This is a genomic window from Actinoallomurus sp. NPDC052308 (assembly GCF_040679195.1).
GTDB lineage: Bacteria > Actinomycetota > Actinomycetes > Streptosporangiales > Streptosporangiaceae > Actinoallomurus > Actinoallomurus liliacearum.
Genome location: NZ_JBFAUM010000031.1, coordinates 1 through 55,993, shown reverse-complemented (window position 1 = coordinate 55,993; position 55,993 = coordinate 1). Strand labels below are relative to the sequence as shown.

Genomic DNA, 55,993 nt, shown 5'->3' with positions numbered 1-55,993 from the left:
GTACGTCCCATGCAGTTGGGACGCGGCCGATGTGCTCATCGACTCCGTGGTGGACTCGGACGCGGGTCCGGCACCGGACGCCGGGGAGCTGCTGTCGCTGGCGCAGTATCTGCGGTTCAAGGCGCGCGGCGTTCCGCGCCGCCTGCTGCAGGAGCTGAACGGGTTCGTCGTGTGGGAGGACGACGTACCTCATCTGCGGGTGGGCGACACCGAGATGGAACGCGTGGAGTTCTACGCCCGGCTCGAGGACGTGCTGCGCGAGTACATCCAAGGCGGTGGGCGAGACCGGCTCTTCCCCGTCGCCATCGACGAGGATCGCTGGCGACTGGGCGGCTACTACGTACTGGACTGGGTGTTGCGGAGCGAGGGCGAGCCGTTCAGCGCCACAGATCTTCTCCGGGAAGGCGATGAGGCGGAGTTCGATCCACTGCTGCGGCTGTCACGGCGCAACGTCGACCGGTTGCTGGATCATCTGGCGCAGAGCGGCGTCCTGGATGTCGTCCGAGAGATCAATGCCTCCGCGACGATGATCGGAGACGTGGCCGAGTCCGGAATGAAGGTGTTCCGGTTGGCCGAGGACGTCCAGCGGTCGCTGCAGGGGTTCGCGGCGCAGTACGAGTCGGAGCGGCCCGCGGACGGAGCCTTGCCCGCGCCCCCGCCACCGACCTCCTGGCGGGACGAGACGCAACCGCCGTCCGGTCGGCCGGCCAGAGCGCTCGGCCGCCGCTACGAGCTGCTGGACATGCTCGGCCAGGGCGGCATGGGTACCGTCTATCGCGGCCGGGACCTGATGCTGGGCCGACCGGTGGCGGTCAAGATGCTGCGCGGCTCGATGAAGGACGACCCGATCGCGGTGGCCCGGCTCGAACGCGAGGCCAGGATCACCAGGCGGCTACAGCACGCGCAGATCGTCCAGGTGCACGACGTCGTTCACGACCGGGAGATGGGCCCGGCCATCGTCATGGAACTACTGGAGGGCCCCACGCTCGACGAACAGGTCATCAACTCCGGTCCGCTGTCCCCTTCGCAGGCGGCCCGCGTAGGGCATGGCCTGGCGGGCGCGCTCGACTACCTCGCGCGGGAGCGCATCGTCCGTCTGGACCTCAAACCCAACAACGTGATCATGTCCGCGGAACGCGGTCCGGTCATCATCGACCTCGGCGTCGCCCGGACCGAAGGCAGCGAAGGGGCGACGGTGACCCAGACCAAACAGGTCATCGGAACCCCCGGTTTCCTGGCTCCTGAAGTGATCAAAGGCATGGACCCCGACTCCCGGTCCGATCAGTACGCCCTCGGGCTGGTCCTCTACTTCGCCCTGGTCGGCCGCCGCCCCTTCGACCAGCCGACAATCGAGCAGATGTTCTACGCAATCATCACCACCGGAGTCGACCTTTCCGACGTTCCGGTCTCCGGGGAGTTCCGCCAGGTGCTGGCCCGTGCCCTCGAGCAGGAGCCGGAAAGCCGCTTCCCCGCCTCCGGCGATTTCCAGCGGGCGATCGAATCGGTGCCGGAGTGGAGGGGGCATGACCTCGGCGCCACCACGACGCGGATCGGGCCGGCAACATCGTCGGCGAATCCCCGGCCCGCCCCGACGGACGACCCAGGTCGGCAGCGGCCCGCCACGGACCTCACCACGTGACCGGCCCCACGAGTGGTCGTACGCGGTTCGTGCGGTATTCCGGATGCTCGTTCTGGGCTCGGTTACGGAGCCGGTCGATGAGGCTGGAGGCCGCCTGCCCGATCCGGCCGGAAACGGCACGGACCGGGGCGGCCTCGAAGCTCGCCTCCTCCAGGACGTCCTTGACCATCTGCAGGGCGATCCGGTTGCGGGTCGGGGCCACCCCGACCCTGCCGCCCTGGCACAGCTGACTTCTACCCCGACTGGGGAGAATCCGCGCACACCACCGTGGCCCTGCTACGCACCGAAGCCGGCCGGGACCCGTACGACCGCGCCCTCACCGACCTCATCGGCGAACTCGCCACCCGCAGCGAGGAATTCCGCACACTCTGGGCCGCCCACGACGTGCGTCTGCACCACACCGGCGTCAAGAACTTCCACCACCCCGTCGTCGGGGACCTCACCCTCCCCTTCGAGGCCATGCCCCTGCCCGCCGACCCCGGCCTGACCCTCACCGCCTTCAGCGCCGATCCGGAAACCCCCGCCCACGACGCGTTCAGCCTCCTCGCCAGTTGGGCCGCCACCTCCGGCCGGACCGAGCCGGCCGACCACCAGGACCACGCCCCGACCTCGGACGGCCGACCTCAGAACGGGTAGTGCGCGTGCTGGGTGGCAAGGGTGACCCAGCGGGTGTTGGAGAAGGCCTCGAGGCCCCAGCGGCCACCGAAGCGACCGTAGCCGGAGGCCTTGAAACCGCCGAACGGCGCCTGCGGTTCGTCGGCGACGGACTGGTCGTTGACGTGGACGATGCCGGTCTTGACGCGGCGGGCCACGCGCAACCCGTGGCTGCCGTTCTCGGTGATGATCCCGGCGGACAGGCCGTTGTCGGTGTCGTTGGCCAGCGTGACGGCCTCGTCATCGGTCGAGAATCGTCGCAGGACGCAGACCGGCCCGAACGCCTCGGTGTAGTGGAGATCGGCGTTCTCGGGGACATCGGTCAGCACCGTCGCCGGATGGACGGCGCCGTCCGGCTCACCGCCTCCGGCCAGCACGGTGGCGCCCTTGTCCACCGCGTCCCGGACCAGCGCGGCGACGCGCTGCGCGGCCTCCGGACCGATCAGCGGGCCGATCACCGTGGCCGGCTCCATCGGGCTGCCGGACGGCAACGCGGTGACCTTGGCGACGAACTTTCGCGTGAACTCCTCGGCCAGCGACTCATGCACCAGCACCCGGTCACCGGACATGCAGATCTGTCCGGCGTTCATGAAGACGGCGAAGACGGCGGCGTCGACCGCGTAGTCCACGTCGGCGTCGTCCAGGACGATGACGGCGTTCTTGCCGCCGAGCTCGAGCACCGCCGGCTTCAGATGCCGCGCGGCATGGGTGCCGATGATCCGGCCGACACCGGTGGAGCCGGTGAAGTTCACCGCGCGGACGCGCGGGTCGGCGATCAGCGCCTCGGCGATGCCGGCCCCGTCGGCGGGGTCGTTGGTGATCACGTTGATGACGCCGTCGGGCAGCCCGGCGTCACGCAGCACGTCCGCGATGAACAGACCGCAGGCCAGCGGGGCGTTCTCGCTGGGCTTCAACACCACGGTGTTACCGGCGGCGAGCGCGGCGGCGACCGCGCGGGCGCCGAGGATCAGGGGGGCGTTCCAGGGCGAGAACGCGGCGACCACGCCGACCGGCTCACGGACCGCGAGTCCGAGGGCGCCGTCCTCCTGGGCCGAGAGCACCTCGCCGCGCGGCGCCGTGATCGAGGCGGCGGCCTCGCGCAGCATGTCGGCGGCGAGTGCCACATTGAAGTACGCCCATGGCCGGGTGCCGCCGACCTCGCCGGCCATCAGCTCGGCGGCCTGTTCGCCGCGCTCTTCGAGCAGGTCGGCGGCCTTGAGGAAGATCGCCCGCCGGGCGAACGGACGCACGGCGGCCCAGTCCTCGAACGCGGAGTCGGCCGCGTCCACGGCCAGGGTGACATCCTCGACCCCCGCCGCGGCCACGGTGGCGTACACCTCGCCGGTATAGGGGGCGACGTCCCGGGTGGTGCGGCCGGACCGGGCGGGCACGTCCTTACCGCCGATGAACAGATCACGCGCGATGGTCATGGGATTCCTTGTCGAGGGGCGGGGGCCCAGAGGATACGCAAGAGTATTCCGGTGTTCCAGGCGTTCGCCCGCTCGGCAGCGGCGATCTGGCGGGAAGGGCCTCTCAGTGGTCAGGGACGACCCGTGGGAAACGAAACACCCAGCGGCGTTGCCAGGGGGTTTCCACGGCTTTGGGGTGGTGGTGTTCGCGGGTCCAGGCGATCGCGTCGGTGGGGGCCACTCCGGACAGGATGGCCAGGCAGGCGATGACCGTTCCGGTACGGCCGACGCCGCCGCCGCACGCGACCTCGGCCGGCGCGCCGGCCTTTGCCCGTTCGTGCAGGTGGTGGATCTGCCGGATGGCCTCGTGGGGGTCGCGGGGCAGGAGGAAGTCGGGCCAGTCGATCCAGGTGTGGGGCCAGGGCAACGCGGCCTGGTGGCGGCGGCGAAGCCGACCGGACCCGAGGTAGAGGCCGAGGTCGGGCGTGGGGCCTTCGGGCGGTGGATGGCGCAGGCCACGGCCGCGGATGTAGGTGCCGTCGGGCAGGCGGACGCTACCGGGCAGCGGCGATGTGTTCATCGGATCGGGCTCCATTCGCGTTGGCGTGCGCGGTGGTTGGCGACGTTGACGCGGTTGCCGCACAGGCCGGGCGTGCAGTAGCGGCGGCGTCCGGCCCGGCTGATGTCGGCGAAGACCCCTCGGCAGCCGGGGGCCGCGCAGGGACGAAAACGTTCGTGCCCCAGCGTTCGCACGACTCCCAGAACGCCGACGGCGACGAGCACCGCCAGTTCGTCCGCGAGGCAGGCTCCCGGCGCGGTGGGGACCCGCCACTCCCACCGCCCCTCGTCCGCCCGTTCCAGGGTCGGGGACAGTCCGGCGCGCCGGATCAGCACGGTCGCGCCGGCGACGGCCTGTTCACCGGTCTCGGTCTCGATGATCCCCCGCACCTCGCGCCGCAGGAGATGCACCTGCCGGACGTCCTCGTCGGTGGGCGGGTCGTCTCTCCGCAGTCGGTGTTCGGCGAGGAAGTCCGCCAACGCGATCGGGTCGGGCAGCGCGTCACCGCCGGCCCGCACGGTGGGGGAGGTGGCGACCAGGTCGTTCGCGACCGCCACGCCCCACGCGTAGTCGTCGACGGGGATCTGCACCGGTACCTCCTCGTAATAGGTATAGCAACGCTATAACCCTTACGCCCGGTTGGCGGCACGACCACCGCCCGTTTCCGGAGACGGTCGCGACGCCGTCCCGGAACCGCGCTGCGCAGCCGTCAGCCGGATCCGCTGCCGGCGGGAGGATGGGTGCATCGGCGCGTGCCGATGGAGAGCTGGACGCAGGCGACGCCGGTACTCGGGCCGGATACGGCCACGACAGGGGTGACGGCGCCGGTGCCGACGCGGACCTTCGCCTTGACCGTGCGCGTGTGGGGCCCGCCGGTGAACTCCAGGCGGTCGTAGCGGTGGCTGCCGGTCAGCTGCGCCCAGGCCGCCTTACACGCCGCGCTGTAGCGGATCTCAAGATCGGCGTGGCCGATCGGGAGGGCCGCGGTCGTCACCGCGTCCCGGTCACAGCCCAGTACGGCGGCGGTGCAGTCGTGGCGGTGGCAGCGGGAGGTCGCAGCGGGCGTCGGAGGTCCAGGCGAGGCGATGCGTCCGGCGCGCGGTGAGGTCGACGAGGTGAGTGCTAACGCCGTGGTCAGCCCGCCGACCGCGAGCACGGCCGCGCCCGTGGCCACGGCGAGGGCTCGCTTGCCCGAGCGCGGCCGCTCGGGCCCGCTCGGCGACGGCCCCGCCAAGGCGGGTCGGTCGTCCGGGTCCGCTTCGGCCAGGGCGCGGCGGTCGTCCGGGTCCGCCTCGGCCAGGGCGGAGCGGTCATCCGGGTCAGGCCCGGTCCGCTGCCCCTCGCGGGTCGGGACGGCCGGCGGCGTGGTGCCGTCACGGCGGCTGCGGGCGGCCTCGGCCAGTTCCCAGAGCGCCATCAACGGTGCCTCGTCGGCCCCGGCGAGTGCGCCGAGCGCGGCGACGACGTCCCTGGGCGGCAGGACCTGGCCGCCCAGGTAACGGCTCCACGCGGACTTGCTGCAGGAGGTCTTGCGCGCCAAGGCGGCCAGGCTCAGCCCGGTCCTGTCCTTCAGAGCACGCAGCCGCACCGTCAGGTGCCGTACCTGAGGTTCGAGGGTGTCCGGCAGTGGTGACCACGCCCCCATGAGGGTCCCTTCGTCCCGCCCCGGCCCGCCCCGGCCCGCCGGGGAAGCCTCACCCTTGCCGGTCAGTACCTGAGACGTTCCGCGGCCCGGCCCGGTTCACCGTCCTGTCGGGACGCATGTCCGGCACCCGGCTCTCACCTCGGCAGGCCGTCGGGCCGGGCATCGGCCTCACCAGGGGCGTCGGTCCCGGTAACCCTGCCCGAAGGCCCCTGGGCACCGGCGGTTCAGTCGTCTGGACTCGATACGAAGCGGTGGCGTGGGGCACCCCGATGGGCTGCCTCGCCGGTGCGTAAGGAGGCGGTGATGGCGGAGATCGTGGTGGGTTTCGACGGATCGGCCGGTGCGCGGGTGGCGCTGGAGTGGGCCGTCGCGGAGGCCGAGCGGTGGAAGGCTCCGGTGACGGCCGTGACCGTGGTCCCACGCATGGTGACCGTCGGTGCGGGCGCTCCCATGCTGGGGCCGGTCGACCGGGAGGCGCTTCAGGCCATGGGCGACGTCACGCGCGCGGCGGCGGACAAGGCCGCGGCGGGGCATGAGGTGTCGATCAAGGTACGGGCGATCACCGGCGTTCCCGCCGAGGAGCTCCTGAACGCCTCCGCTGGCGCCGACCTGTTGGTCGTCGGATCGCGGGGGCACGGTGGGTTCGCTCGGCTGCTCCTCGGCTCGGTGAGCAGCCAATGCGCTCACCACGCCGACTGCCCGGTCGTCGTCGTCCCGTCACGCCCCCGAGGCTGACGAGGCTCCGGCACGGGCCGAAGCTCCTACGCCTCGGTGACCTCGGCCCGCTGACGGGACGGTTCGGCCGGTCGAGGCTTGGAACATGGCCGAACGAGTGCGGGCAGGCGCGGTGGGCGGTGGCTCCGCGCGCGGAGAGGCGGCCGTGCCGGAGCGCGCGTCGACGGAGCCGACGTTCGCGTTGCTCACCGACGGCACGGCGATCCAAGTCCGCGAGATCCGCCCGGATGACCTCGACGCCGTCCGCGACCTGCACCATGGCATGTCGCCGGACAATCTCTATCTCCGCTTCTTCGGTCTCGGCCCGCGGCTCACCGAAGAGATGTCCGTACGGCTGTGCCGGATACCCGGACCGGCCCATGCCGTTCTGGGCGCCTGGCTCGGCGCCGAACTCGTCGGCGTCGCGAACTACGAGCCGACGGATGAGCCCGGCGTCGCGGAGATCGCGATGGCCGTGGCGGACAGGATGCACCGCCGCGGGGTCGGCACCCTGCTGCTGGAGCACATGGTCTCGCTGGCCCGCTCCCGGGGGATCCGTGAGTTCCGGGCCGACACCCTGGCGCAGAACGTCGAGATGCTGCGCGTGTTCGCCACCGCGGGACTGGCCGTACGGCACGATCTCGCCGGTGGCGTGGTCGACGTGCGGATGCCGTTGGCGGCGGACGCGCGGTATCTCGCCGCCGTCGCCGAGCGTGAGCGTCAAGCGGACGTCGCCAGCCTCGGTCACCTGCTGTGCCCGGCGACCGTGGCGGTGGTCGGCGCCGGCCGCCGTCCCGGATCGGTCGGCGCGGCGATCCTGCGCAATCTGGTCGCCGGTGGTTTCCCCGGAACGGTCTACGCGGTCAATCCCCGGGCAGGGGAGCGGCTGGCGGACGTGCCGTGCGCGCCCTCGGTGGCCGCGTTGCCGGAAGCGCCGGAACTCGCCGTGCTCGCGGTGCCCCCGGAGGCCGTGGTCCAGGTCGCCGAGGAGTGCGGCCTGCGAGGAGTCCGGGCCCTCGTGGTGATCACGTCGGGCGGTGACGGTCCCGCCCTGCTCGCGACCTGCCGGCGGTACGGCATGCGGCTGGTGGGGCCCAACTGTCTGGGCGTCTCCAACAGCGCGGTACGGCTCGACGCGACGTTCGCCGCGCTGCCGGTACGGCCCGGCGCGGCCGGGGTCGTCGTACAGTCCGGCGGGGTGGGCATCGCGCTCCGGGACCATCTGTCCCGGCTGGACGTCGGCGTGTCGTCCTTCGCCTCCGCCGGGGACAAGTACGACGTCAGCAGCAACGATCTTCTGCTGTGGTGGGAGGCGGACCCGGCGACCCGCCTGGGCGTCCTGCACGTCGAGTCGTACGGTAACCCCCGCAAGTTCGCGCGGACCGCCCGGCGCGTCGGGCGCCGCGTGCCGCTGCTCACCGTCGTGGCGGGGCGGTCGACGGCCGGGCGGCGGGCGGCGGTCTCGCACACGGCCGCGGCGGCGACCCCGACGGTGACGCAGGAGGCGCTGTTCCGGCAGGCCGGGATCATCGCGGCGCACGGCCTCGGCGAACTCCTCGACACCGCCGCGTTGCTCGCCCACCAGCCGATACCGGCCGGGGACCGCGTCGCCATCGTCTCGAACGCCGGCGGAGCGGGCGTGCTGGCCGCGGACGCCTGCGCGGACACCGGCCTGACCGCCGCGGCACTGGGCGAGGAGACCGTCCGGGAGTTGACGCGGCTGCTGCCGGGCGGGGCCGCCTGCGCCGGCCCGGTCGACACCACCGCGGCGATCGACTCCGAACGGTTCACCGGCTGCCTGGACCTGGTCGCCGCCGACGACGGCGTGGACGCCGTCCTCGCCCTGGTCGCCCCGACGGCCGTCTCCGACCTGGCCTCCGCCGTGGTGGCCGGGGGAGCCGCCAAGCCGCTCGCGGCGATCGTCCTCGGCCAGCCCGAATCCGTGCGCGTCCGGTACGGGCTCGATGGACGCCGTGTCCCCTCCTACGCCTTCCCCGAGGACGCGGCCCGCGCCCTCGCCCGCGCCCGCTCCCACGGCCGATGGCTCGAACGTCCGGCCGGGACCGAACCGCGCCTCCCCGATGTACGCGAGAACACGGTCACCCGGATCACCCGTCGCCTCCTCGAGGAGGTTCCCGAGGGCGGCTGGCTCCCGCTCGCCGACACGATGGAGCTCCTGGAGGCCTACGGGCTGCCCCTGGCGGAATGGCGGCCGGCGACCTGCGCCGACGACGCCGTACGCGCCGCGGCCGAACTCGGCGATCACGTCGCGCTGAAGGCCGACGTACCGGGGATCGTCCACAAGAGCGACGCCGGCGCCGTCCGGCTGGACCTGCGAGGCGCGGCCGACGTCCGGCGTGCCTACGAGGACCTGGCCGCCCGGTTCGGCGATCGGCTCAGGGCGGTGCTGGTGCAGCGAATGGCACCCGGCGGGGTCGAGACTCTCTGCGGGATCATGCAGGAGCCGGTCTTCGGGCCGTTGGTCGTCTTCGGCCTGGGCGGAGTGGCCACGGAGGTGCTGGGCGACCGCTCCGCCCGGCTCACCCCGCTCACCGACGTGGACGCCGCCGAGCTGGTCCGCTCGGTGCGCGGCGCGCCCTTGCTGTTCGGCCACCGTGGGGCGCCGGCGGTGGACGCCCCGGCGCTGGAGGACGTCCTGCTGCGCCTCGCCCGGCTCGCCGACGATCATCCGGACGTCGCCTCGTGGCCGTCGACGCGCGGGTCCGCGTCGTGCCGTGCCGGCGGTGGGACCCCTACCTTCGACGGCTGCGCTGAGCCTGAGCCCAGGCTGCCCGCCCGGAACCGGCGGCGGATCATACGCACCGCCGGACCCGCCGCCCCCGGCCAGACCGAGGGACGCGGGAGGACCGAGTGACCCCGGGGAGAGGGGACTTTGGGCCCTCCCCGCCGGAGGACGACGTGGCGAGGCTGAAGAGAGGGGAGCGTCCGGCGAGGAGGCGTGTCCATGGCGTGGATCCTCGATGGCGTGGCGGGACTGCACGCCGCGCTGGTCGAGTCGGGTTACACGGTGATCGGTCCGACGGTCCGCGACCGGGCGATCGTCCTGGCCGAGCTGGCCTCGGCCGACGATCCCCCCTACGGCTGGGGGGTCACGCTGGAACCGGGCGGTTACCGGATCCGGCGCCGGGCGGACTCGGCCGCGTTCGCACACTCGGCGGGGCCGCAGTCGTGGAAGCCGTTCCTGCACCCGCCGCGGCGCAAGCTGTGGGAGGGGCGGCGTACCGACGACGGCTTCGAGATCGGCGAGGCCCGGGAGGAGCCGCCGCGCTATGCGTTCCTGGGGGTGCGGCCCTGCGATCTGCGGGCCATCGGGATCCTCGACCGGGTCCTCGCAGGCGGCCGGCACACCGACGACGCCTACGCGGCGCGCCGGGACGGGGTGTTCATCATCGTCGTCAACTGCACCGAGCCGGGGGAGACGTGCTTCTGCGTCTCGATGGGCACCGGGCCGGGCGCCGACTCCGGTTACGACCTGGCGTTGACCGAGTTCGCGGATGAGGGGCGGTTCCTCGTCGACGTCGGCACCGACGCGGGGGCCGACCTGCTGGCGCGGATCGAGCACCGTACGGCGGACGTCGTGACCGAGACACGGGCGCGGGTGGAGGTGGACGCGGCGGCCGGCCGGATGGGCCGGGAGATGCCCGCCGAGGGCCTGCGGGACCTGAGGGCCGGCACTCTGGACGCCGCCCGCTGGGACGACGTCGCCTCCCGCTGCCTGACCTGCGGCAACTGCACCATGGTCTGTCCGACGTGTTTCTGCACGACCGTCGAGGACGTCACCGACCTGACCGGGGACCACGTCGAGCGGTGGCAGCGGTGGGACTCCTGCTTCGACCTCGACTTCTCCCACCTGCAGGGCGGCAGCGTGCGTACCTCGACCAAGAGCCGCTACCGGCAGTGGCTCACCCACAAGCTCGGCACCTGGCACGACCAGTTCGGCTCTTCGGGATGCGTCGGCTGCGGACGTTGCATCGTCTGGTGCCCGGTCGGCATCGACCTGACCGAAGAGGTGGCCGCACTCCGGGAGGAGAACCATGGGTGAACGGACGGCCGCACTGCCGAGCTCGGCGCTGACCGGCCACTCCTTCATCCGGGGAATGCCGGAACGCCAGATCGACAGGCTGGCGGCGGTGGCGCGGTACGTGGAGGTCCCCGCCGGACACCGCCTGTTCGAGGAAGGACAGCGCGCGGACCGGTTCTGGCTGATCCAGGCCGGCCGGGTCTCCCTCGACCTGCACATCCCGGGCCGCGGCACCGTGATCGTCGAGACGCTCGGGCGGGGCACCGTGCTCGGCTGGTCATGGCTCTTCCCGCCGTACGCCTGGCGGTTCGGAGCGCTCGCCGCCGAGCCGGTCCGGGCGATCGCCCTGGACGCCCGGGCCGTACGCACGATGTGCGCCGAGGATCCGGCACTGGGATACGAGCTGACCCGCCGGTTCGCCGCCGTCATGCTCGACCGGCTGCAGAACACCCGCATGCGGCTGCTCGACCTGTACGGCGCGCCGTGGGGACGGCACGAATGACGGCCATGACCCCGGTCCGGTACCGGGTGACGGAACGCCGGGAGGAGACCTACGACACGGCGACGCTCGTCCTGCGGCCGTGCGGCAAGCCGATCCCGCCCGTGCGGCCCGGCCTGCGGGCGGTGGCCACCCCCGGGCACACCCCGCACCACACCTCCTACGTCCTGGAGGACGGCGGGACACCGGTGGCCGCGTTCACCGGCGGGTCGCTGCTGATCGGCGCCGTCGGCCGTCCCGACCTGGTCGATCCTCGGCTGACCGAACAGCTCGCCCGCGCCCAGCATGCCTCCGCGCACCGTCTGGCCCGGCTTCCGGACCAGGTGCGGGTGCTGCCCACGCACGGGTTCGGCAGCTTCTGCTCCTCCGCCCAGACGCAGGGGGAGTCCACCACGATCGGGGCCGAGAAAGCGCGGAACACGGCGCTGACCAAGGACGTCGACGCGTTCGTCGCCGAACTGCTGGGCGACCTCGACGACGTCCCCGCCTACTACACCCACATGAGCCCGGCCAACGCCGCAGGCCCGGCCCCGGTCGACCTGACCGAGCCGCAGCGCGCGGACGCCGCGCAGATCGCCGAGCGGCTGGCCGCCGGCGAGTGGGTGGTCGACCTGCGCAATCGCATCGCCTTCGCCGACGGCCACGTCGCCGGCGCGCTCAACTTCGAGCTCGACGGCAAGCTCGCCACCTACCTGGCCTGGCTCATCCCCTGGGGCAGGCCGGTCACCCTGCTCGCCGAGAGTCCCGAGCAGATCGCCGTCGCCCAGCGGGAGCTGGTGCGCGTGGGCGTCGACCGCCCCGCCGCGGCCGCCACCGGCGCCCCCGAGGAGTGGGCGACCGACCCGGCGGCGCTGCGCTCCTACCCCCGCGCCGCCTTCGCCGAGCTGGCCGAGGCCCGCGCCCGGGGCGAGAACCTGGTCGTGCTGGACGTGCGGCGCGCCTCCGATCGGGCCACGGGACACATCGAGGGGTCGGTGCACATCCCGCTACACCAATTGCAGCAGCGCCTGCACGAGGTCCCGGACGTGAAGGTGTGGGTGCACTGCGGCAGCGGCCTGCGCGCCGCGATCGCCGCCTCCCTGCTGGACGCCGCCGGCCGTCAGGTCGTAGCCGTCGACGACGACTTCCCCGCGGCTTACGACGCCGGCATGGTCGTCCGGGAGGGGCAGGGGCAGGCCGTGTGATCGCGCTCATCCTGGCCCTCGCCGCGGGGGGCGTGGTTGGCCTGGCACTGGGCGGGCTGGGCGGCGGAGGCAGCATGCTCGCCGTTCCCGCCCTGATCTACCTGCTGGGGTTCGACCCGGCACGGGCCACCACGGCAGGCCTGCTGATCGTCGCGGTGACGTCCCTGACCGGGCTGGTCACCCACGCCAGAGCCGGCCGGGTCCGCTGGCGCACCGGCACCCTGTTCGCCGCGGCGGGTCTGCCGGCGGCGGCCGCCGCTGGGGCGCTGTCGGCCCGGGTCCCCGGCGCGCTGCTCACCGTGACGTTCGCCCTGCTGGCGGCCGTGGCCGCCTGGCGCATGCTCGCCTCAGCAGCCGGCACAGCCTCGCGCACCGGCACCGTTCAACGAGCCGGCGTCGACCCGCAAGCCGGCGCGGCGCGGCCGGACAAGGCCGCCGCCGCGGGCGCCGGCCTCGGCGCGGTCACCGGCCTCCTCGGAGTCGGCGGCGGGTTCCTGGCCGTGCCCGCACTGGTGTCCGTCCTCGCCTTCCCCATGGCCGAGGCGGTCGGGACCAGCCTGCTGGTGATCAGCGCCAACTCCCTGGCGGCCCTCATACCCCGGCTGAGCGGCACCGGTGCCATCACCTGGGCGGTCGTCGGACCCTTCACCGGCGCGGCCGTCCTCGCCGCCTGGCAGGGCGAACGCTGGGCGAAGAGGCTCTCCGCCCGCACCGTCCAGAAGATCTTCGCGATCGCCCTCCTGGCCGTCGCCGCGCTCATGCTCGTCGACGCCCTGCGCTGAGCCACGACCACCGCACCCGGTGCTCACCTGCCACGTCCCGCACGGCCGGGTCACCACCCGGCCGTTCCCGCCCTGATGGATCCAAAGGACCCCCGATGAACTCGACCATGACCCCGCAGCAGTTGCACTCCCGCCTCGGCGACCTCACGGTCATCGATGTGCGCTCCCCAGGGGAGTACGCCGGCGGCCACATAGCAGGAGCCCACAACATTCCCCTCGACCAGCTCCAACCAGCACTGTCCGTGCTGCGTGCCGCCGCTGAACGCGGCGGGCTGGCCCTCGTGTGCGCCTCCGGCGCCCGATCGCAGACCGCCTGCGACCGGTTGGCGGCGGCGGGCATCCCCGCCGTCACCCTGGTGGGTGGTACCAGTGCCTGGGCACAGGACGGACGCCCCCTCGACCGGCAGCCGGACGGTAGGACGGTCTGGGCGATGGACCGCCAGGTCCGGCTCGCCGCCGGCTCGCTGGTCGTCCTCGGTCTGATCGTCGACCTGTTCGTGCCCGGCGCCCGCTGGATCTCGGCAGCCGTCGGCGCCGGGCTGGTGTTCTCCGCCTTGACCAACACCTGCGGCATGGCGGCGCTGCTCGCCAGGCTCCCGCACAACCGGCGCGCCAACGCCGCGTTCGACCTGCAGGCCACACTGAACGCTCTGCGGGGCTGACGCCGCGACCGCCGCCGGCCGCCCCCGGCGGCGGGGACCTCCCGCACCGACACCACCCGCTGTTCACGCTGGCGAGCGACGGTCGGCGCTTCGTCATGACGCGGCAACCGGCCACCGAAGACGAACTCTTGCAGGCGCAGCTTGCCGCCGAGGGGTGCCACCTCCCGGTCCATCGGTACCGAATCCGGCATGAGGTGGAGGCGGCATCACCCCCCGAGATCACCCCCGACATCTGGCGAACCGGATCGAACTCGCCCAGGGCCGCAGGCGGCCAACGCCTTCGTCGTGCAGGGCGCCGCCGGGAACGTGCTCAGACGATCAGCCCGGTGCTCGAACCGGGCGGCATGCGTCAGCGGCTGCGGGCGCTGGTCGCCCGCCTGCGCCGTGACCTGTCAGGCACATAGCCCCGGCGCCCCTCCCCGCTCGACGAGAAACCGCCGGCACGACCCCCGTAGCCGGTGGCCGACCAGGTCGACCCCGGTCGTTCCACCGCGCCATCATGCGGATGAGGAGTGGGGCGAGCAGCACCATGGCGAACAGGCGCAGGCTCTGCACGCTGGAGATCAAAGAGATGTCGGCGTGGGAGGTCGCGGCGGTGGCCAGGACGGCGTTGATGCCGCCGGGTGTGGTGGCCAGATAGGCGTCCAGCAGCGGGATGTGTGCCAGCTTGGACAGCAGCCAGGCCACGGCGGCACAGGCGACGCTCACGGCAACGGTGCAGGCCAGTGCCAGCGGCAGGACCCGTCGCATCCGGGTGATGGCCGATCGGGTGAACCGCAGGCCGACATCGAGGCCGATGATGGTGAACAGCGCGCTCCGCAAGGCCCCGGAGGGAGCGAACCCGGCGGTGGCCCCGGTGGCGGTGAGTGCCGCCGCGAGCAGCATCGGCCCCAGCAGCCCGGCGCTGGGCAGACGGAGTCGGCGGCCGACCTCCACGCCGGCGAAGGCGACGACCGCCACCAGAGCCAGTCCGGCGCCTTGATGCGGACCGGATATGGGATACCAGGTGTGCGGAGCGGCGTGACCGGCATCGGCGGGTTGACCGGGTGAGGTCAGCAGCCAGCCAGCGAGTACCGGAGCGGTGGCGGCGATCAAGCCAACGCGCAGGTATTGCATGATGGCGACCATCCGCGCGTCGGCCTCCAGGTCTTCGGCACAGGAGACCACGGCGGCGGATCCTCCCGCGACCATGCTCAGGAACGCCGTGGCACGGTCGATCCGGCCGGCCAGGTGCAGCACCACCGCGGCGGCGAGGCTGAACAGCACGGTCATCACCGTGACAGCGACGAGCGGGACGATCGCTCCGGCTGACTGGTGCAGTGCCACCGGGTTCAGGGAGGCACCGATCATCACCCCGAGGACGGCGTGGGAGACGCGATTGACCCGCGGTGGGACCTGGCCGGCGACGAGTCCGCTGATCGCTGCCGCGAATCCGACGAGCAGGGGGATCAGCAGATGCGAGGCGGGCACGACCGACTCGGCGGCCTCTCCTGCCACGCAAGCCAGAAGGATGACGGCCAGCCGCACCCAACGCCGGTGGAACGAAGATCGATACGATGCCGGGAAAGGGACGTTGACCACTACCTGATTTCTCCGTGAGGGGGATTGCACTTCGGTCGGCGCGGAAGATCATCAACGCGCGTGACCGGCAGCCGATCTGTGCCGCCGGCAGACGGACGCCAGTGGGAACGTTCGCTGGCGGGCGTCCCATTCCCTCAAGGTCTCGACCCGCCGGTCAGTGCGTGCGGCCGCGTTCGAGGAGCAGAGCCAGGGTGGGACAGTCCGCCACCGCGCGGCGCGCCAGCGGCAGCAGCCGGTCGGGCAAGGTTCCGACGATCGGGTATCCCCACTCGTCCAGGTCGATCGTCTCCGGAAGGAGCTCGGCACACAGGCCGTGCCCTGTGCAGGCGATCGGGTCGACCTTGAGCCGCCATGGCATGATCACCACCCCTCGGGGATCGGCAGGATCGACGGCCACTGGGCGAACAGACAGCCCTTCGCACGCGCGTGGGCCCGCAGATGCCGTCCGAAGACGCGCAGGGCGCTGGCCGCGAACCGTACGGCACCGTCCGGGTGGCGGCAGGCACCGCGACCCGGGACGACCGACAGCCGCCGGTCGAGTCGGCGGTACAGCTCCGTGCCGGCCCGGCAGGCCGCGATCTCGGCGAAGTCCGCGGCGATCGCCGGCAAGCCGTGGACGCAGGGCCCGCACTGCCCGGCCGTCTCGGCGGCGAGCCATGCCAGGACCCGTGCCGACTCCGCCACGCCGCACGCCCGCTCGGGCAGCGCGACCAGGATGCCCGGTCCCAGCGCGAGGCAGGCGGCCTTGAACGCCGACGGCGTCGTCGGGATGTCCAGCAGTTCCGGAGCCAGCCAGGTACCGCCGTACCCGCCGGCCAGCACGGCCTGCAACGGCTCGGACGGGCCGCCGGCCAGGCGCAGGACCTCACCGACCGGCGTGCCGAGCGGTGCCTCGACCACACCGGGGCGAGTGACCGCGCCCGAGACCGTGAACAGGGCCGTGCCCGGTGCCTCCTGGCTGCCGCACGATCGGAACCAGCCGGGACCGTAACGCGCGATCAGCGCGATGTGCGCGAAAGTCTCGGCGTTGCTGACAAGCGTCGGCCGGCCGCCGACGCCGCGCTCGAAGGGGCGGGGCGGCGTGAAGGACGGCCGGGCATCGCCCACGTCGATCCAGCGGACCAGGGAGGTCTCCTCGCTGGCGACGTAGCGGGGCGGTACGGCGGTCACCCGCATCGGCACCGGCGCCAGCCGGGCCTGCTCGCGCTCGGCGACCGCGCGCCGGACCGTGTCCGCCAGGGTGGTGATTCCGCCTCGTCGCTCGCCGGCATCCGGGCCCTCACCGGGGTCCCGCTCGGCGTGCACGCACACCACGATCTCGCGGCCGCCGACGGCGCCGGCGGCGAGCGCGGCCCCGTCCAGCACAAGGTGTGGTGCCACCGTCAGCAGCGCGCGGTCCTTGCCGCTGGCCGGTTCGCCTTCGGCGGCGTTGACGACGACCACGGCGGACCGCCGTCCGGCGGCCACCGAGCGAAGCTTGCGGCCGGTCGGGAACCCGCCGCCGCCACGGCCGGTCAGCCCGGACTCCTCGACCGCCCGGATCAACGAGGCGTCCGCTGCGGCCAGGGGCGGCGCGCCGTACTGTGCCAGGTGGTCGCCCAGCCCCGCCCGCCGGCCCAGCGCGTGATATCCGGCGAGCAGGCGTACGGCGTGCGGTGTCGCCGTTCCCGTGGTCACTCTCCGTCCCCTCTCTCGTCGCCCTCATCGGCCGATGGCGTGGCCCGCGTCGACGGTGGGACCGGCGGACGGTCGGTCGTCCCCGTCCCCGAGGTGCTCGCGCTCCCGAGCAGTGAGGCGGGCGTGCCGGAGCGCCGGGCCCAGCCGCTCGCCAGCGGACCGGATACGGTCCAGGCACCGACGACCAGGACCGTCACGAGCGTCAGCAGGCCGGTCCCGGCCCGCAGACCGACATTGCCGGGCCCCGCGGCCGCCAGCCGCCAGGCCACCGCGGCCAGTGTGACGGCGGCGCAGACCCCGGCGAGCGGCAGGAAGAGCGATGACCGGACGTCCGAACCGGTGCCGAGGGCGTGCACGAAGGCGGCGAGCCAGCAGGCGTACGCCGCCCAGTGCAGCGTCTTCCAACGGCGGTAGCCGATTCTCGTCCGCAGCAGGCTGGTCGCCGCGAGGACGACGATCAGGTCGAAGGCGACGGCGCCCAGGCCCAGCCAGATCGGCCGGTACGCCGAGCCGAACGGCACGACGACGTCGGTCAGGGCGATCGGCGCGTAGGAGTCGGCGACCGTGGTCGCGATGTGCACGGCGAGGAAGCCCAGGGCGGCCAGGGTGAGGTTGCGGTGCAGCCCGGCGAGCACGAACCGCGGCACCCGCCGCCCGCCGACGCGAAGAGCCGACAGCACGCCGAGCGTCAGCACGACCGTGAGGAACACCAGCGTGACCTCTCCGGTCGCGCGTGTGGCGTACCACAGGAGGTTCATCGCGCCTGCCCGCCCACCGACCGCGCGTCCGCGGGCGGGCCGGCCGCCTTCCCCCGGCCTTCCGCAGCGGCCACGACCGCCTTCGCCGGGCTGCCCAGGACCGTCACGGCCGCCTCCTCGGGCCACCCGGCCAGAGCGAACGCGCGCCCGTCGAGACGGGTCAGGCGGGCCGGCAGTCCCAGACCGACCAGCCACGTGCTCGCTCCCCAGCCCTTGACGAGGGCCGCGGTCGCGGCGGCGTTGGCATCCACGCAGGTGGCCGCCGCCACACTGGCCGTACGCCAGCAGGAGGCGGCGGGAATGCCGGTCGCCGGGTCGATGATGTGGTGCAGCCACTGGTCGCCGCGCCGCCAGCGCCGTACGGTCACCGACGAGGTGGCCAGGCCCCCCGTGGTGATCACGACGTCCTGACCGGAGCCGTCCGAGCCGTCGTCGCGGTGGTCGTCGCTCACGCGGATCCGCCAGCCGCCCTCAGGCGGTGGCCCGCTGACCGCGATGTCGCCGCCCAGCCCGACGAGCACCCCGCAGCCGGTGTCCGCGGACGCCCGCGCGGCGGCCCGGTCGGCGGCCAGCGCCTTCGCCGTCGCGCCCAGATCCAGTCGCACACTGCGGGGCAGCCGTACGACCTGCGCGTCGAGCCCTACCGTGCGCCAGCCCGCGACCCGCCGCCGGACCAGGCGCGGCGCCGGACCGCCGCGGCGCACCTCCGCGATGTCCCGGTCGTATCCGGCGGCCACCAGCGCGGCTCCGACGGTGGGGTCGACCGCGCCATCGGTCGCCTCGGCAACCTCCAGCGCACGCCTGAGCGTCTGGGCGAACAGGGCGGACACCTCGACCGGCCGGCCGCCCGCGGTGTTGAGCCGCGACAGCTCCGAGTCGTCGCGGAACCGGTCGCACGCCGCACCCATCGCCGTGAGCTCGACGTCGAGGGCCGCCCGCGCCGCGTCGAGCCGCCTCGGGTCGGTGACGACGAGCCGCGCCGTCGTGCCCCAGATCGGGAAGCTGAGTACGCCCGTCATCACGAGCCGCCCGAGGTCGCGTGCGTCGGCCGCCGGGCCGGGGCGCTCGGCGGAGCGGCCGGCGCGGTCGCGGGCGGAGTGAGGTGGTGGCGGTGGGTCCGGTGCGGTCGCGCGGAGGCGGAGGAGCCGGTCGAGGCGGACGGCGACGAGTTCGTGGTCGACGGCGTGCCCGGCTGCTCCGAGGGCGGCGGAGCAGCCGGCCCGGCGTGCGGTCGGTCGGCGGCCTGCCCTGGAATCAGGTGCGCCAGGCCGGCGGTCAGCAGGCCGGACAGGACGACACCGACGCCGACCGTTCGGCGGGTCCAGGACGTCACCTGGTTCAGGCCGGTGTCGCGACGGCGCCGGCGTGAACGTTCGGGATGCTGCATCGTTCGTTCCCCCTTGACGTGCGCTCAGATTCGAGTGTCATCGGCGGGATGTTCGAAAGCCGTGCCCGAAGTGTGAAGAAGTCGTTCATCCTCTAGTGGTGCGGGCCGGCGGCTCGCCCGGAGGATGAGGTGCCGACGCCGTGCCAGGCGGCCGTGGCGCCGCTGTGGCCGATGCGGACCACCTGGACGCCGCTGGCCACCGCACCGGCGACCGCGACGATCGCGGCGGCAGCGGTCAGGTACCGGCCCCACTGCACGTTCCGCTTGGCCCCGTACCAGCGCACGAAGACCAGTACCGCCAGGCCCAGCCAGAGCAGGGCGGCGAAGGGCAGCAGGCCGTCGGCCATCTCGGTGTGCCGTTCGACGAGCGGTGTCCGCTTGACATGGGCTTCCAGCAGTTCGCCGGTGTGCGTGGCGAGGGGGACCGAGAGCAGGGCCACCGTCGCCACCCCGAGAGCCAGCGGGGCGTACCGCCGGCGGGCGGCGGGCCAGACGGCGACCACGATCGCCCCCAGGGCGGCCAGCGGGATGAGGACCACCACCGCGTGGATGACGAGAGGGTGCGCGGGGAGTCCCATGATGGTGGAGAACATGATGGTCTTTCTGGGAGGTTCAGCCGGTGGGGTTGGTCTGCTCCACTGTCGCGGCTCATGGCTGAACACTGCTCAAGGGAAATGTTCAGAAGTCGTTCAGATCGGACCGGCGGCCGTACCGTGAGAGCGTGACCGACGTGCCGGTACGGATCTTGATAGTCGAGGACGACCCGGGGATCTCCGCCTCCCTCCAGCGCGGTCTGACCCGCGCCGGATACGACGCGTACGCCGTGAGCACGGCCGCGGACGCCTTGGCCGCCGAGTCCTACGACGTGGTCCTCCTCGACTTGGGCCTGCCCGACGCCGACGGCACCGAGCTGTGCGGCACGCTCCGGCAACGGTCCGACAGCGCCATCCTGGTCATCACCGCGCGCGGGGAGGAGCCGGACCGGGTCGCCGCCCTGGACGCCGGCGCCGACGACTACATCGTCAAGCCGTTCGGGTTCGCCGAGCTGATGGCGCGGATCCGGGCGGTGCTGCGGCGCAGCAGGCTGACCGAGACGCATCTGCTCCGGCACGGCTCGCTGATCATCGACACGCGGACCCGGCGGGTGACCGCAGGGGACACCGAGGTCTCCCTCACACCGACCGAGTTCGACATCCTCGAGTGCCTCGCCACCGACCCGGGACGGGTGGTGAGCCGTCAGGAGATCCTCGAACGCGTGTGGAACACCCACTGGTACGGCCCCACCCGCGTCCTGGACGTCCACATCGCGGCGCTTCGCCGGAAGCTGGGCGACCCGTCGGCCATCCAGACCGTCTACGCCCGGGGTTTCCGGCTCGGGGACCTCGAGTGACCAGCCGGATCCTCGCGGCGTTCCTCGTCCTGACCGGCGGCCTGATCATCGGCGCGCTGCTGCCGTTGGGATTCGCGGTGGCCGACGAGCATCGACGCGACTACCAGACCAGCACGCTCGAGCTCGCCCGTGCGCTCGCCACCACGGCGGAGGAGGGCATCGAAGACCGGGACAGCACGACGACCCTGCCCGCCAGGCTGGCGACGGTGCGCCGCGAGGCCGAGGGCGGCGACCAGGCCGTGGTCACCGTGGTCGACCGGAAGAGCCGCGTCCTCGTCGGACGCGACAGCGGCCTGTACACACCCGACCGCGCCGCCATCGGCCTGCGCGGACAGACCCGTGTCTCCGATCTCGGCGACCGCCTGCTGGCGATCGTGCCGGTCGGGGCTCAGGACGAGCGGGTGAAGGGCGCGGTGCTGCTGGCCCGGCCGCTCACCCCTCTGCGGGAGCGGGTCGACCGGCTGTGGACGCGGCTCGGCCTCGTCGCGTTCGCGGCGGTCGTCACCGCCGTCGTCCTCACCGTCTACCTGGCCAGGTGGGTCGGTCGCCCCCTACGCCGGCTGGGCGTGGCCGCCGAGGCCCTCGGCGCCGGCGAACTGGCGGCACGCGCCGATCCACCGCGTCGCCCGCCGGAGGTGCGCGGCCTCGCCGAGCGGTTCAACGTGATGGCCGCCCGCCTGGAGAACCTGATCTATGACAGCCGCGCCGTGCTGGCGGACGTCTCCCATCAGCTCCGCACGCCGCTGGCGGCGCTGCGGCTGCGCATCGAACTGTTCGCCGAGGAGGCCAGGTCCGGTGGGCGCGAGGCGGACGCGGCCGAGTTCGAGGCCGCGCTGGATGAGCTGGGCCGGCTGGCCCGCATGGTCGACGGGCTCCTCGCCGTCGCTCGGGCGGAGAACACCACGACGTCCCCGCAGGTGATCGCGGTCACCGATCTGCTACGGGAGCGCGTGGACGCCTGGCGGCCGGTCGCGGCCGAGCGAGGAGTCGAACTTCTCCTGAGCCCCGGCGCGCCCCTGACCGCGATGTTGGGGCCCGGCCGCCTCGAACAGGCGATCGACAACCTGGTCGACAACGCGCTCACCGCGACGCCCGAGGGCGGCCACGTGCGGATCGGCGCAGGCCGCAGCGGTCACCGGGTTCGCGTCACCGTCGCCGACGACGGCCCCGGTATGTCACCGGGCGCGATGACCGAGGCGTTCCGCAGGTTCCGCACCGGCCGGGCGGGCGGCACCGGCCTGGGTCTGCCCATCGTCCACCGGCTGATCACCGCCGACGGCGGAGACGTCACGCTGTCCGAAACGCCCGGCGGAGGGCTCACCGTCACGCTGGACCTTCCGGCGACGAGGTGACCCGGGCGGCCGCGGATCCTCGGTCCCGTCGGCGGCTTCCCAGCCCGAACGGCGCAAGCCTACGGGTTGTTCTCAGGCAGAACTAACGTGTGGTTATTCTGGAGCAGAACTAGATGGGAGTGTGGCGTGAAGATCGTGGAGAGGCCGCTCGGCCGCTCTGGTCCGTTGCCGGGCCCGGTGCTGGCGGGTCTGTGCGCCGTCGGCCTCGCGGTGTGCGCGGGGTTCGCGGTGCTCGGCGGCTGGGTCGGCGTGGCAGGGATCGCCCTGGTCCTGGCCGCCGCCATCGCCGGCATGCTGCGCTGGCCGTAGGAGGGTCGGATGTTCCCCTGTACCGGCGATGCCTCAGGTGAGGGGCCGGGGTGACGTTGCTGCGCGAGCGTGCTCGCCCGAAGGCCGTCCGGGAGCATCGGTGGGCGCCCTGGTTGGCGGTCTGCTCTGTGTGCGTCGGTGCGTTCATGGGCCAGTTGGACGCGAGCATCGTGACCGTCGCGTACCCGGCCATCGAACGCGAGTTCGTGGCCCCGCTGGCCTCGGTGCAGTGGGTGTCGCTGGGCTACCTGCTCGTCCTGGTCGGCCTGCTGGCGGCGGTCGGCCGCTTCGCCGACACGGTCGGCCGCAAGCTCGTTTACCTGCAGGGATTCGTCGTGTTCACCGTGGCGTCGGCCGCATGCGGGCTGGCGCCGTCTCTGGGGTCGCTGGTGGTCTTCCGGCTGGTGCAGGCGGCCGGCGCCGCGATGCTGCAGGCGAACAGCGTCGCGCTGGTCAGCGTCAGCGTGCCGCGCGACCGGCTGCGCCAGGGACTGGGGCTGCAGGCCGCCGGGCAGGCGCTGGGGCTGGCTCTCGGGCCGACGGTCGGCGGGCTGCTGGTGGCCTCGGTGGGCTGGCGATGGGTGTTCTGGATGAACGTTCCCGTCGGATGCGCCGCCATCGTGGCCGGCCACTACCTGCTGCCTCGCACGCGCGAACGCAGCCCCGCGCGGCGCCTCGACTGGCCGGGGCTGTCGCTGCTCGCGGCGGCGACGACGACGCTGCTGCTGGCGCTGTCGGGCGTTTCGGGGCTCGGGCTGTCCGGAAGCGCGGTCCTCGCCCTGTCGGGTCTGTCGTGCTTTGCCTGGGGTGGGTTGTGGAGGCGGGAGCGCCGCGCGCGGCACCCACTCGTCGATCCGGTGCTGCTCCGTACGCCGGGGATCGCCGCCGGTCTGTTCGGAGCGCTGTGCGGATACCTGATGCTGTTCGGGCCGCTCGCGCTGATCCCTCAGATCCTGCGGGGCGACGCCGCGCACGTCGGCCTGGTCCTGACCGCGTTGCCGGTCGGGTTCGCGGCCGCGGCCCTGGCCGCCGACCGCGTTCTGCCACGACGGTGGGGGAACCGGGGACGCGGCATCGGCGGCGCGGCGGTCTGCCTGGCGGCCCTGGCGTTGCTTCTTCCGGCACCGGCGACCGGTGTCCTGGTGATCCCGCTCCTCGCGGTGCTGGGGTTCGGCCTGGGAGTGTTCATCCCCGCGAACAACACCGTCATCATGGCGGCCGTTCCGGCACGGCTCTCGGGCATCGCGGGTGGGATGGTCAACATGACCCGAGGGATCGGCACCGCGCTGGGCATCGCGCTGGTCACCCTCGCACTGCACGTGGCGGGAGTGACGATCGACGGCGCGCGCATCGCGGTCGCGATGATGGCGGCCGCCGCGCTGGCCGCCACGGTGAGTGTCGCGGGGGCCAGGTCCGGTCGACCGGTCGGCCCGTCGCAGCTCTACCGAACCGGGGGATCAAGGCGACAATGACGGTCATGGACGAGCGCGATGGAACTGCGATCTCCGCTGCGAAGGGCATCAAGAGGCCGGTACCCGCCGGGCCCGAACTCGCCGACACGGTCGCTCGGCTGCGGCGGGCGATGCGCCGCGCGGCTCGTACCGTCGACCCGGCCAATCCGCTCGCGGTGGCACAGCTGGAACTGCTGTCGGCGGTGGCGGACGAGCCGGGCGTACGGCCCGGAGAGCTCGCGCGGCGGTTGCGATTGGCCCCGAACTCGGTGACGACGCTGGTCAACGGTCTACAGGCCAAGGGGCTGATCACCCGTTCGGCCGGCCACCTGGACGGCCGTGCGGTCACGCTGACGCTCACGGAGAAGGGGATCGAGGCCGTCGATGGCTGGAAGAGCGCCAACACCTCGATCATCGAGACGGCGCTGGCATCCCTGGACGACGACCACAATCGGGCACTGTCCGAAGCGCTCCCGGCTCTGCGGGAGCTGACCCAGGCCGTCGACGCGATCGCCGACGCCCCATCGAGCGACTGAGCAGGGAGGGCACGCCGGATCCGCCCGGACCTGGCTGCCGGATGGCCGGCTCGCGCCGCCGGCCACCGCTTCATAGTGGGCGCGCAGCAGGCCTGCGTCGACGAGTTTGTCGAGGTGGAACGCTGCCAGCTTGCGGGGAGATCCCAACGCTGGCGGCCGCCTCGCCGCCCCCCGCGCCGCGCCCCCGAACGCGGCAACGGGCGGTTCGACCGCTGATCAGCCGACGATCGTGTTCATGAGGAGGACGCCGCCCAGGCCGAGGACGGCGAGTGCGGAGGTGTATCCCGTACGGATCTTGATGGTGTCCAGGACCGACAGATTCAGATACTGCTTGAAGAGCCAGAACCCTGGGTCGTTGACGTGGCTGGCGGCGATGCTGCCGCAGGTGACGGCGAGCACCATCAGTTCGGGGGAGGTGCTGGAGTTGTGCAGGAGGGGGAGAACGATGCCGGCGGCGGTGACGACGGCGACGGAGGCGGAACCGACCGCGACGCGCACCAGCGCCGCGATGCCCCAGGCCAGGATGAGCGGGGAGACGTTCCAGCCGTGGGTGAGATCGGCGATGTAGCCGGCGATCCCGGACTTGACGAGTACCTCTTTGAAGGCGCCGCCGGCGCCGATGACCATGATGATCATGGCGATCGGCTTGATGGCCTCGTTGCACGACTCCATCACGGCCGCGAACCGGCTGCGGGCCGCGACGGCCGTACCGGCCGCTGTGACTATTCCGCCGCTGCCGTCGGGGCGCGCGGTGGCGGCACCGCCGTCGTCGGGCTTCATCGTGTTCTCGGGACGGCCGACCTTGGGGCCGAGGAGGGCGATGGCCAGGAGCAGGGCGATGAGCAGTGCGACCGGGGCCTTGCCGAAGAAGCCGATGTAGTCCAGGGCTTTGCTGCCGGAGTCCATGCTGAGCTCGGCGACGGCCGAGGTCGCCATCAGGACGATGGGGATGAGGACGATCAGCAGGCATGTGCCGAAGCGGGGAAGGTCATCCTCGTCGAACTTCCGCTCGGTGATGAGCGCGACGGGGAGGCGCGGGTTGATCCGTTTGACGTAGGCCAGCCGAGGCCAGACATAGCAGACGACCGATGCGGACACGATGGCGATCGGGAGGCCGTAGAGCAGGGTCGTGCCCTGACCGGCGTGGAAGGTCTCGGTCACGGCGGCCGGGCCGGGGTGCGGTGGCAGGAAGCTGTGCATGGTCGACAGGGTCATCGACATGGGGAGCCCGACCCATAGCAGCGGCAGCTTGTACTCACGGACGATCGTGAACACCAGCGGGATGAGGAGCACGAAGCCGACCTCGTAGAACATCGTGATGCCGATGGCGGTCGAGGTGAGGACCATGGCGAGCTGGACGCGGCTGATGCCGAAGGCGTTGACCACCGAGGTGGCGATCCGTTGCGCGGCGCCGCTGTCGGCGAGGACCTTGCCGAGCATGGCGCCGAAACCGAGGATCAGGATCAGCTCGTCGAGTTGGTCGCCGACGCCGGAGACGATCGCGTCGTAGATCTTGGGCAGTGACATGCCCCGGGCGAGGCCCACGAACAGGGCGGCGATGAACAGCGCGATGAAGCCGTTGATCTTGAACTTGGTCATCATCACGAGGAGCAGCACTACGGCGAGTGCCACGAGGAGCAGGGGCATGGCGTTCAGCTCTTTCCGCGCATCCGCTGAGGGTGGTTCGGCGGACGGACCGCTGTGTGATGGAGGTCACCGGTCGTTGTATCGCGGAAGCGTAGGAGCGCCCGTCATGCGTGTCCAACCCCGATATGACATCGGGTGATACCTTCACGGCATCATGTTTTCCTTCGAGCAACTCCGTGGCTTCGTCGCTGTGGCCGAGGAACTCCACTTCGGTCGCGCCGCCGAACGGCTCAACATGACGCAGCCGCCGCTGAGCCGTCAGGTCCAGAAGCTGGAGCGGGCGATCGGGGTCCAGCTGTTCGAGCGGGACAACCGCCGCGTCGAGCTGACCGCGGCCGGGGCGGCCTTCCTGTCGGAGGCCCGGCGGCTCCTCGCGCTCGCCGACCACGCTCCCGATCTGGCACGCCGGATCTCGGCTGGGTCGGCCGGTACGGTGCGCATCGGCTTCACGGCAGGGTCGACGTTCGCCGCCCTGTCGGCCGTGCTGCGGCGCATCGACGAGACACTGCCCGACATCGATGTGGACCTGTACGAGATGGTCACCCGGGAGCAGATCGAGGCGTTGCTCGGCCACGAACTCGATATCGGGCTGGCTCGGCCGCCGTTCGACCGGGAGGTCTTCGACTCGCGGCCCATCAGCCGGGAGATGCTCATGGTCGCCGCGCCGGCCGGTCACCGTCTCACCCGGCTCGGCCGTCCCGTCAGGCCGGGCGATCTGGATGGCGAGCCGTTGATCATGCACACGCCGGAAAAGGCGGCCTATTTCTACAATCTGGTCGTCAGTCTCGTTCCGATCATGCGCGAGAACGTGGTGCACAGCGTCAGCCAGATCCTCACGATGGTGTGGCTGGTCGCCGCCGGCCGGGGGATCGCGTTCGTGCCCGAGGCCGCCGCTCGTCTGGGCGTGGAGGGCGTGGCGTACCTGCCGTTGTCCAAGCCGGCCGGCAGGCCGGTGGAGCTGCATCTGCTCTGGCTCAGGGATTCGAAGAACCCGGCGCTCTGGCAGGTGCTCGATCGTCTCGATGGGCTCACCCTTTGATGCCTTAGCGGTATCAAACGATGCGATAGTTGGCTTGAGCGCGCATCGCCCCTGGTCCTAACGTGGCCGGGACGAACCTCGCTCTGCCTACCGAAGGGTGATCCCGTGTCTCGTACGCCCACGATCGCGTCGATCGAGGTCATCCCCGTCGCCGGCCATGATTCGATGCTGCTGAACCTGTCCGGCGCGCATCAGCCCTTCTTCACCCGCAACATCGCGATCGTCTCCGACAGCGACGGCCGTACCGGGGTGGGCGAGGTCCCCGGCGGCCCGGCGATCGCCGACACGATCCGTGAGGCCGCCGACCTGCTCGTCGGCCGGCCCGTCCCGCGGCTCGGTTCGCTGCTGCGAGAGGTCGCCATCCGGTTCGCCGGGCGCGACCGTGGTGGCCGGGGGCGGCAGACCTTCGACCAGCGCACCACCGTCCACGCTGTCACCGCGCTCGAATCGGCGCTGTTGGACCTGCTCGGCCAGCAGCTGGAGGTCCCGGTCGCCGAGCTGCTCGGCGACGGCCCGCAGCGCGATGCCGTGCCGGTGCTGGGCTACCTGTTCTACGTCGGCGACCACACCAGGACCGATCTTCCCTACGTCGTCGAGGACCGGCCCGCCGACGACTGGGAGCGGCTGCGCCGACGCGAGGCGCTCGACCCGGAGGCGATCGTCGCGTTGGCCGAGGCCGCCCAGGCGCGCTACGGATTCCGCGACTTCAAGCTGAAGGGCGGCGTGCTGGCGGGCGAGCGGGAGATGGACGCCGTGCGCGCCCTGGCGACCCGCTTTCCCGACGCCCGGGTGACGCTGGACCCCAATGGCGCCTGGTCGCTCGCCGATGCCGTCGCTCTGTGCCGCGACGCAGGAGATGTCCTGGCCTACGCGGAGGATCCGTGCGGCGCGGAGAGCGGTTTCTCGGGGCGGGAGACGATGGCCGAGTTCCGTCGCGCGACCGGCATACCGACCGCCACCAACATGATCGCGACCGATTGGCGGCAGCTGGCGCACGCCGTGCGGGCCGGCGCGGTCGACATCCCACTGGCCGATCCGCACTTCTGGACGATGCGTGGCGCCGTCCGCGTGGCGCAGCTCTGCCATGACTTCGGCCTGACGTGGGGCTCGCACTCCAACAGCCACTTCGACATCTCGCTCGCCATGTTCACCCACGTCGGCGCCGCCGCACCCGGCGAGATCACCGCCCTGGACACGCACTGGATCTGGCAGGACGGTCAGCGGCTGACCAAGGTCCCGCCGCGGATTCGCGACGGACGGATCGCCGTGCCCCGGAGCCCGGGCCTCGGGATCGAATTGGACCGCGACGCGGTGGCGGCCGCGCACGAACTGTACGTCGAGCACGCGCTCGGAGCCCGCGACGACGCCGTGGCGATGCAAAGCCTGGTGCGCGGCTGGACCTTCGATCCGAAACGTCCTTGCCTGGTGCGCTGACCGATCGCGCGGGGCGTTCTGTGGCCTCGGTTCGGTGAGGCTGCGTGACGCGTACATGCCGGTCCGACCCGATCCGGGGCAGGAGCTCGGCCGACCGCGGCTCGGATGTCCGGCGTGCCACCTGTGCGCCGGACGCCCGGTGCTGAATGGTGAACGCGGCCGGCGGGTCACCTGCTAAGCAGACGACCCGCCGGCCCTGTCGCGACGATCAGGGGCGTGTCCCGAACTCCGCGGTGGCGGCCGTCCACGCACGCGCCTGCTCGGTCAGGGTGATCCCGAGGCCGGGCCGCTCGGAGACGTACATGCGGCCGTCGCGCGTCTCCAGCCGTTCGTTGAAGAGCGGCGCCAGCCAGTCGAAGTGCTCGACCCAGGGCTCGATCGGGTACGCGGCGGCCAGGTGGAGGTGGATCTCCATCGCGAAGTGCGGCGCCATCTCCAGTTGCCTGTGCTCGGCGTAGGCGGCGAGCTTGAGGAACTGCGTGATGCCTCAGATACGAGGCGCGTCGGGCTGGACGATGTCGGCCGCCCCCGCGTCGATGAGCCGGACGTGTTCGGCGACGCTGGACAGCATCTCGCCGGTCGCGATCGGGGTGTCGAGGGCCCGCGCGAGGTTGGCGTGCCCCTCCGCGTCGTAGGCGTCCAGCGGCTCCTCGATCCAGAGGAGGCCGAACGGCTCGAACAGCCGGCCCATCCGCATCGCCATGGCACGATCCCACTGCTGGTTCGCGTCGACCATGATCGGGACATCCGGGTCCAGCGCCTCCCGGACCGCGGTGACCCGCGCCATGTCCTGGCGCCAGTCAGGCTGGCCGACCTTGAGCTTGATGGCGCCGATGCCCGCGTTCAGGGACTTCTCGGCGTTCTCGATCACCTCCTCCACGGGAGTGTGCAGGAACCCGCCGGAGGTGTTGTAGGTGCGGACGGAGTCGCGGTGCGCGCCCAGCAGCTTGGCCAGCGGGAGCCCGGCGCGTCTGGCCTTGAGGTCCCACAGCGCGACGTCGATCGCTGCGATGGCCTGGACGGCCAGGCCGGAGCGGCCGACCGACGCGCCCGCCCAGGTGAGCTTCGTCCATATTCTGCCGATGTCGGAGGGGTCCTCACCGATGAGGACGGGCGCTATCTCCGTCGCGTGGGCGAACTGGCCGGGGCCGCCCGCCCGCTTGGAGTAGGAGAACCCGATGCCTTCGTGGCCGTCCTCGCTGGTCATCTCCGCGAACAAGAAGACGACCTCGGTCATCGGCCGTTGCCGCCCGGTGAGCACCTTGGCGTCGCTGATCGGATTCGCCAGCGGTAGCACGATGGACGACAGGCTCACGTGCGCGATCCGGTCGATCGTCGCATCACCCGCCAGCGCCGCCTTGAGCGCTGCTCCAGGCGCCGCGAGCGCGCTGGAAACGCGGTCGCTACGGCTGTCGTCGATGGGTTCGGTGATCTCCTCGGCGGCCATGCTCAGGTCACCTTGTCGATCAGAACCTGGAGCTCGGCGAGCTCGGCGTCGTCGAGATCGGTCAGCGGCGGACGGACCGGGCCCGCCGGTCGCCCGACCACCTTCAAACCCGCCTTGATGATGCTCACCGCATATCCGGGCCGGCGGTTCCGCAGATCGCAGTACGGGATCACGAACTCCTCCAGCGCTGCCATCACGGCGGCGTCGTCACGACGGCGGACAGCCTCATAGAACCCGGCGGCGTACCTCGGCAGGAAGTTGAAGATGGCCGACGAGTACGTTGTCAGCCCCAGCGACAGATAAGGCAGGGCGAACATCTCCGCAGTCGGCAGCCCACCGATGTAGGTGAGCCGGTCACCCAGCCGGGCGTAGATCCGGGTCATCTGCTCGATGTCACCGACCCCGTCCTTGTACCCGACCAGGTTCGGGCACTCCTCCGCCAGCCGGGCGACGGTTTCGGCGTCGTACCGCGCGTTGGCACGGTTATAGACGATCACTCCTAGGCTCGTCGCCCGGCACACCGCACGCACGTGCGCGCGCAGCCCCTCCTGCCCGGCCTCGGTCAGATACGGCGGGAACAACAGGACGCCGTCCGCCCCCGCCCGTTCGGCGGCCCGCGCCATCTCGGCCGCGATGGCCGTGCCGTAACCCGCGGGCGCGATGACGGGGAGCCCAACGGGCGCGGCCGCAACAGCGGCACCGACGACCCTCTCAACCTCGGCCAGACTGAGAGAGAAGAACTCGCCGGTGCCGCCCGCCGCGAACAGTCCGGCAGCCGGGAACCCCGACAGCCAGGCCACGTGCTCCCGGTAGGCCGGCTCGTCGAAGACGCCATCCGCGGTCAGATGGGTCACCGGGAAGGACAAGAGGCCCGAGCCCAACTGCTGGGCGACCTCCCGAGGCGTCAGATCGGGCATGGGACTTTCTCCTCAGAGCGGTTGGGTGCGCAACCGACTCTAAGAAGCTGCCACGATTCACGTCCAACACCGGATTGGGATAGTCCGATACCCAAACGACATCGCCTGGCTGGTCGAACCTGGTGGTGCACATTTCGCCGGCGGAACGTTCACCATCCGGCGCCGGGATCAGCCTGCGGAGCCGGTTCCGAGCCTGGAAGATGTCACCGGCTGCGCTGCGTTGTCCGGTCCGGCCGGGTGCGCATTCCTCCTGCCGCGATGAGCAGGAGGACCCCGGCGGCGTAGGCGGCGAGAACGGGAAGGGGAAGCCGACCGCTCGGGGCGAACCCGTGTGCCGCGACTTGGGCCAAGGCGACGGCGACCGCGGCGACCCCGGTCGTGAGCAGGGGCCACGCCTCCCGGCGGAGTGAACCGATGTCCGTGCGGCGCCGCGCGGGGGTCAGGCGTTCCGCGGGCCGCAGCGCCAAGGCGATCGGAACGAACAGGATCGTGAGCGTGACCACCCAGATGAGGCGCTGGCGGAGCCAGGCCGGTGACCCGATCGGTACGGGCGGGAGCAGCCCGGTGGGGTACAGGGCGACCGCCGCGAGGATCACCGGGGCCATGTGCCACAGGTACAGCGTCATGACCATTCGATTGGCTCGCGTCACCGCCCGCCACAGACGGGGTCGGCGCAACAGGCGTGTCACGGCCGGTTCGGCGGCGAGCAGGAGTCCTGCCTGGCCGATGGCGAACGCGAGGAGTGCGGTCGAAGGCGGTACGGAGTTCTTGATCGGTGCGCCGGGCACCCCGACCATGCTCACCGGGAAGGGACCGAGCCACACCAGGCCTGCCAGGACGGTGATTCCCAGGGCGGCCAGTGTCAGCGGTCGCCGCCTGGTGCGGGTGAGCGCGCCGTCATGCCAGGCGAAGCCCAGTTGGTGTATCGCTCCCCACACCAGCAGGTAGTCCGCCCATCCCAGCACCGGTGGATGGAATGACAGGACCGCCGTGTTCACCCCGGCCGCGCCGACGGCGAGCACGGCCGGTACCCCGAGGCCCCACCGCCGGTGGGCGGCGTGCAGCCCCGGTGTCGCGGCCAGCAGGCCGAGGTACACGGGCAGGAACCACAGATGGAGGGCCACCGCCCACCCCGCGCGGTCGAGCACGGCTCCGTCGACGCCGGCGGCACGGCAGACGGCGACGACGGCGACGGCCACCAGGACGTACGCCGTGGTGGGCCCCACGAGCCGGACGGCCCGGCCGTACAGCCAACAGCCCCAACCCTCGCCGCGGGCACGGTGAGATGTCCAGGACGCCGCGTTGGCGAAGCCTCCCGCCAGGAAGAAGATCGGCATCACCTGGAACCCCAGCGAGAGCCACTCGGTCCACGGCAGCCGTGCCATCACGTCCTGCCCGCCCAGGCGGCCGCCGTGGTACGTGATCGAGGTCGCCAGCCAGTGGCCGAGTACCACCAGGACCACCGCGATGACACGCAGGAGGTCGACGTACCGGTTACGGGACCGCCCGGGGCCGCGGTCCCCATGCGGGCGTTCCACACGTCTCCATTACGTTCGCCTCCCGTCCCCGCACTCTGTGGTTCATGCCCCGGGGGAGAACTGGAGGACCGGGGTGAGACCCGCCAGGTCGGGCCGGCCGCCACGAGAGACGACGGCGGCGACGCCCGAGACCCCGGCCCCTCAGGTGACGCAGCCGCCCGGCCAGATGCCGGCCGGCGTCGATTCGATCGATGAAAATCATGGTCCTGCCCCCTCACCTTCAGGCTCGGCAGGGCGGGTCGGTACGGTCCAGGGGCGATGGTCCCACGCCGTCGGGCCGTTCAGGCGGGGTGACGGCGGTCCCCGGCGGATGCCGGCGGGCCGTGCCTGCTCGGGTACGGTACGACCGGCTCCTGCAGCGGGAACGCCGTCGGTCATCACCCGTCGCTCGTTCCGCCGCCGGACCGCCGTACGACGGCCACCGGTCCCTCGGCGTGGTGCAGGACCGCGTGACTGACCGAGCCGAGGCGCAGGCCGGGGAACCCGCCGCGCCCTCTGGCACCGACCACGAGGAGCTCGGCCGTGCGCGAGGCCTCGGTGAGAACCGCCGCCGGGCCGCCCTCGATCACCTGCTGGATCACCGGTACGTCGGGGTACTTGGCGGCCCATCCGGCCAGGGACTCCGACAGGACTCTGGCACCCTCTTCCTCGATCGTGAGGGTGTTGTAGCAGGCCGGCCGCATCTCCGCCGGATAGTCGGGGCGGTCCCACGCGTGGATCCCGCGCAGGCTCAGCCCGCGCTCGGCCGCCTCCTCCAGAGCGAAACCCACGGCGTCGACGGAGGCTTGAGAGCCGTCGATCCCCACGACGATCTCCGGCAGCCGGGGCCTGGGGTCGGTGTCCGTCGGCACGATGAGGACCGGGCAGGGAGCGTGTTCGGCCGCTTGGCGGCTCACCGAGCCGAGCAGCAGCCGGGAGAAGGCGCCGGTACCGCGCTGTCCCAGGACGAGCAGCGAGCCTCCGGCCGATTCCTGAAGGAGCGTGCCCGGGATGGGACCGATGCCGAGCCGTCGTTCGATCTCAATGGGTCCGAACATCCGGGCGCGTTCCTCGGCGATGTCCAGGATTCTCAGCCCAGGGGTCTCCGGTTGCGAGGTCGCCGGTCCACGACCACGGTACGCCGGGATGTCCCCACGCTCCCAGCCGGTCGCGATGTGCACGATCCGCAACGGCAGCCCTCTGCGCCCGGCCTCGGCCGCGGCCCAGTCCACGGCGCACAGGGCCTGGCGTGACCCGTCGACGCCGACCACGATGGGTTCTCGCATGACGCCTGCCCTTCCACGTCGACCACCAGTGTCCGAATCTCGTTCTCGGGATCGCGGGCGCTCTCTTTGCCATCGTGTGTCCCTCGCGACCGGCGAAATAGAGGCGATGGTCCGTGGGCAGCCGAGGGGAGCGGCGGTCGCCGCGCACCGGACTTCGATCGAACAGGCGCTCCGCAAGGCCGCCCCGGACGTCAGCGACCGTCGGGCGTCTCCGATCTCGCGATGGACCACCTGCGCCGGCATGGCCCGTTCGAGCCGCACCGGCTGCCGATCGAGGACCTGGAGTACACACCACCATGCCGCAGGTCGAGGCTCGCATCGCCGACCGCTGGCGGCCCATCGGCGCGCCCGCCCAGGCGCGCGGAGGGACACCGGCCGAGGCCGGGAAGATCTGACGCAACGGCCACGGCGGAAGAGTCACGGCACGGAAGCACCGCACTGACCGAGTGTCTGTGCCGGACTCATCCCGCGTGATTTCCGGGTCATTCCTTGTAAGCGCTGAGAAGGAGGCCCGGCGGGTTCTTCAGCAGGCGGCCGAGACGCGCGGCGGCGTCATCGGAGACGGAGGAGTGTGTCATCTCCTCCCAGCCGACCCGCGTGAACCCGGCGGATTCCACGGCCCGAGTGAGGCTCGTCGCCGTCCAGTAGTGAACTTGCACTGATGCGGGGGGATTCGTGCGGATCGTGACGGTGAAGGGGTCTCCCTCACTGAGCTCGGCCGGGCGGTCCACGATGAAACCGAAATCCCGTGCCGCCTCCCTGTCGACATCCGCGTTCCCGACGTAGGCCAGCAGCCTGCCGCCGGAGACGAGGTTCGAGGAGATCCGTTCGCACATGCCGTCCAGCGTCGCCCTGTTGTCCGCGTAGTGCAGTACGTTGACGGCGATGACCAGGTCGAATTCGCCCAGTGCCGGCATCGTCGCCACGTCGTGGACGTGGTACCGGACTCCCAGCGGCTGGTCCGCCTCGGCGGCTTCGGCCAGCCGGATCATCTCGCTGGAGGAGTCCGTTCCCACCACCTGACCGGCGCCCCTCTGGGCGACCAGCCGGGCATAGAGACCGTCGCCGCACCCCACGTCCAGCACACGCTTGCCGTTCACCGGCCCCAGTGCGTTAAAGAACGATGGGAGCTCCACGTGCTCACGGTAGAAGTGGATGGCCTTCTCGATATCGCTGAGTTGTTTGGCCAGGATGTCGTACTGCGCCATGGGTTCCCCAGAGTGGTCTCGAACTGAAAATCGTGCGCAGGGGGTCTCGGGTGTGCCACTGCTTGGTCAGCGCCCCGGAATGCCCGTCGTATCCGATGTAGGGGTGAGCATCATCAGCTCGTCGGCGCTGCGCGGAACAGGGGCAGGGGCCGGGCCTTCGAGGGCGTCGGCAGCCGCGGACGCGCCGAGTCGGGCGGCGGCGGCCCCGCCAACATGACCGGAATCGCAACGACCCTGATTCCGGCAACTGCGAGCAGGGGAGAGTCGGAGTGGTTCTTTCCGAGTTCCGTCCTACGATCGAGGATAAGTCCGAGACCGGACTTCCGTAATTGCATGCCGAACATTGGCCCCCGTTCAGTCAAGCAGTTCAACAGCGGAGACGCTACAGTCGGATTCCATAATGGTCAAGAAGTCTGGTGCCCCCTTCGGCTTCGAAGGCCATCGCGCACCCTGAAGCGTGTCGATACCCGGTTGCGGTCGCCGCGGGCTGCGGTGAGGCGTATCGGCGGCGGGTCGACGGGGTGGCTGAGGTCGGGCATCCTTGGCGGTCGTGGTGCTGCGCTCGGTATATGTGCGCCTGTGGCTCGGCCCGCCCAAGGCGGAAGCCCTTACCCGCCGCATCGACCTGCCCGCCTTTTCGGCTGCTGCCCTCCGGGGGCATCGACAGTCGGGACGATCCGCAGGTATACGCGCGCAAGCCACGCAACGGTCGATGAACGTTCGACCGACACGGCAGTAGTGCCGGTACCTACAATCAGTATCTAGCGAAGAGGGTGGCTATTGGCTAATGTCGAACTTTGATATCGCTTTTACTGGTAAGGTCATAAAAGATGATCCCCTGATTGCGGAGGGCGTGATTCAACTAGGTGCCCATCGAGAAGTCTTTCTTTCGGATCTGACATTCTGGTCTGTTGAGTTGTATCGGACTAGCTGGATCGGTGCGCTACGGCGGCTGGCGGATGGCGGTGATGTTTCGTGTCTCCTGACATCGGTTCTCGATCCAACACTGGCTAATTTCTTCACGGTATGGCCTCTGTATCGTTCAGGTGATCGCGTTTTTGTGCAAAATCATCTCGTCTTCGTCGATGAGTTGGATCGTAATTTCGATCCCAGTGTGCCGTGGGAGTATATTGCGCCTCGCGCTACCGTCGACGAGGATGGGGATCTCATTTCTGAATGGGAAATATCTTTTTTTGATGTTGAGGAGTTCATTGCCGCGGAGAGCTCGTGAAGTGGACGGAGCAAGGTCGCGGGCGATGCAGGCGATCTTTGAACACGGGGACGTGGATCACCGTCATAAAGATCATGATGGTTCGTGTGGTTGTCTTTGATATCGGGGGTGGGAGCGTGAGCAGGCCGCCTACGGATTCGAGGATGTGGTGGACGAGATCGTGTATTCGCACGAAGTCGGCATGTGCAAGCCCGATCCGCGGATCTATGAACTCACCTGCGCGCGTCTCGGTGTCTCACCCGAGGAGATGGTGTTCCTCGACGATGTCGACGTCGTCGACGCGGCGAGCCGGGCCGGCATCCACGCGGTGCTGTAACGGGACAACGACCAGGCGATCGCCCGGATCGAGGCGCTGCCGGCGACGGGTTGATCAGGCGGTGAGGTCGTATCTCTCCTGTTTGCGGGCTTGCTGGAGGCGGTGTTGCACGCGGGTGAGGTGGAGGGCCGGGTAGGGGAGCCAGGCCACCGTTGCTATGGCGGCGCGGAGTTTCAAGCGATGCCATTCCCAGCAGCACCGGACTGTCTTCACTGACCCGATTCCGCTGTGGAACGGGTGCCGGTCCGCAACCAGAGCGTGGACCGCGACCACGGACAAGAGGAGATCGATATGAACGACAAGCAGTCGGGGTCGGACGAGCAGCAGCCCCAGGGCGGGCGCAGGGTGAGCAGCGACGAGATCGATGGCCTGCCGGCGCGCACCCCTCCGCCGCCGAAGATCCCGAACCGCAGGCCGTAGTCCTGACCGGGCGACTCCGCTCCTCGAAATGAACGCGTTCCCCCCGGCTCGGGGGGAACGCGTTTCTACGCGAAGCACCCACCAGCCACGCTCGTGGGCAGGCCCTGCGCACGCGGGACGCCTGTGCTCCCGGGACCGAGGAAATCGGGAGGCGGAGGGCTTAAGTCGTCAGTCTCGTTGGTCGGCGAGCGGGCCCGGAGCGGCGATGACCGGCGGGCCGGCGGGGGGCATGTGCTCGTCCGTGGGCGGGCGTTGCTGATAGAGGACCTGGCGTGCGTGTCTGACACGGGTGACCAGACCGGCCTGGTGGAGGAGTTGCAGGTGGTAGGAGATGGTGCCGGCGGTGAGGTGCAGGTCCTGGGCGAGTTGCCCGGTGGTGCGGGGTGCGGCCAGGGCGGCCAGGATCCGGGCCCGGGTTTCGCCGACGATGGCGGCCAGACCGGCCGCTGAGGTGGCGGCGGGGGCGGAGTCGGGCAGGAGGGGGTAGACGATGGTCACTGGTTGTTTATGGGGGGCGCTCTCAGCGTCGACGCAGAACCAGGAGGTCGGGGCGAACGCCGAGGGAGTGAAGACGATCGTGTCGGCGGTGGTGTGGTGATGGTGGGGGTCGGGTTGGGCGGTGTCGCGCCATAGGTCGATGTCCAGGCCGCCGTCGCGCCAGGTCAGGGTGGGGCACAGCTGGTTGATCAGGGTGGTGTAGCCGTCGTGGGTGATGGTGGCGGCGCGCTGGGCTATGTCGGCTTCCATCCGGTCGCGCAGTTGCGGCCAGGCGGGTGCCAGGACGGCGTCCCACAGGTGGTGGAGCTGGTCGGCGAGGGTGTGGGCCAGGTGGGTCTCGCCGTGGCCGAGGACGTTCAGGATGGCGACCGCATCCGGTTTGGAAGCCACCCCTGGGGCGCCGGTGACGCTGGAGCCGTTGAGGAACTCGCCCATGTCGTAGCCGATGCGCTCGGCCGGTGTGGTGGCCAGATGATGCAGCTCGGTGTGCAGGTCGGCGTGGAAAGTGCGAGGGCGGGGGGTCATGAAGTCAGGGGTGTAGCCGCCGTGGCTGCCGCGCATCAACCGCGCCACCAGCCCCAGATCGCGCTCACGCAGGGCCGCCTGGAGGCGTCGCCGCAGGGCCGGGGCCAGCAGATGGGGGCGGCGATGGAACAGGAACAGCAGCTGGCCGACCGTGTGGATCGGTGAGATCGCGAACCGGGTGCCGGCGAGGGCGTCGGCTCCCAGCGTGACCCTGATCATGCACCCCGCCAATCCGGACAAACGTGACTGCCTTCGAAGCTGATCAAATCATTGGTCCCTTGTCCTGTCATCCCGCAAGATCCCACATGAGGGCCCTTCCCGCTCCGAAGCGCACAGGGAGGAAGCGGAGGCCACGATCAAAGCCCGCCAGGGTACGCCCGCCCCTGCCCGGGCTGCCTCGGCTGACCGGTCGGCCCAGCGTCGCAGACGGCGGCATCGCCGCGGCCGCGACGGCGCACCGGTAAGCGAGCGCGGCGCACCACCTGTTACTCAGAAAGTAGGGCCGCCCATGCCGATGCCGAAATCGTTGAGCCCGCTGCGGGAGCGCCCCTACCGACTCCTGTGGACCGCGCGCAGCATCTCCGCCATGGGCAATGCCCTGATACCAGTGACGATAGTCTTCGCCATCTTGCGCTCAGGCGGCAGCGCCTTGAACGTCGGCGAGGTGCTGACCTGCGAAGCGGTCGGCCAAGTGGTGATGCTGCCGGTGGGCGGGGTCTGGGCGGACAGACTGTCCCGCAAGTTCGTGCTGATGGCGACCGACGCCATCCAGGCGGTCTGCTACGGCCTGCTCGCCGTGATGATATTCCTGCATCACGTGGCGGTTTGGCAGTTCGCCGTCACCTACACGATCGCCGGCATGGCCTTCGCCTTCTTCACCCCCGCAGCCAGGGCCGTCCTACCCGAGCTCGTTGGCGCTGAGCATCTGCAACCGGCGAACGCACTGCTCGGCCTGACCGACAGCACGACCAAGGTGCTCGGCCCGGCCCTCGCCGCGCTGCTGCTGGCGATCTCCAGTCCAGGCACCGCGATCCTTATTGATTCCATCAGCTTCCTGCTGAGCTTCGCGCTGATCTCCCGAATGCACCTGCGCAGGCAGGCGCAGCGGTCCGAGAAACAGCACTTCTTCGCAGACCTGCGCGACGGCTGGTCGGTGGTGGCCCAGCGCCGCTGGTACCTGGCCAATCTGCTCTGCTGGGGCGTGTGGAACTTCGCGATAGCGTTCTTCTTCGTCCTGGGCCCGGTCGTGATGCAGCACGGCCACGGCGGAGCCGGCGCCTGGAGCGTGATCATGGTCACCGGTTCGGTGGGCTCCATCATCGGCGGCCTGGCCGCGCTGCACTACCGGCCGCGCCGCCCATTGGTCACCGCGAACGCCGCCGCGTTGATCGGCATCGGCCCGCTGGCTCTGCTCGCTCCCCCCGCCCCGGTCTTCGTCATCGCTCTCAGCGTGGCCGTGGCCTTCACCATGACCTCGCTGATCGGCGAGGTGTTGGCGACCACGCAGCAGCAGCTTTTCCCCGAGGAGATGCTGGCCCGCGTCAGCTCGCTGGACTGGATGATCTCGTTGATCGCCATGCCCGCGGGCTACGCCGCCGCCGCTCCGGTCGCCCAGTTTCTCGGGACGCGCACGACCCTGCTGGCCGCCGCGGCCCTCATCGGCACACCCTGCCTGCTGCTGAACCTGCTGCCCGGCGTGCGCTCGGTCCAGCGCTTCCCCGACGGCACCATCGGCATCGCCGGCGAGCGGGATACAGCTGCGCCCCTCCCCGGAGCCACACCGATTCCCTCTCTGACAGTCTCGACCGAAACATCCGGTTCGTCGGGTCAGTGAACCGGCCCGTCGCCGTAGGGCGCCTGCGTGCTCGGCCTGCACATCCCGCCCGGCTCGGCACGGTCTATCCCGCAGTGCGCGCCTCCGCATCAGCGGGGCGCGACGAAAAATGAGACGGAGAAGGCCAATGCCGAAACGAATCGAAGTGAACGACCCGAACGTGCACCTCGACGATGTCATGCACGACGCGATCCAAGAGGCCGCCCGAACGGGGGAGCCCGTGACGGTGGTCTACGGGCGCGCGGAGACCGTCATCGAACCGGACACCAAAGTCGGCCCGGCAGCGATCACCGCCCGTCTGCTCAACGCAGACAGGCGCTGACCCTCGCGACGATGGTCCGGCCCTGTGAGGCCGGACCATCGTCGTCCGCTCAGTGGGAGCGGGCTTCGGCGGCCTTGAGGTCGGCCAGCCAGGCGTCGAGGCCTGGCGCGTCCCCGCCCGCTCGGTCAGCTCCAGGTCATGTTGATCTCGCCCACCGCCGGCTCTCGACCTGAGACGGCCGACGAGGGTCGGTGCGTACGTGCGAGCGCACCCCTTGCAGGCCGAACAGGATGAGGAGTTCGACCACGCCGCCGTCGGCGCTGCCCAGCCAGTGCGGCAAGGACGTGTCGAACTCGGCTGCCTCACCGGGCGGCAATGTCAGGTCGCGCTCGCCGAGCACGAGCCGCAACCGACCGTTGAGCACGTAGAGCCATTCGAAGCCTTCGTGGGTCTGCGGGGTCGGTTCGAGCGGTTTCGGCCGGGCCGGGATGATCATCTTGAACGCGTGCACCCCGCCCGGTCGCCGGGACAGGGGCACGAAGGTCATCCCGAACCGCCTGATCGGCTTCAGGTGTATCCGGGGGTCGCCGGTGCGCGGGGCGCCGACGAGGTCGTCCAGCGGAACGTCGTAGGTACGAGCCAGCGGCAGCAGCAATTCAAGGGTCGCCCGGCGCTGTCCGCTCTCCAGCCGGGACAGGGTGCTCTCCGAGACACCGGTCGTCGCCGCGAGGTCGGCGAGGGTGATGCCGCGGTCACGACGCAGCGCGCGAAGCCGCGGCCCCACCGCGTCCAGCACGTCGTCGTCCGTCTTGCGATCCACACGGCCATCTTGCCAGAACAGCAAGATTCCATGCCGGTCCTGGCATGCCTGGCAAGACTGAGCGCATACCGACAGAGGAGTCTTGATGAGCACCACCGATGCGGTCACCTTCTGGGACGGCGTCCACGCGGCCCGACCGGCGGCCGGCAGCCCGCAGCCGAACGCCCGCCTCACCGAGACGATCACGGGCCTGCCGCCCGGCGACGCGTTGGACCTCGGATGCGGCGACGGCGGCGACGCGTTGTGGCTCGCCGACCAGGGGTGGCACGTCACCGCCGCCGACATCTCGGCCGTGGCGGTCGAGCGGCTCGCCGCCCTCGCCCGCTCGCACGGCCTGGCCGACCGCGTCATCGCCGTACGGCATGACCTGCACGAGTCCTTCCCACCCGGCGGATTCGACCTGATCTGCGCCCACTACCTGCAGACCCCCTTCGACCTGGACAGAACAACCGTCCTGCGTTCCGCCGCGCACGCACTGCGCCCGGACGGGCGGCTGCTGGTCGTCGACCACGGCTCGGCCGCGCCGTGGTCGTGGAACCAGGATCCCGACGCCCGGTACCCGAGCCCGCACGAGGTCGCCGCCGGTATCGATCTGGACCCGGCGACATGGACCGTCGAGCGGGCCGACGTGCCCCGCCGGATCGCGACCGGACCGGGCGGGCGCACGGCCGAGGTCACCGACCATGTCCTCCTCATCCGCCGCACCGCCTGAACGGCGGCCGGCGCCGCTCCCGACGAAGGACGGAGACCACTGTGCCCAGCACCACGCGCCGCGACCGCCGCGGCGACACCCCGCCACCCCGGACCGGAAGCAGTGAGAGCGAGACCCTGCGCGGATTCCTCGACTACCTCCGGACCTCGATCGCCGCGAAGGTCGACGGCGCCCCCGAACCGCAGGCGCGAACAGCCGCAGTGCCGTCGGGCACGAACCTGCTCGGCCTGCTCGACCACCTGACCTCCGTCGAACGCTCGATGTTCCTCGGGGACGACGTCACCGACTGGCAGGCGACGTTCCAGGCCGCGCCGGCGGACAGCGTGGCCGACGTCGTGGCCCGCTACCGAGAGACGATCGAGCGCGCGAACGAAGTGCTCGACGGGTGCGCCGATCTCGGTGCACCGGTCCCTCGACCGCGGCCGGGACGCCCCGCTCCCAGTGTCCGCTGGGCGCTCACCCACATGATCGAGGAGACCGGCCGTCACGCCGGCCACGCGGACATCCTCCGTGAACTGATCGACGGCGCGACCGGGCGCTGACTCTGGTTCGCCGGACTGCCGGCGACACGGTGGGACCCGCAGGCGACGGTGGCGTCATCGATGGGGCGTGCGGATGAGCGAGTCGTCCCATGCGCGGAGCAGGTGGTGAAGTGAGGCGGCCGACTCGGCGATCGCGGCCACCGAGCAGGTCTCGTCGGTGACGTGGGCCTGCTCGGGGTCACCGGGCCCGTACACGATCACCGCGGGGGCGCCGAGCTTGCCGGTGAGCACCGAGGCGTCGGTGAAATAGGTCGCGTACTCGGGTGGCCGTGTCGAGGAGCCGGGCACGAGAAGCTCCATGACCCCGGTCACGTCCGCCGGATCGGTGGCGACCCCCGGCAGATCGACCAGCCGCTCGATGGCGACGTCCTCGCCGGAAAGACGGGTGATCTCGGCGACCGCGTCGTCGGAGCCGAAGCCGGGGATCGTACGGACGTCCAAGCGCATCTCGGCGCGGTCGGGCACGAGGTTGGGCTGCGTACCCGCGTGGAAGGTGCCGACGTTCACCGTCGCGGGTCCGTACGCCGGGCTCACCGGCCAGCCCTGATACGCGTGGATCCGCGACGCCGCACCGGCGAGCGCGGCGAGCGCGTTGCGTCCCAGTTCCGGCCGGGAGCCGTGCGCGGAGATCCCGTGGGCGTTCACCTTGAGCCAGAGCGTGCCCTTGTGCCCGAGAACGAGCCGGTTGCCCGTCGGCTCGGCGACCAGGAGCAGGTCGGTGGGGGTCAGTGACGCCGGGTCGATCAGGGCGGCGCCGTCGCAGCCGGTCTCCTCACCGAAGGTGAACACCAGTTGCACCGCGGTGTCACCGGGACGCTCCCGGGCGGCGCGCACGGCCGCTTCGACCTGGCAGGCGACGCCCGCCTTCATGTCACTGCCACCGCGGCCGAGCAGCCGTCCGTCGCGGACCTCGCCGCTCATCGGGTCGAACGACCAGCCGGACTCCTCGGCGGGCACGGTGTCCAGGTGGCCGGTGAACGTGACCGGGACGCGCGGCGTCTCGGGACCGAAGCGCGCGATGACGTTGGCCCTGCCCGGCAGCGGTTCGTCGACGCGGACGTCGAAGCCCGCGTCGTCGAGCACGTCCGCGACCAGGTCCGCGGCCGGACGCTCACCGCCGCCTCTGGTGTCGATGCGCACCAGCCGCCGCGCGAGCGCCAGCGCTCCGCCGTGCCCGGCCGCGTCGGCTCGTCCGGCTGATCCACCCATCCTCGGCCTCCTGATCAGTGCTGGGCCCGGCGCGCCGCGCCGGCCCTGGTGCTGTCGCGCACCACGAGCGTCGGCACGAGTGCGATGCGGGCGGACGGGCCTCGGTCGGTGTCCGCCGCCCGGCTCGCGGCGGCCAGCAGCCGTACGGCCTCCTCGGCGATGCGGTCACGAGGCTGATCCACCGTGGTCAGGGCGGGCTCGCCGAGCCGCGAGAACTCGATGTTGTCGTACCCGGTCACCTGTACCTGATCGGGGACCGCGATGCCGTACGCGCGGCAGGCGCGCGTGACCCCGAGAGCGATCAGGTCGTCGGCGCACACGATCGCGTCCGGCAGGTTCCCGGCGTCGACGAGGCGCGCCGCGGCCGCCTCGCCCCAGTCGACGCTGTAGTCACCGAGGAAGACCTGGTCGGAGTGGACGCTCATGCCCAGTTCCTCGGCGCGGCGCCGGAACCCGGCGAACCGCTGCTCGGTCGAGGAGTTGGTCAGCAGGGAGCCGATGAAGGCCGCGGAACGCGCCCCACCCTCGTGGAGATGATCCATGACCATGCGCATCGCGGCGACGTCGTCCACGCCCACCCAGTCGGTGTTGGTGCCGCCGACGAACCGGTCGAGCTGTACCAGCGGCAGCCGGTCCGCCGTCTCCTGGACCGCGGGGCCGCTCTCGGTGCCATGGCTCGGGCTGACGATGATGCCGTCGACGTTGCGCGCCGCGAGCGAGGACAGCCGCCGAGCCTCGATCGCCGGGTCGGATCGGGCATCGGAGAGGAACAGCTCCTTGCCCTCGCGTTCGAGCACGTGCTCGACGCTCTCCACCAGCGAGGTGAAGAACGGATTGGAGATGCTCGGCACGACCATGCCCACGGTGTCGGTCCGGCTGTTGCGCAGTGCCCGCGCGATGGGGTTGACCTGGTAGCCCAACTCCTCGGCGGCGCGCCGGACCCTGCGCTCCACCGCGGCCGAAACCGGCCCCTTGCCGGAGAGGACGCGGGACACCGTGGCCGTGGAGACGCCGGCGCGCTCGGAGACCTGGGCGATCGTGACGCGCTGCAATCGTTTACCTTCCCGATCCGCCTCGAAACGAGAGCGTTGCTGATCAACAGCGACGAAGTTGAGTATAGACCCTTGACGTCCTGCGGATACGCCACCTACGGTTCAACGCAACTTCACTGCAATCGATTACACAAGGAGCGACATGGTGCGGGCCGCCGGAAGCGAGCAGGTACTGGGCGTGTTCCCTCCCAAGCCGAACGCGATCGAGGAGCTGTTCGGCACTCCGAAGGTCGTCATCGGCGTGATCCACCTGCCCCCTCTGCCGGGCAGCCCGCACTACGAGGGGGCCTCACTCGATGAGATCTCCGTGTTCGCGATCGAGGAGGCGCGGGCGTACCTGGAGGGCGGCTGCCACGGGCTCATCGTGGAGAACCACTGGGACATCCCGTTCCTCAAGCCGGGAGAACACGGCTACGAGACCGCGGCGGCGATGGCCGTGGTAACCGACCGGGTACGGCACGCGCTGCCGGCGAACGCCGGGGGCCGGCTGGGCGTCAGCATCCTGTCCAACGCCGCCGAGTGCTCGATCGCCTCCGCCTGGAGCGGTGGTGCCGGTTTCGTCCGGGTCAACCAGTGGGCCAACGCCTACGTCGCCAACGAGGGCATCATCGAGGGCCAGTCGGCGCACGCCACCCGCTATCGCAGCCGGATCGGCGCGGGTCCCGTCAAGGTCTTCGCCGACGTGCACGTCAAGCACGGCTCGCACTCGATCGTCGCCGATCGCACGCTGGCCGAGCAGACCGAGGACGCCGAGTTCTTCGGCGCCGACGTGCTGATCGCCACCGGGTCGCGGACCGGCGACGCGGCCGCGCTGGACGAGGTCGAGGGCATCGCCGCGAACACCACGCTCCCGGTCGTGATCGGCTCCGGCATCACCGCGGGCAACGTCGGCGAGCTGCTGCCCGCCTGCGATGGCGTGATCGTCGCGTCGTCGGTGAAGGAGAACGGCCGCTGGTGGGGGCGCGTCGACACGGCCAAGGTCCGTGAGCTGACCGCCGCGGCGGTCAAGGCGGGCGTGGTCCTTCCGTGATCGTCTTCTGTGGCTACGCCAACACCGACCTGACCGTCCGCGTCCCGGTGCTGCCGGGACCCGGCGCCCGCGTGCAGGCCACCGGCGTCCAGTACGGCGAGGGCGGGATGGCGGCCAACGCCTCGGTGGCGGCGGCCAGGGTGGGAGCCGACGCGCGGTTCGCGGGTGTGGTCGGCACCGACCGGCTGAGCACGGCGTTCCTCAAGGCGCTCGAGGCCGAAGGCATCGGAACGGCCTGGACGTCCCGCACCGCCGCGCTCACCACGGCGGTCATCCTGCTCACCCCGGACGGCGAGCGCTCCGTCATCAGCCAGGACGACGCGGTGGACACCGACCACATCGCCGAGGTGGTCCGGGCCGCGCGTGAGGCGGACGCGGGTTGGCTCTACCTCGACGGCTACCGCTTCCCCGAGGCGGCCACCGTGCTCGCCGGCCCGCCGGGGCCGCACGTGGTGGTGGATCTCGACGGCTGCGACGGGCCGGAGGCGATGCGCGCCGCCCTGTCGGCCGCCGACCACGCGATCGGCGGCCGGGCGCAGGTCAGCGAGTTCCTCGGCGACGACGAAGCCCTGGTCAGGGCCGCCGTCGAACACCAGGTATACCTGGTGGTCACCGACGGCCCCCGGGGCTGGACACTCCTGACGCCCGCAGGCGAACGCCACGACGGCGAGGCGATCAAGGTGACGACCGTCGACGCGACCGGTGCCGGGGACTGCTTCGCCGGCACCTACTGCGCCGAACTGGACCGGGGGGCGTCTCCGCTGCAGGCGGCACTTTTCGCCGCCGTCGCTGCCGGCCTGTCGTGCACCCGGCCCGGTGCCCGCGACGGCCTCCCTCGCCGGGAGACCGTCAGCGACTACCTCAACACCCATCCCGAATCGCGATCCGGCACGAAGGGCGGCCCCGTCGCCGCCCGCACACCGGGCCCGGCCCCCTCCCAGGGAGAGGAGACATGATGCGACGCACGGTGACGGCCGTGGTCTCGCTCGGCCTGCTGCTGACGACGGTCGGCTGTGACGCGGCGGCCAGACGCGAGATCGCCGCGGAGAAGAGGGCCACCGAGCAGGGGCCGCCCCCACCCGCGAAGATCGCCCAGACCTGCAAGACGAACGGTCACACGCCGAAGATCGGCATCGTCCCGATCAACCTCCAAGCGTTGTTCTTCAACCAGATCAACACCGGGGCGCAGCTGGTGGCGCGCAAGGCCGGCGCACAGGTGCAGATCGTCAACGGCAACGACGACTCCACCACCCAGGCCAACGCGATCGACGACCTCGTGGCCAACCACTACGACGCGATCATCGTCGACGCGGTCGACACCGAGGGCATCAAGCCCGCGATCCGGCGCGCCAAGGCGGCCGGAGTGCCGGTCGTCGCCGTGGACGCCACCGTCGGCGACCCCGCGGTCGCCACCCAGGTCGGCACGGCCAACGCCCAGGGTGGGAAGCAACTCGGTGAGGCACTGCTCAAGATCACCGGCGGCCGCGGTGACATCGGTGTGGTCGGCGCCCTCAACAGCACGATCCAGAACGAGCGGCAGAAGGGCTTCACCGACGAGGTCACCGCCAAGGGCATGAAGATCAAGAACGTGGTCGACGGGCGCAACATCCAGGAGAACGCCCAGACCGCCGCCGAGAACCTGCTCACCGGCGCCCCGGACCTGAAATACGCCTACGCCACCGGCGAACCGGCCCTCATCGGACTGGCCGCCGCGGTCGTCAGCCAGCAGCGCACCAAGGACCTCAAGGTCGTCGGGTGGGACCTGTCCTCCCAGGCGGTGGACGGACTGCGGGCCGGCTGGATCCTCGGCGTCGTGCAGCAGAACACGTTCGAGTTCGGCTACGACGCGATGAACGCGGCGATCGACCTGGCCTGCCACCGGACCGTACCCAAGGACATGCCGGTCCCGACCCAGATCGTGACCCCCGCCAACGTCCAGAACTACCTCTACTACCTGGAGAAGTGATGAGCGATACCTCGCTGGTCACCCTGAGAGGGATCACCAAGTCGTTCGGTCCGGTGCAGTCGCTGCGAGGCGTCGACCTCACGCTCGCCCCCGGAGAGGTGCTCGGCCTGGTCGGTGACAACGGCGCCGGGAAGTCGACGCTGATGAAGGTTCTGGCCGGGGCCATCCAGCACGACTCCGGCCAGATCACCGTCAACGGCCGCGACGTCCGCTTCACCAGCCCCGCCGACGCGCGGCGCGAACGGATCGGGATCGTCTACCAGGACCTCGCCCTCTGCGACACCCTCGACGTCGCGAGCAACCTGTTCCTGGGACGCGAACCCCGTAAGGGCCCGTTCATCGACCGCAGGGCGATGCACGCGAAGGCCGCCGAGACCCTGTCGGAGCTGCACGTCCGCGTCAAGTCGACGTATCAGGAGATCGGCCGGCTGTCCGGCGGCCAGCGGCAGGCGGTGGCGATCGCGCGGGCCGTGTCGTTCCAGCCGCGCGTGCTGATCCTGGACGAGCCGACCGCGGCACTGGCGGTCGCCGAGGTCCGCCAGGTCCTCAAGATGATCCGCGACGTCGCGAGCCAGGGCGTCGGGGTCATCCTGATCACCCACCGCCTGCAGGACCTCTTCGAGGTCTGCGACCGGATCACCGTGATGCATGAGGGCCGCAGCGTCGAGGACGAACCGATCTCCGCGCTGGACATCGAACGTCTCGTCGGCATGATCACCCGTTCGGGTAACGGGTCCGACACCAAGGAGGTGGCCTGACATGAGTGTCGAGGCCGTGCCGGCCCCCACCGTGCGCGCCGAGACGCCCGGCCTGTGGGAACGTGCCAACAAGGCGACCCTGGCCATGGCCGGCGTCACCGTCGTGCTGTTCCTCTGTTTCGGGATCGCCGCGTCCAACTTCCTGACCTTCGGGAACATCTCGAACCTGGCCACTCAGGTGGCGATCACCCTGATCGTCGCGGTGGCCATGACCTTCGTGATCACTACCGGGCAGATCGACCTGTCGGTCGGCTCCATCGTCGCGTTCGTCGCCACCCTTACCGCCGAGATGCTGCGTGCCGGATGGGACTCCTCCCTGGTGATCATCGTGGCGCTGCTGGCCGGGCTCTTCTGGGGCGCCGTCAATGGCTGGTTGTCGGCGTACCAGAAGATCCCCCCGTTCATCGTCACCCTCGCCACCATGTCGGTGATCCGCGGCATCGCGCAGCTGTGGACGAAGGGGTTCTCCGTGCCGATCGACCGGCGGCTGTACGTCGCCAGGATCGGTGCGGCGAAGTTCCTCGGCTTCTCCGCGCTGGCCTGGATCGCGCTGGCCGCGGTCGTGCTCGGAGCGGTGCTGCTGTCCACGATGCGGTTCGGCAACTACGTCAATGGCATCGGCTCCCAGGAGGAGTCGGTCCGCCGCGCCGGGGTGAACACCGACCGAATCAAGATGATCACGCTGATGCTGGCCGGCCTGGCGGCCGGAGTGGCGGGTCTGCTCACCGCGGCCCGGCTGGGCTCCGGCTCGGCCAACTCCGGGCAGGGCTTCGAGCTGACCGTGATCGCCGCGGTCGTCCTCGGTGGCACGAACCTGTTCGGCGGCCGGGGGACGATGGTCGGCACGATCATCGGAGCGGTCATCACCGGTGTGATCGCGAACGGCCTGACCCTGCTCGGCGTGAGCCCGTTCCTGACCCCGATCGTGACCGGTCTGGTGCTGCTCGTCGCGATCTGGATCAACCTGCGTGGCCGTACCTTCGCCGATCTGTTCGCCCACCTGACCCGCAGACCATGACCGGCACCACGGTGACCACGGTGACCGGGCCGGTACCCAGCGCGGAACTCGGCCTCACCCTCACCCACGAGCACCTGCGCAACGACGTGCGCAAGGCGGTCACGGAGCCGGACGACCCGCGGCTGGGCTTCCTGCGCGACGCCCGGACCGCCCCGGATCTGGCCTGGCTGCTGCGTGAGCAGCCGTACGCCTGCCTCGACCACTGCGTACTGGACGACCTCGACGCGATGCTGGCCGACCTGCGCGCGTTCGCCTCCGCAGGCGGAGGCACGATCGTCGACGTCACGCCGGGCGGGCTCGGCCGCGACCCGCTGGCGCTGCGTTCGCTCGCCGAGCGCAGCGGCCTGCGGATCGTCATGGGCTCCGGCTGGTACCTGCAGGCGCACCATCCGGCGCACCTGTCATCGGCCGGGGAACGCCGCCTCGCCAGGGAGCTGGTGGCCGAGTTCACCGGCGGGGCCGACGGCACCGGGATCCTCCCGGGCGTCATCGGGGAGATCGGTGTGTCGCCGGACTTCACCGAGGACGAGCACACGGCGTTGCGCGCCGCCGCGCGTGCCCAGCGCGAGACCGGCGTCCCCCTCTACGTCCACCTGCCCGGCTGGCAGCGCCGGGCGCACGAGGTCCTCGACATCGTGCTGGGCGACTACGGGGTACCGCCCGGCGCCGTGGTGCTCTGCCACATGGACCCCTCGCACGACGACCCCGACTACCAGTACGCGGTCGCCGACCGTGGCGTCTGGCTCGAGTTCGACATGATCGGAATGCCGTTCCGGTACCCGGGAGAGGGGCAGTCCCCGGCACCGCACGAGACCGCGCGCGCCATCGCGCGGCTCATCGGACGCGGGCACGGCGAACGCCTGCTGCTCAGCCACGACGTGTTCCTCAAGAGCATGCTCACCGCGTACGGCGGCAACGGCTTCCGGTACGTCCCCACGCTCTTCATCCCCAGGCTGGTCGAACACGGCATCGCCCCCGAGGCCGCCGAAGACCTTCTGCGCACCAACCCCGCCCGGCTGTTCGACCGTGCGGCGTCCTGACCGAGCGCCGGTCCCGAACGACGATAAGAAGGAGTACCCACAGTGAGCCGCGTACTGATCGCAGGCGAGAGCTGGATCACCCATTCCATCCACGTCAAGGGGGTCGACTCGTTCACCACCAGTGCCTACGCGGAGGGCGTCGGGCCGCTGCGCCGGGCGCTGGAGAGCCGCGGACATGAGGTCGTGCACCTGCCCGGTCACCTGGTGCCCGCGCAGTTCCCCGATGACGCTACCGCGCTCGCCGAGTACGACGTGGTCGTGCTCTCCGACATCGGCGCGAACTCTCTGCAGCTCTCTCCCGAGGTGTTCGAGCGGGCACGGCCGGGCGCCGACCGGATCGACGCGCTACGCGGCTGGGTCGGCGACGGCGGCGGCCTGCTGATGGTCGGCGGCTATCTCTCCTTCACCGGTTTCGAGGCCAAGGCCGCCTACCGCAACACCGTGCTGCACGAGGTACTGCCGGTCGAACTGCTCCCCGAGGACGACCGCGTCGAACTGCCCGCGGGCGCACGTCCGCAGGTCATCGGCGCGGACCACCCCGCGCTCGGCGGAGTCACCGGCGACTGGCCGTCGCTCCTGGGCTACAACCGCGTCCGGCCCCGGCCCGGCGCGGAGATCCTGGCCACGCTCAACGGCGACCCCCTCGTCGCCGTCGGCGACCACCTCTCGGGGCGTGCGGCCGTGTTCACCTCCGACTGCTCGCCGCATTGGGCGCCGACGTCCTTCTGCGAGGAGTGGGACGGCTACGCCGACCTGTTCGGCGGCCTCATCCAGTGGCTCACCCCGTGAGCGAGCGAGGCGAAGGCACAGCGTCTCCGGTCACCAGCCCCCCCGGTCACTCGCCCGACGGGGTCCCGAGCCGATCCCGGCGGCTGCTCGACTCGTGCGCCGAGACCATGGAACGGGCGCTCGGCATGCGGTTCGTCGAGGAGGTCACCGCCGGCACGATCGGCGACGCGGCCTACGCCGACTACCTGGCGATCGAGGAGGCCTTCGTCGAGACGGCCACCCGCCTGCACGGCCTGGCCGTGTGGGACGCCCCGGACCGTACGGCGATCGAACGCAACGCGCGGGCGGTCCACGCGCTGACGACCGAACAGGCGGACTACTTCCGTGCGGCCCGCGCCGCCTGGCCCGCCCCGGCCGGCCCCGACGCGGCCGGCCGGGCGGCCGTGCTGTCGGAGTTCGCGCTGGCCGCCGCGCGTGAGGGCGGGTACCCCGCGGTGATGACCGTGCTGTTCGCCGCGGAGAGCCTGTACTCCACCTGGTGCACCCGCGCGCACGAGCAGGGCGACGTGCCGTCCGGGCCGATCGGCGAGTGGGTGTCCCTCCACGCCGACACGGAGTTCCACGCCGGCGTGGACGCGCTCGCGGCACAGGTCGACGCGTTGCCCGCCGACATCCCGGACGAACGTCTCGCCCGCTGGTTCACCGGAATGCTCGAAGCCGAGATCGCCTTCCACGACGCGGTGTTCCTCCACGAACCCGGGTGAGGCCCGACGTGGCTCACGCCCGCGTCAGCCGCCGGGACGGAACCGAGTGCGGTACGCGGCCGGGCTGAGCGCGAAGAAGTGCCGGAACCGGCGGCTGGCGTAGTTGGGGTCGTGCCAGCCTACGAGCCTTCCGATCGCCGCGACGGGCAGGTCGGTCTCGATGAGAAGGGCCGCGGCGCGTTCGGCGCGTAGCCTGCCCAGAAAGGTCATGGGCGGGATGCCGAGCTGTGCGGTGAACAGGCGTGCCAGGTAGGCGGGCGACACGTTCACGGCGGAGGCGAGGTCGTCCAGGTTCCAGGCGCGCTGGACGTCGTTCTCCAGCAGTTGCGCCGCGGCCACCACGGCGGGGTGGCCGCGGTCGGTTCGCTCACCGGCGGGGTCGGTGGAAAGGGTTGCCGCCGAGCCGCCCAGCAGGCAGAGCAGTATCCCCGCCCGTACGGCATAGGCCGGTCCGGGATGGGTGGCCGGGTGGGGGCGACCTGCGGTTTCGGCCAGGCCGGTCTCGACGACGCGCAGCGTGGCGGGATCGAGCCGAAGCGGGTGGCCGGACCGGCCGGCGGTGTGCAGGAGGCGGCCAAGGTGCGGGTCGGTGCGTACCCAGGCCAGATCGCGCCGGAACACCTCCGGTCCGACGTACACGTTGTAGACGATCAGCTTGTGGCAGTGGCGATAGCCGTGCCAGTCGCCCGGGCGAAGCATCGTCACCGAGCCGCGGTCCAGGTCCCGTTCGCCCGCGGCCGTGACGTGCGTGGCGGCGCCGCCGATGACCACGGCCAGCTCGATGAAGTCATGGCTGTGGGCGGAGGTGTCGCTCCGCAGCTCGAACCGCTCGGCGACGATGGGCGGCCCGTCCGGCGGGAAGACCTCCGCCAATCGCACGCGATGCATCGAGCCTCTCTCCGACGGGTGCTCGTCAAGATTGTGCTACAGCTTGCGGGTTCTCGTGCTGGCCGGGGGACCCGGAGATCGCGACAGTTGTCGAAACGGCAATTCCCAGAAGGCGAGGAAGACACGTATGACTGTCGCTGCCGAAAGCTCACGTACCACGCCGGAGAGTCTTTCCGAGGAGGTCGTGTCGGCGTACCGCCGTGATGGTTTCGTCCATGTGCCCGGAGTCATCTCCCGTGCGGACGCGGCCAGGTTCGCCGAAGCGGCGCTGGCGGCCCGGAACACCGTCCGGGACCATCACGACGGGATGATCTTCACGCAGCTGCTCCAGCTGTGGCGTCACGACGAGACGCTGCGCGAGCTGACCCTGAACCCGGATCTGGCGGCCATCGCGGGCCGGCTGGCGGGGATCCCGCTGCGGTTGTGGCACGACCAGCTGCTGATCAAGGAGCCGCACAATGGGGCCGCGACCGAGTTCCACCAGGACCAGCCGTACTGGCCGCATGCCGGCTCACGGCACGCGCTCTCGGCCTGGATCGCGCTGGTGGACGTGCCGGTCGACCGCGGCTGCATGACATTCATCCCGGGCTCCCAGCACCTGGACGGCCTGCGGTCGCAGGATCTGTCCGACCACGCCGACATGTTCACCGTGGCGCCCGAGTTGCAGTGGGAGCGACGCGTCACCGTTCCCCTGCGCGCGGGCGACTGCACGTTCCACAACTCCCGCCTCGCGCACAGCGCCACACCCAACCTCACCGGCGACCCTCGTATCGCCCACGTCGTCATCTATGTGGACGCGGACCTGACTTTGGCGGCCGAACCCGCCCACCCTGTCACCGACCCGCTCGGCCTGACCGCAGGCAGGCCCCTGCCCGACGAGCATTTCCCGCCTTTCCAGTAGTACCCGGATTCCGCTTCGCGCTCTGACCGAGTCGCAGGTCAGGCAGGGACCATCCCCGCGCACACGGGGATGGTCCCTCCTCGGACAGCCTTGCCGGCGGGCTACGCCGCCCTGAGCCGCGGGTCCTGCCCGCGCCCGCTGCTGAGAAGGGCGACGGCGGCCAGGACCGCGGTGCCGCAAGGTCGGCCGACCCGGTGAGGGCGCACCAGGTGGTGAGACTGAGGGCGGCGCCGGTGCAGACGATCGCGGAGGTGAGGAACAGGTCGAGGTCGTGGGGGAGCCTGTCGGCGACGGTGAGGTAGAGGGCGTAGAGCCCTGCCGAGCCGAGCGCAAGAGTGATCCCACCGGCCAGGTCGGTGCCGCCGAGGTGACCGGAGCCGAGCAGCAGCGCCAGGCCGGCCGCGGAGCAGACGATCGCGGCGGCGCGCTTGGCATCGAGGTGCTCGCGGCGCAGGGCCACCGCGACCAACGTGACCAGCGCCGGGTAGGTGTACAGCAGCAGCGCGGCCAGTCCGCCGTCGATCCTGGTCAGTGACGTGAAGTACAGCGCCGACTGGGCGGCGTACCCGACCAGGCCCAGTCCCGCGCAGGCCAGCAGCGCCCGACGGGTCGGGAACGCGGGACGGCGCCGGGCGACGATCGCCCAGCACACGACGGCGGCGATCGCGAAGCGGATCGCGAGCATGGACTCCACGCCGGTGCCGGCGCGGCCGGCCTCCTTGGCGAACACCACCGACAGCCCGAACCCGGTGGCGGCGGCCAGGCACAGTGCGGGCCCGCGGACGGAACGCGACCGCACGGGCCGCTCGGAGACAAGGGTCACGGCCACGACTGTAGATTCCACCGGTATACCGGGGATAGTCGCTGTTCCTCAGGTGCCGAACGTCACGGGGTCCACGCCTCGCGGTCGGCTTTCGGGAGGATGGTGACGGCGGTCATCAGGACGCAGACGCCGGCGATCGCCGCGATGACGGCGGCCACTCCGGTTCGCGGCGCCGCGAGCGGGAGGAGCAGGACGGCGGTGGCGGCCGACAGCACCGCGGCCGGCCGGATGACGGGTTCGGCGATGAGCGGCCTGTGGACGAGCCAGTGCGAGGTGACGAACGCCGCGGCGGGGATCGCCACGGCGTAGCAGATGGCGAGGGGAGAGGCACTGAGGTGATGCCCGGTCTGCTCGACCGCGACTTCGAGGCCGGCGCCGAGGGCCGCGAGGGCGGCGAAGATGCCGTAGTGGCCGTATCCCCACAGGTAGGACCGGTGGCGCCGGTCGCTGAGACCTTCGCCGACCGGGGCGAGGAAGTAGAGCCACCAGAGGGCGAACAGCAGGACGAGGCCCGAAACGGCGATGACGACGAGGGGACCGCTGAGCTCGGCCGCTTCGAGCGCCCGGTCGACTCCGTTGGACGCCGCCAGGACGCTCTCGCCGAAGAGGATGATCGTGAACAGGCCGTAGCGTTCGGCGATGTGGTGCGGGTGCCAGTTGGTGGGCGCGGTCCGTTCCGCCCACCGCGGCACCGCCAGCTCCAGAACCGCCAGGCCGATGAAGGACGGCAGCTGGGCCGGTGACGCCAGGTCGCCCGTCTCGGCGAGAACCAGACGCAGAATCCAGCCCGCCTGGAGGGCGGAGATGCCGCCGGCGTAGCGCAGTGCGGTACGGCGGCCTGCGGGGTCCGCGGCCCCGGCCCGTAGCCACTGGGCAACGAGAGCGAACCTCATGATGAGGTAGCCGAGTGTCACGGCGCCGTAGTCGGAATGGTCGGCCGCGGCAGGCACACCCGCGGCCAGCACCAGCACGCCGGCCATCTGCACCATGGTCAGCAGCCGGTAGGGGACGTCATCGGTGTCGTACGACGACGCGAACCAGGTGAAGTTCATCCACGCCCACCACACCGCGAAGAAGACCTGCAGGAACGGCGCGATCCCGGCCAGGGCGTGCCCGCCGACGATGTCGTGTGCGAACCGGTCGGTGACGGCCGCGACCGCCACCACGAAGGTGAGATCGAACAACAGCTCGAGCGGGCTGGAGGTGCGGTGCGGCTCGTCGATCGCGCGCGGGGTCATCCGGACCCGGATCCGATACCTGGTGTCTGTCGGCGGCACGCCATGCTCCCATCGCTCCATACGTCCGTCCCGCTGATAAGGACCGGGCAGCGCCCTCTCCTGTGACGGCTCGGGCCGAACAACCGCGACTCTAAAGATTTTTCGTCCGAGGTGTCACAGGCCGGACGGGTGGCCTGTCTTAGCTGGCGACCGGATGGCGCGTGGAGCGCCCCGGCGGACGGGAAGGCTTGTCAATGAAGATCGTGGTAGTCGGCGGTACCGGCCTGATCGGGTCGAAGCTCGTGACGAAGCTCGGCGAGCACGGCCACGAGGCGGTTCCGGCCTCGCCGAACACCGGCGTCAACACGCTCACCGGCGAAGGGCTGGCCGAGGTCCTGGACGGCGCGTCCGTGGTGATCGATGTGTCCAATTCCCCGTCTTTTGAGGACGCGGCGGTGCTGGAGTTCTTCCAGACCTCCACCGGCAACCTGCTGGCGGCGGAGGAGAAGGCCGGGGTGGGCCACCATGTCGCGCTGTCGGTGGTGGGCACCGAACGGCGGCCCGACATCGGCTACTTCCGGGCGAAGGTCGCTCAGGAGAAGCTGATTCAGGACTCATCGATCCCGTTCTCGATCGTGCACGCGACGCAGTTCTTCGAGTTCGCCCGGCGGATCGCCGACGAGGCCGCCGACGGCGACACGGTGCGGATGCCT

At 71.1% G+C, this 55,993-nt stretch carries 55 protein-coding genes and 3 pseudogenes (1 of these 58 cut by a window edge); 33 read left to right on the top strand and 25 right to left on the bottom strand.

Translation table 11 applies throughout. The features are described 5' to 3' along the window. Window positions 1-1,639 carry the 3' portion of a protein kinase gene (locus AB0L00_RS39445; RefSeq protein WP_364442694.1) on the top strand. 842 nt of this gene lie to the left of the window's left edge, so the window shows 1,639 of its 2,481 coding nt (coding positions 843-2,481); its start codon lies off the left edge, out of view; the stop codon is at window positions 1,637-1,639. Here the strand turns inward: AB0L00_RS39445 and AB0L00_RS39440 are convergent. After that, on the bottom strand, window positions 1,629-1,841 hold the full coding sequence (locus tag AB0L00_RS39440; protein WP_364442692.1) for a hypothetical protein: 213 nt from the start codon (window positions 1,839-1,841) through the stop codon (window positions 1,629-1,631). The two genes, AB0L00_RS39445 and AB0L00_RS39440, sit on opposite strands and share 11 nt — an antisense overlap. 23 nt (window positions 1,842-1,864) lie before the next feature. On the opposite strand from AB0L00_RS39440, the pseudogene AB0L00_RS39435 reads away from it, so the two are divergent. Further along, a pseudogene (locus AB0L00_RS39435) lies at window positions 1,865-2,275 on the top strand (transcriptional regulator); the annotation flags it as partial. Here AB0L00_RS39435 and AB0L00_RS39430 read toward each other — a convergent pair. The 4 genes from AB0L00_RS39430 to AB0L00_RS39415 form a co-directional block, all read right to left on the bottom strand. After that, a complete protein-coding gene (locus tag AB0L00_RS39430) occupies window positions 2,263-3,723 on the bottom strand; it encodes an aldehyde dehydrogenase family protein (RefSeq protein ID WP_364442690.1) in 1,461 nt (486 codons plus the stop codon). The pseudogene AB0L00_RS39435 and the gene AB0L00_RS39430 sit on opposite strands and share 13 nt — an antisense overlap. A gap of 103 nt (window positions 3,724-3,826) precedes the next feature. Beyond that, the gene (locus AB0L00_RS39425; RefSeq protein ID WP_364442689.1) at window positions 3,827-4,282 is read right to left on the bottom strand and encodes a protein-tyrosine phosphatase family protein; all 456 of its coding nucleotides are present in this window, start codon (window positions 4,280-4,282) and stop codon (window positions 3,827-3,829) included. Beyond that, complete coding sequence (locus tag AB0L00_RS39420; RefSeq protein WP_364442688.1) at window positions 4,279-4,851, bottom strand: CGNR zinc finger domain-containing protein; 573 nt, start codon at window positions 4,849-4,851, stop codon at window positions 4,279-4,281. Before AB0L00_RS39420 ends, AB0L00_RS39425 begins: the two co-directional genes overlap by 4 nt. Window positions 4,852-4,970: 119 nt before the next feature. Next, window positions 4,971-5,906: a helix-turn-helix domain-containing protein gene (locus tag AB0L00_RS39415; protein WP_364442686.1), complete on the bottom strand. Its 936-nt coding sequence runs from the start codon at window positions 5,904-5,906 to the stop codon at window positions 4,971-4,973. 303 nt (window positions 5,907-6,209) lie between these two features. Here AB0L00_RS39415 and AB0L00_RS39410 point away from each other — a divergent pair, with 303 nt between their 5' ends. The 7 genes from AB0L00_RS39410 (at window position 6,210) to AB0L00_RS39380 (ending at window position 13,789) form a co-directional block, all read left to right on the top strand. Beyond that, window positions 6,210-6,641 (top strand): universal stress protein, encoded by a 432-nt coding sequence (locus tag AB0L00_RS39410; RefSeq protein WP_364442684.1) that lies wholly within the window; start codon window positions 6,210-6,212, stop codon window positions 6,639-6,641. An 85-nt stretch (window positions 6,642-6,726) separates the two neighbouring features. After that, a complete protein-coding gene (locus AB0L00_RS39405) occupies window positions 6,727-9,495 on the top strand; it encodes a GNAT family N-acetyltransferase (RefSeq protein ID WP_364442682.1) in 2,769 nt (922 codons plus the stop codon). Window positions 9,496-9,585: 90 nt separating this feature from the next. Continuing rightward, complete coding sequence (locus AB0L00_RS39400; RefSeq protein WP_364442680.1) at window positions 9,586-10,683, top strand: 4Fe-4S dicluster domain-containing protein; 1,098 nt, start codon at window positions 9,586-9,588, stop codon at window positions 10,681-10,683. Further along, the gene (locus tag AB0L00_RS39395; RefSeq protein ID WP_364442678.1) at window positions 10,676-11,164 is read left to right on the top strand and encodes a Crp/Fnr family transcriptional regulator; all 489 of its coding nucleotides are present in this window, start codon (window positions 10,676-10,678) and stop codon (window positions 11,162-11,164) included. Before AB0L00_RS39400 ends, AB0L00_RS39395 begins: the two co-directional genes overlap by 8 nt. Then, window positions 11,161-12,345, top strand: coding sequence for a rhodanese-like domain-containing protein (locus AB0L00_RS39390; RefSeq protein ID WP_364442676.1), 1,185 nt, complete (start codon window positions 11,161-11,163; stop codon window positions 12,343-12,345). The genes AB0L00_RS39395 and AB0L00_RS39390 overlap by 4 nt, the downstream gene beginning before the upstream one ends. Further along, entirely contained in the window at window positions 12,342-13,127 is a 786-nt protein-coding gene (locus AB0L00_RS39385) for a sulfite exporter TauE/SafE family protein (RefSeq protein WP_364442674.1), read from the top strand. The genes AB0L00_RS39390 and AB0L00_RS39385 overlap by 4 nt, the downstream gene beginning before the upstream one ends. Before the next feature lie 95 nt (window positions 13,128-13,222). Next, entirely contained in the window at window positions 13,223-13,789 is a 567-nt protein-coding gene (locus tag AB0L00_RS39380; RefSeq protein WP_364442672.1) for a rhodanese-like domain-containing protein, read from the top strand. A gap of 318 nt (window positions 13,790-14,107) precedes the next feature. On the opposite strand, the gene AB0L00_RS39375 is transcribed toward AB0L00_RS39380, so the two are convergent. From AB0L00_RS39375 to AB0L00_RS39345, 7 genes are all read right to left on the bottom strand, one after another. Next, a complete protein-coding gene (locus tag AB0L00_RS39375; protein WP_364442671.1) occupies window positions 14,108-15,316 on the bottom strand; it encodes an AbrB family transcriptional regulator in 1,209 nt (402 codons plus the stop codon). Window positions 15,317-15,524: 208 nt separating this feature from the next. Then, entirely contained in the window at window positions 15,525-15,728 is a 204-nt protein-coding gene (locus tag AB0L00_RS39370) for a ferredoxin (RefSeq protein ID WP_364442669.1), read from the bottom strand. Between the two features lie 2 nt (window positions 15,729-15,730). Next, window positions 15,731-17,047 (bottom strand): NADH-ubiquinone oxidoreductase-F iron-sulfur binding region domain-containing protein, encoded by a 1,317-nt coding sequence (locus tag AB0L00_RS39365; protein WP_364442667.1) that lies wholly within the window; start codon window positions 17,045-17,047, stop codon window positions 15,731-15,733. Beyond that, a complete protein-coding gene (locus AB0L00_RS39360; RefSeq protein ID WP_364442665.1) occupies window positions 17,044-17,805 on the bottom strand; it encodes a ferric reductase-like transmembrane domain-containing protein in 762 nt (253 codons plus the stop codon). The genes AB0L00_RS39365 and AB0L00_RS39360 overlap by 4 nt, the downstream gene beginning before the upstream one ends. Beyond that, window positions 17,802-18,824 (bottom strand): FAD:protein FMN transferase, encoded by a 1,023-nt coding sequence (locus AB0L00_RS39355; RefSeq protein ID WP_364442664.1) that lies wholly within the window; start codon window positions 18,822-18,824, stop codon window positions 17,802-17,804. The genes AB0L00_RS39360 and AB0L00_RS39355 overlap by 4 nt, the downstream gene beginning before the upstream one ends. Further along, window positions 18,824-19,192, bottom strand: coding sequence for a hypothetical protein (locus tag AB0L00_RS39350; RefSeq protein WP_364442662.1), 369 nt, complete (start codon window positions 19,190-19,192; stop codon window positions 18,824-18,826). The genes AB0L00_RS39355 and AB0L00_RS39350 overlap by 1 nt, the downstream gene beginning before the upstream one ends. Before the next feature lie 92 nt (window positions 19,193-19,284). Further along, a complete protein-coding gene (locus AB0L00_RS39345; RefSeq protein ID WP_364442661.1) occupies window positions 19,285-19,785 on the bottom strand; it encodes a DUF2231 domain-containing protein in 501 nt (166 codons plus the stop codon). 128 nt (window positions 19,786-19,913) lie between these two features. On the opposite strand from AB0L00_RS39345, the gene AB0L00_RS39340 reads away from it, so the two are divergent. The 5 genes from AB0L00_RS39340 (at window position 19,914) to AB0L00_RS39320 (ending at window position 24,230) form a co-directional block, all read left to right on the top strand. Beyond that, a complete protein-coding gene (locus AB0L00_RS39340) occupies window positions 19,914-20,582 on the top strand; it encodes a response regulator transcription factor (RefSeq protein WP_364442659.1) in 669 nt (222 codons plus the stop codon). Then, complete coding sequence (locus tag AB0L00_RS39335; protein WP_364442658.1) at window positions 20,579-21,934, top strand: HAMP domain-containing sensor histidine kinase; 1,356 nt, start codon at window positions 20,579-20,581, stop codon at window positions 21,932-21,934. Before AB0L00_RS39340 ends, AB0L00_RS39335 begins: the two co-directional genes overlap by 4 nt. Before the next feature lie 126 nt (window positions 21,935-22,060). Beyond that, the gene (locus AB0L00_RS39330) at window positions 22,061-22,243 is read left to right on the top strand and encodes a hypothetical protein (protein WP_364442656.1); all 183 of its coding nucleotides are present in this window, start codon (window positions 22,061-22,063) and stop codon (window positions 22,241-22,243) included. A gap of 50 nt (window positions 22,244-22,293) precedes the next feature. Then, complete coding sequence (locus AB0L00_RS39325; protein WP_364442654.1) at window positions 22,294-23,715, top strand: MFS transporter; 1,422 nt, start codon at window positions 22,294-22,296, stop codon at window positions 23,713-23,715. A 5-nt stretch (window positions 23,716-23,720) separates the two neighbouring features. After that, on the top strand, window positions 23,721-24,230 hold the full coding sequence (locus AB0L00_RS39320; RefSeq protein WP_364442653.1) for a MarR family winged helix-turn-helix transcriptional regulator: 510 nt from the start codon (window positions 23,721-23,723) through the stop codon (window positions 24,228-24,230). A 216-nt stretch (window positions 24,231-24,446) separates the two neighbouring features. Here the strand turns inward: AB0L00_RS39320 and AB0L00_RS39315 are convergent, their stop codons facing one another. Further along, window positions 24,447-25,877, bottom strand: a complete 1,431-nt coding sequence (locus AB0L00_RS39315; RefSeq protein WP_364442651.1) for a gluconate:H+ symporter — start codon at window positions 25,875-25,877, stop codon at window positions 24,447-24,449. A gap of 154 nt (window positions 25,878-26,031) precedes the next feature. Between AB0L00_RS39315 and AB0L00_RS39310 the strand changes: the two genes are divergently transcribed. Both AB0L00_RS39310 and AB0L00_RS39305 read left to right on the top strand, forming a co-directional pair. Continuing rightward, entirely contained in the window at window positions 26,032-26,916 is an 885-nt protein-coding gene (locus tag AB0L00_RS39310; RefSeq protein WP_364442650.1) for a LysR family transcriptional regulator, read from the top strand. Window positions 26,917-27,021: 105 nt separating this feature from the next. Next, window positions 27,022-28,350, top strand: a complete 1,329-nt coding sequence (locus AB0L00_RS39305) for an enolase C-terminal domain-like protein (RefSeq protein ID WP_364442648.1) — start codon at window positions 27,022-27,024, stop codon at window positions 28,348-28,350. Window positions 28,351-28,558: 208 nt separating this feature from the next. Here AB0L00_RS39305 and AB0L00_RS39300 read toward each other — a convergent pair. The 5 genes and pseudogenes from AB0L00_RS39300 to AB0L00_RS39280 all read right to left on the bottom strand — a co-directional run bounded on the left by AB0L00_RS39300 (window position 28,559) and on the right by AB0L00_RS39280 (window position 34,725). Further along, window positions 28,559-29,701 (bottom strand): annotated as a pseudogene (locus AB0L00_RS39300) (mandelate racemase/muconate lactonizing enzyme family protein). A 98-nt stretch (window positions 29,702-29,799) separates the two neighbouring features. Beyond that, the gene (gene kdgD, locus AB0L00_RS39295; RefSeq protein ID WP_364442647.1) at window positions 29,800-30,714 is read right to left on the bottom strand and encodes a 5-dehydro-4-deoxyglucarate dehydratase; all 915 of its coding nucleotides are present in this window, start codon (window positions 30,712-30,714) and stop codon (window positions 29,800-29,802) included. 203 nt (window positions 30,715-30,917) lie between these two features. Beyond that, window positions 30,918-32,252: an acyltransferase gene (locus AB0L00_RS39290; protein WP_364442646.1), complete on the bottom strand. Its 1,335-nt coding sequence runs from the start codon at window positions 32,250-32,252 to the stop codon at window positions 30,918-30,920. Between the two features lie 377 nt (window positions 32,253-32,629). Beyond that, window positions 32,630-33,517 carry a universal stress protein gene (locus AB0L00_RS39285; protein ID WP_364442644.1) on the bottom strand — a complete coding sequence of 296 codons (888 nt, stop codon included), beginning with the start codon at window positions 33,515-33,517 and terminating at the stop codon, window positions 32,630-32,632. Window positions 33,518-33,999: 482 nt separating this feature from the next. After that, window positions 34,000-34,725, bottom strand: a complete 726-nt coding sequence (locus tag AB0L00_RS39280) for a class I SAM-dependent methyltransferase (RefSeq protein WP_364442643.1) — start codon at window positions 34,723-34,725, stop codon at window positions 34,000-34,002. Between the two features lie 787 nt (window positions 34,726-35,512). Between AB0L00_RS39280 and AB0L00_RS39275 the strand changes: the two genes are divergently transcribed. The 3 genes and pseudogenes from AB0L00_RS39275 (at window position 35,513) to AB0L00_RS39265 (ending at window position 36,692) form a co-directional block, all read left to right on the top strand. Continuing rightward, entirely contained in the window at window positions 35,513-35,956 is a 444-nt protein-coding gene (locus AB0L00_RS39275) for a hypothetical protein (RefSeq protein WP_364442641.1), read from the top strand. 136 nt (window positions 35,957-36,092) lie between these two features. After that, window positions 36,093-36,272 (top strand): annotated as a pseudogene (locus AB0L00_RS39270) (HAD-IA family hydrolase); the annotation flags it as partial. Window positions 36,273-36,563: 291 nt separating this feature from the next. Further along, the gene (locus AB0L00_RS39265; RefSeq protein ID WP_364442640.1) at window positions 36,564-36,692 is read left to right on the top strand and encodes a hypothetical protein; all 129 of its coding nucleotides are present in this window, start codon (window positions 36,564-36,566) and stop codon (window positions 36,690-36,692) included. Window positions 36,693-36,860: 168 nt separating this feature from the next. On the opposite strand, the gene AB0L00_RS39260 is transcribed toward AB0L00_RS39265, so the two are convergent. Beyond that, window positions 36,861-37,934, bottom strand: coding sequence for a helix-turn-helix domain-containing protein (locus AB0L00_RS39260; protein ID WP_364442638.1), 1,074 nt, complete (start codon window positions 37,932-37,934; stop codon window positions 36,861-36,863). Between the two features lie 289 nt (window positions 37,935-38,223). Between AB0L00_RS39260 and AB0L00_RS39255 the strand changes: the two genes are divergently transcribed. Both AB0L00_RS39255 and AB0L00_RS39250 read left to right on the top strand, forming a co-directional pair. Beyond that, entirely contained in the window at window positions 38,224-39,549 is a 1,326-nt protein-coding gene (locus tag AB0L00_RS39255; protein ID WP_364442637.1) for an MFS transporter, read from the top strand. Window positions 39,550-39,694: 145 nt separating this feature from the next. Continuing rightward, entirely contained in the window at window positions 39,695-39,871 is a 177-nt protein-coding gene (locus AB0L00_RS39250) for a hypothetical protein (protein WP_364442635.1), read from the top strand. A gap of 136 nt (window positions 39,872-40,007) precedes the next feature. On the opposite strand, the gene AB0L00_RS39245 is transcribed toward AB0L00_RS39250, so the two are convergent. After that, complete coding sequence (locus tag AB0L00_RS39245) at window positions 40,008-40,631, bottom strand: XRE family transcriptional regulator (protein ID WP_364442633.1); 624 nt, start codon at window positions 40,629-40,631, stop codon at window positions 40,008-40,010. Window positions 40,632-40,716: 85 nt separating this feature from the next. Between AB0L00_RS39245 and AB0L00_RS39240 the strand changes: the two genes are divergently transcribed. Both AB0L00_RS39240 and AB0L00_RS39235 read left to right on the top strand, forming a co-directional pair. Further along, window positions 40,717-41,343, top strand: a complete 627-nt coding sequence (locus AB0L00_RS39240; RefSeq protein ID WP_364442631.1) for a class I SAM-dependent methyltransferase — start codon at window positions 40,717-40,719, stop codon at window positions 41,341-41,343. Window positions 41,344-41,384: 41 nt separating this feature from the next. Further along, complete coding sequence (locus AB0L00_RS39235; protein ID WP_364442630.1) at window positions 41,385-41,885, top strand: DinB family protein; 501 nt, start codon at window positions 41,385-41,387, stop codon at window positions 41,883-41,885. A 54-nt stretch (window positions 41,886-41,939) separates the two neighbouring features. Here the strand turns inward: AB0L00_RS39235 and AB0L00_RS39230 are convergent, their stop codons facing one another. Next, complete coding sequence (locus tag AB0L00_RS39230; protein ID WP_364442628.1) at window positions 41,940-43,094, bottom strand: M20 family metallopeptidase; 1,155 nt, start codon at window positions 43,092-43,094, stop codon at window positions 41,940-41,942. Window positions 43,095-43,108: 14 nt separating this feature from the next. Next, window positions 43,109-44,146: a LacI family DNA-binding transcriptional regulator gene (locus tag AB0L00_RS39225; protein ID WP_364442626.1), complete on the bottom strand. Its 1,038-nt coding sequence runs from the start codon at window positions 44,144-44,146 to the stop codon at window positions 43,109-43,111. Window positions 44,147-44,288: 142 nt separating this feature from the next. Between AB0L00_RS39225 and AB0L00_RS39220 the strand changes: the two genes are divergently transcribed. The 8 genes from AB0L00_RS39220 (at window position 44,289) to AB0L00_RS39185 (ending at window position 51,451) form a co-directional block, all read left to right on the top strand. Next, window positions 44,289-45,176, top strand: coding sequence for a BtpA/SgcQ family protein (locus AB0L00_RS39220; protein ID WP_364442624.1), 888 nt, complete (start codon window positions 44,289-44,291; stop codon window positions 45,174-45,176). Beyond that, entirely contained in the window at window positions 45,173-46,132 is a 960-nt protein-coding gene (locus tag AB0L00_RS39215; RefSeq protein ID WP_364442623.1) for a carbohydrate kinase family protein, read from the top strand. Before AB0L00_RS39220 ends, AB0L00_RS39215 begins: the two co-directional genes overlap by 4 nt. Then, window positions 46,132-47,142, top strand: coding sequence for a substrate-binding domain-containing protein (locus AB0L00_RS39210; protein WP_364442622.1), 1,011 nt, complete (start codon window positions 46,132-46,134; stop codon window positions 47,140-47,142). The genes AB0L00_RS39215 and AB0L00_RS39210 overlap by 1 nt, the downstream gene beginning before the upstream one ends. Next, window positions 47,142-47,900: an ATP-binding cassette domain-containing protein gene (locus AB0L00_RS39205; protein ID WP_345359330.1), complete on the top strand. Its 759-nt coding sequence runs from the start codon at window positions 47,142-47,144 to the stop codon at window positions 47,898-47,900. The genes AB0L00_RS39210 and AB0L00_RS39205 overlap by 1 nt, the downstream gene beginning before the upstream one ends. Window position 47,901: 1 nt before the next feature. Further along, on the top strand, window positions 47,902-48,918 hold the full coding sequence (locus AB0L00_RS39200) for an ABC transporter permease (protein WP_345359327.1): 1,017 nt from the start codon (window positions 47,902-47,904) through the stop codon (window positions 48,916-48,918). Next, entirely contained in the window at window positions 48,915-49,958 is a 1,044-nt protein-coding gene (locus tag AB0L00_RS39195; protein ID WP_364442621.1) for a phosphotriesterase-related protein, read from the top strand. The genes AB0L00_RS39200 and AB0L00_RS39195 overlap by 4 nt, the downstream gene beginning before the upstream one ends. A 42-nt stretch (window positions 49,959-50,000) precedes the next feature. Then, the gene (locus tag AB0L00_RS39190) at window positions 50,001-50,747 is read left to right on the top strand and encodes a glutamine amidotransferase (RefSeq protein WP_364442619.1); all 747 of its coding nucleotides are present in this window, start codon (window positions 50,001-50,003) and stop codon (window positions 50,745-50,747) included. A gap of 107 nt (window positions 50,748-50,854) precedes the next feature. Then, on the top strand, window positions 50,855-51,451 hold the full coding sequence (locus AB0L00_RS39185; protein ID WP_364442618.1) for a TenA family protein: 597 nt from the start codon (window positions 50,855-50,857) through the stop codon (window positions 51,449-51,451). Between the two features lie 24 nt (window positions 51,452-51,475). Here AB0L00_RS39185 and AB0L00_RS39180 read toward each other — a convergent pair whose 3' ends face one another. Further along, window positions 51,476-52,339, bottom strand: coding sequence for an AraC family transcriptional regulator (locus tag AB0L00_RS39180; RefSeq protein WP_364442616.1), 864 nt, complete (start codon window positions 52,337-52,339; stop codon window positions 51,476-51,478). Between the two features lie 127 nt (window positions 52,340-52,466). On the opposite strand from AB0L00_RS39180, the gene AB0L00_RS39175 reads away from it, so the two are divergent. Continuing rightward, entirely contained in the window at window positions 52,467-53,240 is a 774-nt protein-coding gene (locus tag AB0L00_RS39175) for a phytanoyl-CoA dioxygenase family protein (RefSeq protein ID WP_364442614.1), read from the top strand. Here the strand turns inward: AB0L00_RS39175 and AB0L00_RS39170 are convergent. Both AB0L00_RS39170 and AB0L00_RS39165 read right to left on the bottom strand, forming a co-directional pair. Next, a complete protein-coding gene (locus AB0L00_RS39170; protein WP_364442613.1) occupies window positions 53,173-54,063 on the bottom strand; it encodes a DMT family transporter in 891 nt (296 codons plus the stop codon). The genes AB0L00_RS39175 and AB0L00_RS39170 overlap by 68 nt on opposite strands. A gap of 62 nt (window positions 54,064-54,125) precedes the next feature. Next, complete coding sequence (locus AB0L00_RS39165) at window positions 54,126-55,340, bottom strand: low temperature requirement protein A (RefSeq protein WP_364442611.1); 1,215 nt, start codon at window positions 55,338-55,340, stop codon at window positions 54,126-54,128. Window positions 55,341-55,534: 194 nt separating this feature from the next. On the opposite strand from AB0L00_RS39165, the gene AB0L00_RS39160 reads away from it, so the two are divergent. Further along, window positions 55,535-55,993 (top strand): SDR family oxidoreductase (locus tag AB0L00_RS39160; protein WP_364442610.1); only part of this gene is annotated, 459 nt, incomplete at its 3' end.

Coding starts and splice junctions, on each gene's coding strand:
- AB0L00_RS39430 (WP_364442690.1), bottom strand. CDS start 3,723: ATGACCATCGCGCGTGATCTGTTCATCGGCGGTAAGGACGTGCCCGCC.
- AB0L00_RS39425 (WP_364442689.1), bottom strand. CDS start 4,282: ATGAACACATCGCCGCTGCCCGGTAGCGTCCGCCTGCCCGACGGCACC.
- AB0L00_RS39415 (WP_364442686.1), bottom strand. CDS start 5,906: ATGGGGGCGTGGTCACCACTGCCGGACACCCTCGAACCTCAGGTACGG.
- AB0L00_RS39410 (WP_364442684.1), top strand. CDS start 6,210: ATGGCGGAGATCGTGGTGGGTTTCGACGGATCGGCCGGTGCGCGGGTG.
- AB0L00_RS39405 (WP_364442682.1), top strand. CDS start 6,727: ATGGCCGAACGAGTGCGGGCAGGCGCGGTGGGCGGTGGCTCCGCGCGC.
- AB0L00_RS39400 (WP_364442680.1), top strand. CDS start 9,586: ATGGCGTGGATCCTCGATGGCGTGGCGGGACTGCACGCCGCGCTGGTC.
- AB0L00_RS39395 (WP_364442678.1), top strand. CDS start 10,676: ATGGGTGAACGGACGGCCGCACTGCCGAGCTCGGCGCTGACCGGCCAC.
- AB0L00_RS39390 (WP_364442676.1), top strand. CDS start 11,161: ATGACGGCCATGACCCCGGTCCGGTACCGGGTGACGGAACGCCGGGAG.
- AB0L00_RS39380 (WP_364442672.1), top strand. CDS start 13,223: ATGAACTCGACCATGACCCCGCAGCAGTTGCACTCCCGCCTCGGCGAC.
- AB0L00_RS39370 (WP_364442669.1), bottom strand. CDS start 15,728: ATGCCATGGCGGCTCAAGGTCGACCCGATCGCCTGCACAGGGCACGGC.
- AB0L00_RS39360 (WP_364442665.1), bottom strand. CDS start 17,805: ATGAACCTCCTGTGGTACGCCACACGCGCGACCGGAGAGGTCACGCTG.
- AB0L00_RS39355 (WP_364442664.1), bottom strand. CDS start 18,824: ATGACGGGCGTACTCAGCTTCCCGATCTGGGGCACGACGGCGCGGCTC.
- AB0L00_RS39350 (WP_364442662.1), bottom strand. CDS start 19,192: ATGCAGCATCCCGAACGTTCACGCCGGCGCCGTCGCGACACCGGCCTG.
- AB0L00_RS39345 (WP_364442661.1), bottom strand. CDS start 19,785: ATGTTCTCCACCATCATGGGACTCCCCGCGCACCCTCTCGTCATCCAC.
- AB0L00_RS39320 (WP_364442653.1), top strand. CDS start 23,721: ATGGACGAGCGCGATGGAACTGCGATCTCCGCTGCGAAGGGCATCAAG.
- AB0L00_RS39315 (WP_364442651.1), bottom strand. CDS start 25,877: ATGCCCCTGCTCCTCGTGGCACTCGCCGTAGTGCTGCTCCTCGTGATG.
- AB0L00_RS39310 (WP_364442650.1), top strand. CDS start 26,032: ATGTTTTCCTTCGAGCAACTCCGTGGCTTCGTCGCTGTGGCCGAGGAA.
- kdgD (WP_364442647.1), bottom strand. CDS start 30,714: ATGCCCGATCTGACGCCTCGGGAGGTCGCCCAGCAGTTGGGCTCGGGC.
- AB0L00_RS39285 (WP_364442644.1), bottom strand. CDS start 33,517: ATGCGAGAACCCATCGTGGTCGGCGTCGACGGGTCACGCCAGGCCCTG.
- AB0L00_RS39280 (WP_364442643.1), bottom strand. CDS start 34,725: ATGGCGCAGTACGACATCCTGGCCAAACAACTCAGCGATATCGAGAAG.
- AB0L00_RS39275 (WP_364442641.1), top strand. CDS start 35,513: ATGTCGAACTTTGATATCGCTTTTACTGGTAAGGTCATAAAAGATGAT.
- AB0L00_RS39265 (WP_364442640.1), top strand. CDS start 36,564: ATGAACGACAAGCAGTCGGGGTCGGACGAGCAGCAGCCCCAGGGCGGG.
- AB0L00_RS39260 (WP_364442638.1), bottom strand. CDS start 37,934: ATGATCAGGGTCACGCTGGGAGCCGACGCCCTCGCCGGCACCCGGTTC.
- AB0L00_RS39255 (WP_364442637.1), top strand. CDS start 38,224: ATGCCGATGCCGAAATCGTTGAGCCCGCTGCGGGAGCGCCCCTACCGA.
- AB0L00_RS39240 (WP_364442631.1), top strand. CDS start 40,717: ATGAGCACCACCGATGCGGTCACCTTCTGGGACGGCGTCCACGCGGCC.
- AB0L00_RS39230 (WP_364442628.1), bottom strand. CDS start 43,094: ATGGGTGGATCAGCCGGACGAGCCGACGCGGCCGGGCACGGCGGAGCG.
- AB0L00_RS39220 (WP_364442624.1), top strand. CDS start 44,289: ATGGTGCGGGCCGCCGGAAGCGAGCAGGTACTGGGCGTGTTCCCTCCC.
- AB0L00_RS39210 (WP_364442622.1), top strand. CDS start 46,132: ATGCGACGCACGGTGACGGCCGTGGTCTCGCTCGGCCTGCTGCTGACG.
- AB0L00_RS39205 (WP_345359330.1), top strand. CDS start 47,142: ATGAGCGATACCTCGCTGGTCACCCTGAGAGGGATCACCAAGTCGTTC.
- AB0L00_RS39200 (WP_345359327.1), top strand. CDS start 47,902: ATGAGTGTCGAGGCCGTGCCGGCCCCCACCGTGCGCGCCGAGACGCCC.
- AB0L00_RS39195 (WP_364442621.1), top strand. CDS start 48,915: ATGACCGGCACCACGGTGACCACGGTGACCGGGCCGGTACCCAGCGCG.
- AB0L00_RS39185 (WP_364442618.1), top strand. CDS start 50,855: ATGGAACGGGCGCTCGGCATGCGGTTCGTCGAGGAGGTCACCGCCGGC.
- AB0L00_RS39180 (WP_364442616.1), bottom strand. CDS start 52,339: ATGCATCGCGTGCGATTGGCGGAGGTCTTCCCGCCGGACGGGCCGCCC.
- AB0L00_RS39175 (WP_364442614.1), top strand. CDS start 52,467: ATGACTGTCGCTGCCGAAAGCTCACGTACCACGCCGGAGAGTCTTTCC.